The organism is Gammaproteobacteria bacterium (genome assembly GCA_035501935.1).
Classification (GTDB): Bacteria; Pseudomonadota; Gammaproteobacteria; order JAJPIJ01; family JAJPIJ01; genus JAJPIJ01.
Map to the genome: position 1 here is coordinate 1 of DATJVC010000034.1, position 57,671 is coordinate 57,671.

Consider the following 57,671-nt stretch of genomic DNA (forward strand, 5'->3'; position numbering starts at 1 on the left):
GTACTGGCCGATGGTCACCATGTCCACATTATGTTCGCGTAGATCGCGCAGCACCTGCTTCACTTCCTCGATCTCCTCGCCCAGACCCAGCATCAGTCCGGATTTCGTCGGCACGGCGGGATGTTCCGACTTGAAACGCCGGAGCAGTTGCAACGACCACGTGTAATCGGCACCGGGGCGCACGGCGCGGTACAGCCGCGGCACGGTTTCCAGATTGTGATTGAAAACCTCCGGCGGTGCGGCGCGCAGCGCCGTGAGGGCTGTGTCCATGCGGCCGCGGAAGTCCGGCGTCAGTATTTCTATGCGCAGTTCGGGCAGGCGTTCGCGCAACGCGCGGATGCAGGCAGCGAAATGCGCGGCGCCGCCGTCCGGCAGGTCATCACGGTCCACTGAAGTGATTACCACGTAGCGCAGGCGCATGGCGGCGATGGTGTCGGCCAGCCGCCGTGGCTCGTCGGCATCCAGCGGCAGAGGCCGGCCATGGGCCACGTCGCAGAACGGGCAGCGGCGCGTGCAGAGACTGCCCATGATCATGAAGGTCGCCGTGCCATGGGCGAAACACTCGCCGAGATTCGGGCAGGAGGCCTCCTCGCATACCGTGTGCAACTTCTGCTCGCGCAGCAGCGCCTTCAGCGCCAGCACTTTCGGATCGGTCGGCGCACGTGCGCGGATCCACTGCGGCTTGCGCGGCAACCTGTCTGGCGATGGCGTCACTTTCACCGGTATGCGCGCGATTTTCTCTGCGCCGCGCAACGGCGTACCCGGCTCCATGTGTTGCGATTCACCAGACATGCGCTACCTCCCGACTGTGGCAGCCAGTGGTGTAACTTCTGCGATTTCAAACTGCGCCAGCAGACGAGGCAGCAGCCTCTCACCAACGGTTTGCACATCGTCGTGCACGCCAAATGTCTTCAAGTCCGTGACCTTGAGGCCGCGGAAACCGCAGGGATTGATGTGCTGGTAGGGCGAAAGGTCCACCATGTCCACGTTCAGCGCCAGGCCGTGATAGCAGCAACCGCGCCGGATGCGAAAACCCAGCGCCGCGACCTTGGCGTTTTCGACATATACACCCGGCGCTCCGGCCCACCGTTGCGCTTCGATACCGCAGTCCATACACAGCAGGTTGATAATCGCCTGTTCGGTGCGGCGCACGAGTTCGCGCACCTTGAGCCCGCGGCTGGTGAGATCGAGCAGCAGATAAACCACAAGCTGGCCGGGGCCGTGATAAGTCACCTGCCCGCCGCGGTCGGTAGGCACGATGGGGATCGGGGTTTCCCGCAATATATGCTCCGGAGAAGCGCCGAGACCGAGCGTGTACACCGGCGGATGTTCGAGCAGCCAGATTTGATCATCGCTGTCCGGGCCGCGTGTATCCGTATAACGCCGCATCTCCTCCAGCGCCGGGAGGTAGTCACAACGGCCGCGCCGACGAACCTTGATCATAGCGCCATGACCACGCGGCGCTCGCAGGTCAAGTCGCGATAGATGGCGTCGACCTGATCCTGGTTCTTCGCCTCGATGGTGACCGTGACGGCCATGTAACGCCCGCCGCGGCTGACACGCGTGCACACGGCCGCCTCCGTCAGGTCTGGCGCGTGGCGGCGGACAATCTGTACCACAAAAGCGTCAAAATCCTCCGCCCAGTAGCCCATGACCTTGATGGGAAGCGGGCAAGGGTAGGTGATCAGCGATTGCGCCGTTGGCTTGACTGGAATCGACAATGGCATGACAGGTAGTCTAGTGGCAGCACGTCACACATTCAAAAGAATATTGCGAAAATCAGCCAACCTGTTGATTTTCAGCAGTAGTGGGTAAGGCGACAGCCTCCTCGATCCATAACAGGTCGGCATGCAGAATGCATCACAATTCTCCCGTCAATCGACTGCACCGATGTGAGCCACTTCGCTATTTCGAACCATCTCTTGCTTGGCATGTTTCCTGCGGTTGTGCCAAGTATGAATTTGCGCACTCGTTTATTGCTGCGCCTGTTGCCGGTGATCTTCATCCTGGGTGGGACGCTGTACGCCTATTCCAAGCAGGTGTTGAAGAACGACTCCTATCAGATTCAGGAGGAACACGCCCGGCAGGAAATGCAGGGCGTTCGCCAAACGATCAGCTATGAACTGGATGGTCTGGTCGGCACCACCAAGGAATGGGCGGGACGTGACGCCGTCGGCAACTTCGCCCGGGAAGAAAACAGTGATTTCGTCGACAAGAATCTGACCGCCACTTCCCTGAACGACATCAATGCCAACCTGTTCCTGCTGCTGCGCCCGGATGGCAGTGTGCTCCATGCCGCGCATTACGAAAACCGCAAACTACCGGGCGGACTTCAGACCTTGGCCGCCGAACGGGTGCAGGACCTGCGTCAGAAGCCGTTCGTTACCCAGCTCCTGGGCGAACTCGTGCATGCCGATGCCTCGGCTGCCGAGTACATCAGCGCCCGCGGCTTGGTCAATTTTAACGGTCATCTGATGTTGATCGCGGCGGCACCGGTACTCCAAGCCAGCTCCGCCAGTCGCGGCGCTGCCGGCCTCCTTGTGATGGGACGCTATTTGGAACCCACCATACTCTACAAGATCTCACACATCAGCGATCTGATTGTAAGTCTGGTGCCATTGCCCGAGGGCCTCCAGCATGGCCTCGACGGAACGGAGAAGATCGTCACCGTCTATCCGGATTCGAAGACCCTGACCGCCTATCTCCGCCTGGATGACATCGAAGGCCGGCCCATCGGCGCCCTGCGCGCCACCACCGAACGCTGGATCGTCCGGGGATTGCGCAGCAAGTATTATCTGCTGGGCAGCCAGCTGGTGGCCTTTCTCACCTTGATTGGAGTCGTACTCTGGCTGCTGAATCATCTCATGCTCCAGCGCCTCACCCTTTACGATCGCATCATCGATCAGATCCGAAAAACCGATGACATGCGCAACCTGCGCGTGCCGCTGCACGGACGCGATGAGTTGGATCGGCTCGGCGCCACCGTCAATGAAATGCTCGATACGATGGCGAACAGCCGTCAACGCCTGTACCACGATGCCTATCACGACGTCCTGACCGGCCTGCCGAATCGCCGCCTGTTCATCGATCGGCTGAACAAGATCATCCAGGATTCACAGCATCGTCTCATGCGGCTGGGCGTCGTGTTGCTGGACCTCGACGGCTTCAAGCAGATCAATGACACCTACGGGCACGACCACGGCGATGAATTGCTGCGCGCAGTGGCGAGACGTCTGGAACACTGCGTCCGTCAGACGGACACCGTCGCCCGCTTCGGCGGGGACGAGTTCGTGGTGCTGCTCTACAACGTGGATGAGGACCAAGCCGTGGAATGGATCACGCGCAAAATCGTCAGCGCACTGGGTCAGCCCTACAATATTCAGGACAAGTCGGTGACCATCAGCGCCAGCGCCGGCGTTGCGCTGTACCCCTACAACGGCGGCACCGCCGAGAAACTGCTCAAGACGGCCGATGTGCTCATGTACCACGCCAAGGACGCGGGTAAAAACACCTACACCCTGGCCGACGGCATCCCCCATCTGGCCACGGACGACTCCAATACACCCCCGTAATGGTGGGACGCGAAGCGTGCGTGGGGTTCATCTCATCAGCCTCACATCAGAGGGCTTAGGGCCACGCACCTGGAAGCGTACCCTGTCGAGTTCCTGTCCGGTGGAATCGAGCAACGCCAGGTGATGCGCACCGGGCTCCGGCGACCAGTCTTCGGACCGCGCCACCTTGCCGTCCAGTTGCCAGTGCAGGCCGGAACCCGGCTCCGTCGCGCTGAACCGCACGCGCTGCCGCCCGGCGGGAATGTCCGGATCGACGGCGATGATCATGTCCCGTCCGGGATAAGCGATGCGCGCCGTATGGGTATCGTGACTGAGGGCGATGACGGATGTCTCCGTGCCGGCGAGAAACCACTCGCTGCGCGCAGGCTCGACCGCCGGCGTGAATCGCACGTCATCGGCCACGACCGCCGCCGGCGGTGATCGGATTCCCTGTCGCTCCCCCGCATTCAGGGCGTCCATCACTTCACGCCATACCGGGGCGGCGCCGGTGACGCCGGACACTGATCGCATCGGATCGCCGTTGAAATTGCCGACCCACACGCCGACGGTGTAGCGCGGCGTGTAACCCACGCACCAGTTGTCGCGCATGTCCTTGCTGGTGCCGGTCTTGACCGCGCTCCAATACGGCGTCGCCAGTGCGTTGTCGAGGCCAAAACTCACGCTCCGTGCCGCCGCGTCGGCGAGGATGTCTGAAACAATATAGCCCGCGCCCGTATTCATGATCGGTTGCGAAGGCGGTGGTGTTCCCGCCGGCCGCAGGCGCAGCGGCGAGAAGACGCCACCGTTGGCAAGCACGCGGTACGCTTGCACCAGCTGCCACAGTGTCACTTCGCCTGAACCGAGCGCCAGCGAATAGCCGTAATAATCGCCGGGTTCGGTCAACAGCGCGAATCCCAATTGCTGCAGCCGCTGCACAAAGGCGTCCAGTCCCACCAGCATCAGCGTGCGCACGGCGGGCACGTTGAGGGAACCGGCCAGACTGGTGCGCGCGCTCACCCAGCCGCGAAAATCGCGATCATAATCCTGCGGCACATAAAGCCCGGTGGGCGTCATCAGATTGATCGGCGCATCATCGAGCAATGAGGCGGCGGTGATCAGCTTGCGCTCCAACGCCAGCTCGTACAGAAACGGTTTCAAAGTGGAGCCTGCCTGCCGCGGCGCGCGCACGCCATCGACGTAAGGTGCGCTGGACTCGTCGCCAGCGTTGCCGACATAAGCCAGCACATCGCCGGTCAGGTTATCGACGGCCAGTACGGCACCGTCCCGCACCTGTTGCTCTTGCAGACCCATGAGTTGATGCCGTAGCGTTTCAAATGCGCGGCGTTGAATGCCCGCGTCCAGGGTGGTGGCTGCGTCGCGCGTTCGGGAATCGAGCAGCTGGTGGGCCACGTGGAGCGCAAGATTTTGATCCGGGGACATCCGCAAAAACGGCGTCTTCGATGCGCTCAAGGCCTGCGCTACAAGGGCCGTGAGCGGAACACACTCAAATTGCGCATCTTCGCTGCGCCCGGAGGCGCAGGCATGCCGGAAGACGAGCGCGGAGGGGGCCGCGGGCGCGCGCAGTAGGGCGGCAAGCACGTACGCCTCCTCCTTGTTGATTCCAGAGGGCGACTTGCCGAACAGGCCCCGTGTCGCGGCGGCGATGCCCTGCAACTCGCCACGGAAATTCGCCAGATTGAAATACGCCTCCAGAATTTCATTCTTGCTCCAGGTGCGTTCCAACGCGAGCGCGGCACCCACCTGTTTCAGCTTCTGTCCAAGGCTTCGCCCTCCGCCACCCGGCTGCAACGCACGATCGAGCAGGGCCGCGAGTTGCATGGTGATTGTGCTGCCGCCACGGCGCGGCCCCCCGGAAATATCGCTCCATGCGGCGCCGAGCAACGCGATCCCATCCACGCCGTGATGCCGGTAAAAACGATGGTCTTCCGCCCGCACCACCACTTCAATAAGCCGCGGGGAGATTTCATCGAGCGGCGTCCATGCCAGCCGCCGCCCGTGTACATCCACACGCAACGTCTGGATGATTTCACCATGCCGGTCCCTCAGCACCGCCTCGCTTGAGATGTACTTCGCCCTCACATCGAAAAAATCCGGCATATCGCGGCCGGAGCCGAAAGCAACGATTGCCAGAGCCGCGATGGCCGCGACGATTGATATTTTCACGGGCCGGCCGGACCTCATGGCCGCACCTCGACGGGCGTATTGGGGATCGCTCCGAACATCTCCGGCGAGTACATCGCCTCCACGCGCGTGGCCGGCATGGTGAAATGACCGGGATTGTTCAGACGCAGCGTGTACTCCACCACCCAGTTGCCCTTCGGCACGAACTGGTAGTAGGCGTGGAAGGCATCGAAAGCGCGCTCTTCGAAGGCCGGCCACACGAACCCCTGGCGCTGTTCGCCTTGCGTCAGGATTTGTGAATCTTTCCCCAAACCGGTGCCGAGGATCGAGGCGCCCGCCGGGATCGGATCGTTGACCACCACCCAGGTCATGTCGGTCTGGCTTGTCAGTTCCAGGCGCACGCGAAGCACGTCGCCGCGGCTGTAGACGCCGGGCTGTTTTTGCTCGATCGGCGTCACGGTGCGCTTGATATGGTAGCCGCTGGAGAGTGGCGCCTTCAAGGGAATGGCGGCGAGGCTTTGCACCGTCGCCCACGGTGCGCCGGTGCCGTCATGCGCCAAATCAAGCGTCGCCACCACCACCGGCGCCGGCGGCCACGGATGCGTGAGATCGCCCTGCATGCGCCCGCTTTCGTCGGAACTCAGCGTGCCCCAATCCAGTTCCTGCACACCGCCGGAAAGCACGCTGTGCGTGACGCCGGTGACCGGTGCCTGTTCGAACTGATGCGCAAACTTCTCCGCGGCGAGCACACCCCAGGCGTTGGCCACCGTGGTGTTCCAGTGGCCGTGCACTTGCCGGCCCAGCGTGCCGCGCAGCATGCGCGGCAAATCCTCGTGCCAATCCGCGTCGCCCAGCAGGCTCAGCAGCGCCCGATTGGCGTTCACGTCGGCGGAAATCATCAGCCACCAGAGATAATCCGAGCGTTCCGTGGAGAAGCCCATCGTGGTGCCCTGGTAATTCAGCCGCGAACGGATGATCTGCTTGGCCTCCTCCAGCCGCGACTTGCGGTTCGGCAGCGCCTCGTCACGGCGCAGCAGATCCAGCCAGTCGATCACCGCGGAGGTCGGCCAGAGGTTGGGCATGATATCGATGGAATCCAGCCAGCTTGGGTCGATGGTCTCATAGCGCGCTACCGCCGAGATCGCGGCCAGCTTGCGGATGGAGAGATCCGCGGTCGGCAGCGCCGAATCACGCATTACCCTGCCTTGGACGAAATTCACCAGACCCTTCTGCATGCGCAGGCGCAGGTCATCAGGTATTTCCCAGCCGGCTTCGTTGGCTATCGCCAGAAGATAAGCGGTCAACGCATCCTCGCCGTGGTAGAGGAACGGGAAATATTTCGCCAGACCATCGCTGTCGAGATAGGATGGCAGCGCGGCCATCACACCCCGCCACAACGCCTGATCGCGCAACGCCACGGCCTGCGACACGCGTTGCTCCAGGCAGGTGTAAGGATAGAAGCTCATATACTCGCGCACGCCGCTCAAACTTCCCGCCAGCATATTCTGCAGATGCACATGGATGCCGCCGCGCCCTGGCAGTGCATCGGCGGGGATGCGGATGGGCACGGACTGCAGTTTGTCGAGTTGCAACAGCGTGGCCTGGAAGGTGCGCACCGGCACCGTCTGGATGACCTTTTGCGAGGTCTTGATGTGATCGCCGCTGCCGGTGTCTGTCTGCGCCGACAGCTCCCATTGCAAGCGCTGCGCATCGAGTGGTGCGGTGACCTCCCAGCCGATGTCCCGCGCCTCCCCGGCCTGCAATGTCAGCGTGATCGGCGGCAGCGGCGGGTCCAATGCTTGCGGCCGCTCCGCGCCGCTTTGCTGATCGACCGCGGCGTTCAAGGTGAGGGAAAACGCGTTGCCGGAGGCGTTGCGCACCGTAAACCCGGCGTGAAATTGATCCTGCTCGCGCACCAGCGGCGGCAGGCCGGAAAAAAGCATCACGTCCTGCGTGCTGCGGAAACTGGTCGTTCCGGTGCCGAACAACCCGCTGCCCGCGTCCGCCACCGCCACCACCTTGAACGCGGTCAGCGAATCGTTGACGGGGAAATCCGCCTCTGCCGCGCCGCTGGCATCCAACTTTACGCGCGCCTGCCAGTACAGCAGCGGGTCAAAGAGTTCGCGCGCCTGGCGGCTGATGCCGCCGCCGCCGCCGTGCGGCACCGCCTTCTTGCCATAGTGCCGCTTGCCGATGACCTGCATTTGCGCGGTCGCAGTGGCAACCTCGATGCCGCGCCGCCCCATCATGGCGTCGAGCAGATCCCACGAGGTGTTCGGCATCAGTTCCAGCAATCCTTCGTCCACCACCGCCAGCGCCACTTCGGCCCCTTCCGGCAGCGGTTGTCCATCGGCGCGCCGCACCTTGATGCTGGCATGGACCTGTTCGCGCACCTTGTACGCGTCGCGATCGGTCTTGACATCGACTTTCAATTCGTGCGCGCGCCAGCCAACCTTGATTTCCGCCAGGCCCAGCTTGTAGGCGGGACGTCCGAGATCGACCAGCGCCGTGGGTTGCGCGTCGTTCACGCGCCCGCGCACCGCCAGCACTGACACATATACGTTGGGCGCATAGCTGCCCTTGAGCGGCACCTTCACCACCGGCGATTTGCCGGACAGGGGTTGCACGAAACTTTCCATGACGCCTTCACGTTCGACGGTCACAAGCGCGGTCGCTTCGCGAAACGGCATGCGCACCTGGAACACCGCCGTGTCGCCCGGCTCGTAACGCTTCTGCTCCGGGATGAGGTCCATGCGATCCTCGTTGCCAACTTCGTACCACCAGTCGTCCCTGCCGGCCACCCAGATGTCTCGATGCGCGTAACTCTGATTCCCCGCAGCATCGGTCGTTCTCGCGCGCAGAATGAGATTGCCGTCGGCCGGCGCCTTGACCTCGCAGTACAGGCGACCGTGCACATCGGTCTCGCCCCGGCACAGATCGCCGATGCGCTTGATCTCCTCGCGATTTTCGTAGGCGTAAAATCCGCCGATCAGCCGCTTGCGGTGCGAAGTGGTGATCCGCTGCAGGAGATCGATCTCTATTTTCCGGCCGGCGATCGGCTTGCCTTGCAGGTCCACGGCAATGGCCTGGAATTTGAGATGGTCCTTGCTCAAGGCCCAGGAATCGGGCTTCAAGCCAACCAGCACGCCCGCCGGCCACAGGTTCATGCGCCGGGAACCGGTCAGCAATTCGCCGTTGGGATCGGCGTATTCCACCTCCGCCAGCACCGACTGCGGTGTATCGGCCTTGGGCAGATCGGCCATCGTGGCGCGCACGGCGCCGGCGGCATCGAGCGTCAGCGACTGCGTTGCCAGCGGCTTGTTGCGAGCGGCGCCATCGGCATCCTCTCCCGGTTCTTCCATGTCGTAGCCGCTGAAGCGCCAGGCATAGGGGTCGGCCTCCTGCGGTCCTTCACGCACATTGCCGTTGGCGAAGGCGAAGTCCTCATAATCCGGGAAGCTGACCGTCTTGGGTTCGACCAGGCCGCGCAATTTCACCGGCAGGCCACCGGCGCCTCCGCCGGCGAGATAATTCACCTGAATGTCGAGCTGCGTTTCCGTGGCGTTGACGAGATCGGGCTTTACCGGCTGCAACAGCGCGCGCATCAAGGGGATGCGGTAGCTCTCGACGCGAAAACTGCCGGCCTCGATCCGCCGTTCGCTTCCCGAACCGGCGTCGACATCGAAGGAAAGAACGTACGTGCCCTGTTTGGCGTCCTTGGGAATTTCCCAAACGCTGTCGGCGGTGGCGTCGGCATTCCATGCCAGATCCACCGAGTACTGCTGATCGCTGCCCTGGTGCCTGATCGTGAGCTTGCCGCCCAGTGATTTGGGATCGATATCGGCGAAACCGGTGCGGGTGTGGTGGCGGGCAAAATGCTTCATGTGCACGGTCTCGCCGGCGCGAAAGAGCGTGCGATCGAACACCGTGGCGGCGATATCCGCGGAAGTGCGGTTGCCGACCGGCAGATTGAAGCGCCAAGGCGATATCCCCCCGCCCCAGTTGGACAGGGCAAAGCTCATGTCATCGTCATGCCCCGCCGTCACGACGTAACCTTCGCAGCCTGTCGGTAGATCGGGTAGAGTCTCCTCGATGCGCGCGATGCCGTCCGCATCGGCGGTGCCCCGCCAGTAAATTTTTCCATCGCAATCGCCCACGCTGATCGCCGCGGCCCCGACCGCCTTGGCGTTGTCCAGCGTGGTCACCCAGACCAGCGATGACTCGCGGCCGTGTTCGAAATGCACGGCGAGATTCGTGACCAATATGGCGGTCTGCACGTAATACGGCTCCGGCTTGCCGTGCAGGACCTGCCCCAGCCTGGGGCTCGCAATCTCGACGATGTAAAAACCCGGCTTGTGGAAGGGAATGCCGACGACCTCAAAGTCACGCGCGCCGGTGGATCGCGGCACGGTGAATTTATTCACCGGATCACCGGCATTGAAAATCGAGCGGTCGCCCGGGCGCTTGCTGTAGATAAAACGGTTCTTTTCCTCGTCGTACTGGCCTTCGCTCTCCTGCGATTCGCGCACGCGCTTCATCCAGCTCACAAACCGGCCGGGGTCCTCGATGCGCAACGACACACCATTGACCCTGGCGGATTCGGGCCAGTACTGCTCGCGCAACTGACGGTATCGTTCCTTCAGCATGGCCAGCCAGCCGGTTGTTTCCAGCGGCGTCGCCGTATTCGCAGCCGGCCCGCCACCGGGCCGCGGATAAGGCAGTTCCGGTTCGAGATTCCGCAGCGTCACCGGCAGAGTGGCATCGGCGTTCAGTTCGATGATGCCAAAGGCGGCGGAGAACTTGGCCAGCGGCGGCGATTCGTCGGTTTTGACCAGAAGCGGAAAACTGTTCTCATTGGCCAGCCGACGACCGGCGTCATCCACCAAACCCTCCGGCAGGGCAAGCGTGAACACCGACTTCTCAGGCAGGGCGTCCATGAAGTGCACGCCGGTCACGAATTCGTCCTTGGCATCGCCGTCCAGCGTCGGCGCATAGACCTTGCCGTCCCTGCCATTGAGCACTATTTTTTGCGCCTGCGCGCGGGCGATGGGCGCGGTGAAATCCAGATACAGCGGCAATGCCGGAATGCAGTCCGCATCCTTGTTGACGCGGTCGCAGGTGAAGCGCGCCTTGAACGCCTCGCGTGATTTGAAGACGAGCTTCTGCGCCTCGGTGGTGGCCACGCCGCCGGGTGACGCCACGCCTTCGCCCCAGATCAGGCGCACCTCGGCGTCATTGGGAAACCGCCGCCGGCATTGCAACACCACCAGCGGAGAAACGTCGGCGTCCTTGAGCTTTAGGAACCGATCCCAATCCGAGCCCGGCTCCCGTGTGCCAATCGCCGCCATACCGGCACCGCCACGCGAAGTTTTGAACAACACGCGGTAATAACGTTCCAGGAAGTCCTGGCGCTGTTCCAGGATCGTCCGCCGGGTTTCGCCCGTGAGCAGCTTTACGCCCACTTTCTCGGCGACGCCGTCGATGTCGCAAAAGACATGTCGCTCGATGGATTCAGGTTTTGCCGGGGCATCCAGGCCGAGCAGGAAAATTTGCTCTTCATCGATCAGGTCACCCTCGTACGGCAGGGATTGTTTGACGGCCGGGCCGCCGGTGGAAAAGCTGAAGCGGGTGGTGCCGGTCAGCGCCCTGCCCTTCAGCGTGTGCGCCGCCGGCCTTAGTGTAAAGGTGCATTGAATGCCGGCGGGGAGATCGCGGGCGAAGTCGTACACCCAGTTGCGGCTGTCGGCCCAGCGCGCCGTGCCCTGTTCCGGGCAGTCGATGTCGAAAGGTTCGACCAGACGCGGATCGCCGAACGGCACCATTGCCTCGCTGAAACGCACCGCCACCTGGCGCACCCCCTTGACGATGCCCTGCGGCGAGAAGGTTTCTATTTGCGGCGCGGCGCTGACGCCAGCCGAGTACAGCGCCAACAGGAATAACAGGCTTGCTTTGAAGGCGCGGCCCGCCATGGTGGATTCCCCAGTTATATCCGCAGATGCTTGAAGAACAAGCGGTCATGGTACCGCTTGCGCGCAGTATGTCGAAGGGGATCGCGTAGATTGCGCCCACTTCATGAAGGCTTTACCATGCACCCCCTTTGTTGTTGCGTTGCGGAAATCGTATCGTTGTCGTATGAACAGAACCCCCAAAAATTCATCACTCAATCCGCCCTCACCGGCGTTAAAGCTTGGCATGCCCGGTTACATCTACGCCGATCTGTATGAACCGGAGCGGCTGGCCGAATTGCTGACTACATTTGACACGGCTGTCAAAACCGGCGATGCCGATTTATTTGCGGAGTGGCAGGCATATCGCGTATGTCAGGGCGTTGGCATGACGCCGGAGGCAATCTCCGCGCTGCTGGTGCGCATGGCTCCGCACGTAGGCGGCTTTGTCGCGCGGCTGTTCAATGTCGGCGGTGATCGCGAGCGCCAGATGGCGGCCATCCAGGACGAAATGGACACCGTCTTCGTGTTCCGCGCCGAGGTGGTGATGAAGGTCGACACCGCATTGAAGGGAACGGATGCCGGAGGGCTGGATCTCGCCGCCATCGACCAGCAGATCGTCACGCTAAAGCGCGTGGCCTACCCGGCCACAACGCGGGATCCTGACGCAGAACGCGCACTTGCCCGCGTCGGCGCGGCACTCTGGAAACTTGTCAATCACTATCAGCTCATCGCCGGCAACAAACCGGGCGCGCATGCCGGCGCCGACGCTGAAATTTCCCGCCTGCGCAAAGTGCTGTCCGCGGATGCCGGGGCAAAATCGCTGTTTGCCACTGCGCTCGCAATGATTGAACCCGCCGCCTTTGTGGCGGCGTTGTTCGATCCGATCCAGCGCTGGTGTTATGCCGCGCTCCATCTCGACGCGCGCAAAAAGATCGTCAGGCATTGGATGACCTTCAAATCGCCGGCGAAGACCGATTCCCGTAATCTGGTACCGGTGGAAGCGGAGCAGCGTGCGAATTATTCCGCACTCAAGGGGCCCCACGATCACCACCGCCGGCGCGATGGCTTTCATCTCACCGATACGCGCTGCAACGAACGCGAGGCGCTCTATGAGGTTGATCATTGCATCTACTGCCACGACCGCGACACCGACTCGTGTTCCAAGGGCATGCGCAACAGGAAGGACGGCAGCTACAAGGTCAATGCACTGGGTGTGAATATCACCGGTTGTCCGCTCGATGAGAAGATTTCCGAAATGCACGTGCTCAAGCGCCAGGGCGACAACATCGGCGCGCTGGCGCTGATCATCGTCGACAATCCACTGTGCCCCGGCACCGGCCACCGCATCTGCAACGACTGCATGAGGGGTTGCATCTACCAGAAGACCGAGCCCGTCAACATTCCCCAGATCGAGACCAATGTCCTGACCGATGTGCTGTTCATGCCATGGGGCTTCGAAATTTACAGTTTCCTGACACGCTGGAACCCGCTCAACGTGAAGCGCCCGCACGCGCTGCCCTACAACGGCAGGAATGTGCTGATCGCGGGCCTGGGCCCCGCCGGCTACACGCTGGCGCAGTATCTGTTGAATGAGGGTTTCGCCGTTGTCGGCATCGACGGCCTCAAGATCGAACCGCTGCCGGTGGAGCTGACCGGTGATGACACCACGCCGCCGCGGCCGATTCACGATTTCCACGACCTGTATGAAGACCTGGACCGGCGCATCATGCTCGGCTTCGGCGGCGTGGCCGAATACGGCATCACCGTGCGCTGGGACAAAAATTTCCTCAAGGTGATTTATCTCACACTCGCCCGCCGCAACACCTTCCGTTGCTACGGTGGTGTGCGTTTCGGCGGCACGCTGACCATCAACGAGGCTTGGGACCTGGGCTTCCACCACATCGCCATTGCCAGCGGCGCCGGCAAACCGACCATCATCGGGATCAGGAACAACCTCATCCGCGGCATACGCAAGGCCTCGGATTTCCTGATGGCGCTGCAATTGACCGGCGCGGCGAAGGAATCTTCGCTGGCCAACTTGCAGGTGCGTTTGCCGGCCGGCGTCATCGGCGGGGGACTCACCGCCATCGATACCGCCACCGAATTGATGGCCTATTACCCGGTGCAGGTGGAAAAGATCCTGCACCGTTACGAGACACTGAGTGCACAGCTGGGCGAGGACATGATCCGCAGCCGGCTCGATAGTGAAGAGTCCGCCATCCTCGGTGAATTTCTTGCCCACGGCAGCGCCATTCGCGCCGAACGCGAGCGCGCCAAGACGGCCGGCGAGCCGCCGAATTTCCAGCCGCTGCTCGATCAGTGGGGCGGCGTGACGATCTTCTACCGCAAGGGGATGAAGGATTCACCCGCCTACCGCCAGAATCATGAAGAAGTGATCAAGGCGCTCGAGGAAGGCATCGCCTGGGCCGAGGGCATGGATCCGCGCGAGGCGCTCGAAGATGAGCATGGTCATCTGCGGGCCGTGCGCTTCGAAAAATACACGCCCGCCGACGGCAAATGGGCGGATTCCGGCGAACAGCCGGAGGTGGCGCTGAAAAGCCTGTTCATCGCCGCCGGCACCTCGCCCAACACCATCTATCAAACGGAGTATCCCGACACCTTTGAGATGGACGGCAAGTTCTATCAGCGCTATGAGCCCATTGCCGGGAACGGCGTGACCACGCTGGCGCCCGTGCATGACATGACCTGGCCCAAGATCGGCAAGCCGGCGCCGCTCACCTCGTATCATCGCGATGGGCGCTTCATCAGTTTCTACGGCGACAACCACCCCGTATACGCCGGCAATGTGGTCAAGGCAATGGCCAGCGCCAAGGACGGGTATCCCTACGTCGTCAAGTTGTTTGATTCCGAATTGAAGTCGCTGGATCCATCGCGGCAAACCGAACGCGACGCCGCGCTCAAGGTGCTCAAGACCAGGCTGGATGATGAGCTGCTTGCCACCGTGGTTGAAGTAAACCGGCTGACGCCGACGATCATCGAGGTGGTGGTGCGCGCCCGACGAGCCGCGCGAAAATTTTCACCGGGACAGTTCTACCGCGTGCAAAACTTCGAGAGCCACGCCGAGAAGGCCGAGGGCACCGTGCTCGCCTCCGAAGGATTGGCGTTGACCGGCGCCTGGGTGGACAAGGACAAGGGCCTCATTTCGCTCATCGCCCTCGAGATGGGCGCTTCCAGCCGCATCTGCGCCACGCTCAAACCCGGCGAGCCCATCGTCGTCATGGGGGTGACAGGCACGCCCACGGACATTCCCAGCGGCCGGAATGTGCTCCTCGCCGGCGGCGGGCTGGGCAATGCGGTGTTGTTCTCGATCGGACGGGCGCTGCGCGCCGCAGGCAACAACGTCATATACTTCGCCGGTTATCGCAACGGCCAGGACCTGTTCAAACGCGAGGACATTGAGGCGGCCTCCGACATCGTGGTCTGGGCCGTGGATCGCCAGGCGAATGCCGCCGTCATCCCGCCGCGGCGTCCGCAGGATAAAACCTTCATCGGCAACATCGTCGAGGCCATGCTGGCCTACGCCAGGGGCGAGCTCGGCGAAACCCCCATCCATCTTGATGATGTCGATCACATGATCGTCATCGGTTCCGACCGCATGATGGCGGCGGTCAAGGAAGCGCGTCATGGTGCGCTCAAGCCGTACCTCAAACCCAGCCACCACGCCATCGGTTCCATCAACTCACCGATGCAGTGCATGATGAAGGGGGTATGCGCACAGTGCTTGTGCAAGCACGTCGACCCCAAAACCGGCGAAGAGTATTTCGTTTATTCATGTAACAATCAGGATCAGGATCTGGACCATGTGGATTTTCCGAACCTGAACGCCCGCCTGCGCCAGAATACTGTGCAGGAGAAAATCGCCAGTTTATGGCTGGATTATCTGCTGGACAAACGGCCCTCCCGGGAGACGGCTGCCTGAACGATGCAATTGTACAAGGCGTACTTGCGAGGTTGTGAAACAGTTAACACATCAATATGTTGCTGTTTCATCTAAAAATTGGCATTATGTTCATATATGGCCTTTGTAAAATTATGGCCCGTCAAAATAACAAGCTGGTTCCTAACGAGAATGGTCGTTACACGGCAGCCGCATCGGCCGTGAGTGCAAGGGGATAGGCAACCACTGGTTTTTGTACGGGAGATTAAAGAATGGCTGATATAGGCTTTGCCGCGTTTTACCTCGTGGCCATCATCGTTTTGGTGCTTCATTTCAACGGTTGGCTCGAGGATCACAACATGGAGTGGCTGCTTTACGTGTTGGCGCTGGCCTCGTTTGTCTATCCCGTTATGAGTTTCATCAAGCATTGACGTAGCTTGAAGTGGGGTGGCGGGAATGCTCCCGACCACCCATCAGTTTTCTATTCCTTCTGCAGATCTTTCAACCAGCGCGGCCGCATGTGCGCGATCACGGTGCCGCTGCCTCGTTTCAGCTTGGACCATGAATCGGGCAACTCCAATATCACCACCGCCGACGTCGGCATGCCGTCGTCTTCCTCCGAGAGACCGGCGCCCGCGCTGAGATAAAAGGCCAGCCCTTCCATTCCCGGATTGTGGCCCACCAGCATGACCGGCATCTCGCCGGGTGCGCATTTGGCCAGCGCGGCAAGCAACGCGCGTTGACTCGCGTTGTAAATACCCGCCTCCCACTCAATATCGGCCTCCGGATAGCGCAATTCACGGGCTGCCAGCAGCGCGGTTTGTTTGGCGCGCGCTGCCGGCGAACTGACGATGAATTGAGGCAGATAATCGTTGGCGGCGAGCCAGCGCGCCATCGCCGGAACATCACGCTCCCCGCGCGACGTCAACGGCCGATCAAAGTCCTTTCCGGAGGTCGCTTCCTTCTCCGCCTTGCCGTGACGCATGAGAATGAGTCGCCGCGTCATTGCTATTTCACCCGCATGCCCGGTTCGGCGCCATTGTCGGGACTGAGTATGAAAATTCCCGGCCCGTCACCCGAGGCGGCGAGCACCATACCCTCGGACATGCCGAATTTCATTTTGCGCGGTGCCAGATTGGCGGCGACGACCGTCAAACGGCCCACCAACGTCGCTGGATCATAAGCAGACTTGATGCCGGCAAAGATCGTCCGCGTGTGGCCTTCATTGAGATCGACCGTCAACTTGAGCAGTTTATCGGCGCCCTCGACATGTTCGGCATTCACAATCTTCGCGATACGCAGGTCCACCTTGCTGAATTCGTCGATGCTGATGTGATTGGCTTCATTCATGGCCTTTTCGTCCGTATGTTGCTGATGTTGTGCATGCCGCTGCTGCGAATGGCTGTCCCTGGCCGGCGCCAGTGTTTCCTTGCTCGCCTCCACCATCGTATCTATTGCTTTTAGGTCAATTCGCGCCATCAAATGCGTGTATTCGTTGATTCTATGACCTGCTGGAAGAGGTTCAAGAACGTCAGACCAAATGAAGGATTTAACGTTTAAGAATTTCTCAATTTCGCTAACAAGCCGTGGTAAAATCGGCTTCAGCAGGATCGATACGGATCGAAACAGTGCGATAGCCATAGTGCATACCTCATGAAGTCTTGATTCTTTCCCAACTTGTTTTGCTAAGTCCCAAGGCTTCTTCTCGTTTACATATTCATTCGCTAGGTCTGCAATCTTCATTAACTTCCGAAGTGCGAAACTGTATTCTCTCGTTTCATAGCATTCTGCAATAAGCTTTAACTGTAGCTCCTTGATATCTCCATAAGCATCTTTCTCTTGAGCAAGTTCTTTAGCAAGTACACTTGCACCTGCTTGAATGAAGCTACGATGTTCTTCCTCACTATGTTGACTTACTGGTGGATTATCACCATCAATAATTATCTTCCTATATAGTTCTTTAGATTCTTTCGACAATTCTGCAAGTTCACCATTGAAGTGCTTGCTGATAAAACCCGCGCAGCGGGAGGCGATATTGATGTACTTGCCGATGAGATCGGAGTTGACGCGGGCAACGAAGTCATCGAGGTTGAGATCGACATCCTCCATCGTGCCGTTGAGCTTGGCGGCGTAGTAGTAGCGCAGGTATTCGGGGTTCTTGATGTGCTCCAGATAACTACGTGCGGTGATAAAAGTACCGCGCGACTTCGACATCTTCTCGCCATTCACGGTGAGAAAGCCGTGCGAGTAAATCTTCGTCGGCGTACGGTAGCCGGAGTTTTCCAGCATTGCCGGCCAGAACAAGGCATGGAAATAGAGGATGTCCTTGCCGATGAAGTGAATCATCTCCGCGCCTGACTTCGCCGCCGCCTTCTCGTCGATGAAGTCCTTTACCTCTGCGCCGCGGCCGTTGCGGTCGAAATAATTCTTGAAGCTGCCGAAATAGCCGATGGGCGCGTCCAGCCAGACGTAGAAATATTTCTTGCCGTTGGTGCCGGGAATCTCAAAGCCGAAGTACGGTGCATCGCGGGAGATGTCCCAGTCGTTCAGGCCCGCGGCAAACCATTCCTGCATTTTATTTGCGGCCTCTGCCTGCAGGGTGCCGGAACGGGTCCACTCTTTGAGAAATTTCTCGCAGTCGCCGAGTTTGAAAAAATAATGCTCGGATTCCTTGCGCACCGGCGTGGCGCCGGAGATGGCCGAGTACGGATTCTTCAGATCAGTCGGTGCATAGGTGGCGCCGCAGTTTTCGCAGGAGTCACCGTACTGATCCTTGGTACCGCACTTCGGGCACTCGCCCTTGATGTAGCGATCCGGCAGGAACATGTTCTTGACCGGGTCGAAAAATTGCTCGACGGTGCGGCGCGCGATCAAGCCTGCCTTGTCGAGCTTTTTGTAGATGTCCTCGGCGTACTGGCGCGTTTCGTCCGAATGGGTCTGGTGGTAATTGTCGAATTCCACCAGAAAATCCTTGAAATCCCGCTTGTGCTCTTCATAGACACGTGCGATCAATTGCTCCGGCGTAATGCCGTCCTTGTCGGCGCGCAGCATGATCGGCGTGCCGTGGGTATCGTCGGCGCAAACGTAATGCACCTCATGGCCGCGCATCTTCTGGAAGCGCACCCAGATGTCGGTCTGGATGTACTCGACCAGATGGCCGAGATGGATCGGCCCGTTGGCATAGGGCAATGCGCTGGTTGCGAGGATGCGGCGTTTGGGTTCGGACATGGTTTTTATTGGGCTTCAGAAAGCGGGCGTAAAGTAACATTCCCACCGTACCCTGTCACGGTAGCTGCCGCCCGGAAGCCGGCGCTTTTGGTGTAAGATTACCGCCTTGCGCAAATTCATGCAGCCGACCGTGGCGGAAATCAGCAAAGAAGCAGTCGAACGGGCGCTCGCGTCCTTCATTGAGCCGTATACCGGCAAGGATATCGTCAGCACCAAGGTGCTCAAGGACGTGCGCATTGATGGTGGCCAAGTTCAAATCGATGTCGAACTCGGTTTTCCCAGCAAGCGTTATGCGCCGCAACTGTCAACAGCGTTGAAAGAGGCCCTGCGCACCCTGGCCGGTGTGAGCGATGTCCAGGTCATTATAAAATCCCACATCATTTCCCATGCGGTGCAGAAGGGTGTCACCCCCCTGCCGAACGTCAAAAACATCATCGCCGTCGCCTCCGGCAAGGGCGGCGTGGGCAAGTCCACGGTCGCGGTGAATCTCGCACTGGCGTTGCAGGCGGAAGGCGCCACGGCGGCCGTCCTCGACGCCGATATCTATGGCCCCAGCCAGCCGCGCATGCTGGGCGCGCACGGCAGGCCGGAATCGAAGGACGGCAAGAGCATGGAACCCAAGGTCAGTTACGGCGTGCAATCGATTTCCATCGGTCACTTGATCGATGAGGAAACGCCGATGATCTGGCGCGGCCCAATGGTGACCGGCGCGCTGGAGCAGCTGCTGCGCGACACCAACTGGCGCGACGTCGATTATCTCGTGGTCGATCTGCCGCCGGGCACGGGCGACATTCAACTAACGCTATGCCAGAAGATCCCAGTCAGCGGCGCCATCATCGTCACCACACCTCAGGACATCGCCCTAATCGATGCGCGCAAGGCGCTCAAGATGTTCGAAAAAGTGCAGGTGCCCGTCCTCGGAATTGTCGAGAATATGAGCACGCATATCTGCTCGAAGTGCGGCCATGAAGAGCACATCTTCGGTGAAGGCGGTGGCGGCCAGATGGCGAAACAGTACCATGTGGATCTATTGGGCAGCCTGCCGCTCGACATCCGCATCCGCGAAGGCGTGGATAATGGCCGCCCCACGGTGGCGATGGCGCCGGATTCGCCGGTGGCGCAACAGTTCTTTGAAATTGCGCGCAAGGTCGCGGCCAGGATCGCCATGCGCGCCAAGGATTTTTCCGCCCGCTTCCCCAAAATCGTCATTCAAAACACTTAAACACCATGTCCATAAAATCCGATAAATGGATCCGCCGCATGGCGGAAAGTCACAAGATGATCGAGCCGTTCGAGCCCAACCAGGTGCGGGAGGTAAAGGGCGCGCGCATTGTGTCTTACGGCACCTCCAGCTACGGCTACGATCTGCGCTGCGCGAATGAATTCAAGATCTTCACCAATATCAACAGTACAATCGTTGACCCCAAGGCTTTCGACTCCAACAGCTTCGTCGACATGAAGTCCGATGTGTGCATCATCCCGCCGAACTCCTTCGCGCTGGCACGCACGGTGGAATATTTCCGCATCCCGCGCAACGTGCTGACGATCTGCCTGGGCAAATCCACCTACGCGCGCTGCGGCATCATCGTCAACGTCACACCGCTCGAACCCGAATGGGAAGGCCATGTCACGCTGGAGTTTTCCAACACCACGCCACTGCCCGCAAAAATTTACGCCAACGAAGGCGTGGCGCAGGTCATTTTCATTGAATCCGACGAGCCCTGTGAAACTTCATACAAGGATCGGGGCGGTAAATATCAAGGACAGCGTGGAGTTACATTGCCCAAAACCTGAGGCGCGCTATTTTTTGCGGATGGTGAAGTAAAACTTGTCGTTCTCCTTGCGCTCTTCCACCAGCACGTTGCCGGACTGCGCGCAAAATCCGCCGAAATCAAGACTCGACGCCGGATCAGTCGAAATGACGTGCAGCAACTGGCCGCTGCTCATCGTGCTCAGCGCCTTCTTGGTCTTGAGAACCGGCAAAGGGCAGTTCAAACCCGAAGCGTCCAGTTCCACGTCGTAATGCGTCATGCGCCTTAAACTCCGGACATTCCCGAATCCGCCGCACGGCGGGGGATGAATGGTACACTAAAATCATCATTTGCCGTGCCTGCTTATGAAGCACCTGCCAATTTCTTTTTATGTCGCGCGACGCCGCTGCCTCGTGGTCGGCGGCGGTGAGGTTGCTGCGCGCAAAATCGACCTGCTGCTCAAGCGCGCTGCACAGGTCATCGTGGTGGCGCCGGATATCTGCCCCGCAATCACCGTCCTGCGTGATTCCGGAAAACTGCGGCATGAGACACGAACGTTCAAGGACGAGGATTTATCCGGCGTCGATTTGATTTTTGCCGCAACCGATGACCGCACTCTCAACAAGCGCATAGCGGAATTGGCGCAGGCCCGGCGGCTGCCGGTCAACGTCATCGATGACCCTGAGTTGTGCACGTTTATCATGCCGTCGATCATCGAACGCGACCCGGTGCAGGTGGCGGTTTCCTCCGGCGGCGCCTCCCCGGTGCTGGCGCGGCTGCTCCGCGCGCGGCTGGAGAGCTTCATCCCCGCCACTTACGGCCGGCTGGCGGCATTGATGGGGGCCTCTCGCAAACGTGTGCGCAAGCGCCTGCCCGACATGACGCAACGCCGCCGGTTCTGGGAAGACATACTGCATGGCCCCATCGCCGAGATGCTGTTCGCCGGCCGGGAGCAGGCGGCACTGCAGGCGCTGGAGCAAACCATCGCTGATCCCATGCTGCATCCACCCGCGCATGGCGAGGTGTATCTGGTCGGCGGTGGCCCGGGCGATCCGGACTTGTTGACATTTCGCGCATTGCGGCTGATGCAGCAGGCTGACGTGGTGATCTATGACCGTTTGGTGGCGCCGGAAATCGTGGCGCTGGCACGCAAGGACGCCGAACGGATTTACGTTGGCAAGGAGCGGGATCAGCACACCGTGCCACAGCCTGAAATTAATGCGCTTTTAGTGCAACTTGCCAAAGCGGGCAAGCGTGTACTGCGATTAAAAGGTGGCGATCCCTTCATTTTTGGCCGGGGCGGCGAAGAGATTGAAACTCTTTCCGGTGAAGGGATCCCGTTTCAGGTCGTGCCCGGCATCACGGCCGCTGCAGGGTGCGCCAGTTATGCCGGCATTCCACTGACCCACCGTGATTACGCGCAGTCCTGTGTCTTCGTCACCGGCCATCTTAAAAATGACAAAATGAACCTGAACTGGCCGGCCTTGGTGCAACCTCAACAAACGTTGGCAGTGTATATGAGCGTGCACGGCCTCGATGTGCTCTGCCGCGGACTGATCGGACACGGCATGTGTGCCGGTATGCCTGCCGCGCTGGTGGAGCGAGGCACACTGCCGCGGCAGCGCGTGCTGGTTGGCTCGCTTGAATCACTACCGGCGCTGGCAAAAGCCAGTGATGTACAGCCGCCGAGCATGGTCATCATCGGCGAAGTGGTGAAACTGCACGATAAACTGAAATGGTTCAGCGGGTGAATCGAGGTTGATCAGTTAAACAATGCATCGACCTTGGCGGCACAGATGAAATCGTTGTCGGACAGCCCCTTGATGGCGTGCGTGGAGTAGCGCACCAAGCAGCTGCCCCAATGCACTTCGAGATCAGGGTGATGATCCTCGTGATGGGCGATCCAGGCCACGGCGTTCACGAATTCCATCGTCTCATGAAAGTTGCGGAAGGTGAATTCACGACTCAATACAGTCGCCGTCTCATTCAACGTCCAATCCGGAATTTGTTTGTGCAACGACTGGCATTGATCGCGCGGCAACGGCTTGATGCCGCCTTCGCACGGCACGCATCGTTTCTGCGCCAGTGGTCCTTCCATTATTTCTGCGGCATGATTAACAACATAAACGCGGGTACTTTAAAACTTCGGGGGCTAGAAGAAAATCGGGGCCGCTCATCGATAGGGGGAGGAGAAGTTGAGCGGCCCCGGCACATAAAAACTAAAGTTAGGAGGAATGCATTTCTTAAAATTTAGTATAGTAAAGGCCGTCGTAAATTGCCGTGATGGCAATCACATAAAACAACATTGCCCGGTAAAATGATCGTGACCCGTTCCGCAAATTTACAAGACCCGATTTTGTACGCATCGCCTGCAGAAGCTAATGAACCGTCTCCGGCACTTGATGAAAAATCTGTTTTGCATCAATTTGCTATGATGCATACTTGACACAGATGCGGCGGTCATTAGACTGCCTGTTTGCAGCGCACAAATTTATCGCGAAGACTGGATGCAAGTTACGAAACTTATGCAGGAAAACAATCAGTTATCTCATCGCCGCCACAGCATAGGCGTCAAAATAGGCAAGGTGCTGGTCGGTGGAGGTGCCCCGGTGGTGGTGCAATCTATGACCAACACGGACACCGCCGATGTCGCGGCGACGGTAAAACAGGTGCAACAGCTGGCCCAGGCGGGCTCCGAACTCGTGCGCGTGACCGTCAATACGGAGGAAGCCGCCGCGCAGGTCGGGCGCATACGCGACATGCTGGACGCCGTCGGCTGCCAAGCGCCGCTCATCGGCGACTTTCATTACAACGGCCATTTGTTGCTGACCAAATATCCCGATTGCGCCCGCGCACTGGCGAAATACCGCATCAATCCCGGCAACGTCGGTTTCGGCAAGAAGAAAGACCGGCAATTCGCCACCATGATCGAGACCGCCATCAAATACGACAAGCCCATCCGCATCGGCGTGAACTGGGGCAGCCTCGATCAGGAACTGGTGGTCAAGATGATGGACGACAATGCCAGACTCGCTGAACCGCGTGACGCCTCCGAAGTCACGCGCGAAGCGCTGGTCGTCTCGGCGCTGCAAAGCGCCGCCAAGGCCGAGGAGATCGGGCTGACGCGCGACAAAATCATCCTGTCCTGCAAGGTCAGCGGCGTACAGGACTTGATCGCCGTGTATTCCGATCTGGCCGGGCGCTGCGACTACGCGCTGCACCTCGGCCTGACCGAGGCCGGCATGGGTTCCAAGGGCATCGTCGCCTCCACCGCCGCGCTCGCGGTGCTGCTCCAGCAGGGCATTGGCGACACGATCCGGATTTCGCTCACGCCCGAACCGGGCGGCGATCGCGCGCGCGAGGTCATCGTGGCGCAGGAAATTCTGCAGACCATGGGTTTGCGATCATTCACGCCGCTGGTCACCGCCTGCCCGGGCTGCGGGCGCACCACCAGCACCTTCTTCCAGGAACTGGCCGACAGCATCCAGACGTATGTCCGCGCGCAAATGCCGGTATGGCGCGGGCAATACGACGGCGTGGAAAACATGACACTGGCGGTGATGGGCTGCGTCGTCAACGGTCCGGGCGAGAGCAAGCATGCCAACATCGGCATTTCGCTGCCCGGCACGGGCGAGGCGCCGTCAGCGCCCGTATTCATCGATGGCCAGAAGACCGTGACGCTGCGCGGCGACAACATCGCCGCTGAATTCCGCCAATTGATCGACGATTACGTGGCGCGCAAGTACGTACGCAAGACACCGGCAGTGATCGACACGCGGCGCGCACAAGCCGTCGGTTGACGCGCACGCGGCCAGCAGCCGCCTGACGGCCGCCAAAACCAAGGAATGCGCGTTCATATCCTGGGAATCTGCGGCACCTTCATGGGCGGCATCGCCCTGCTGGCCCGCGAGTTGGGACATGCCGTCAGCGGCTCGGACGCCAACGTGTACCCCCCCATGAGCACGATGCTGGAACACAACGGCATTGCGCTATGTACCGGCTACGAGCCAGCGCACCTCAAGCCGCATCCAGATGTCGTCATCATCGGTAATGCCCTGTCGCGCGGCAATCCCGCCATCGAGTACACGCTTGATCACAATCTGCCCTACACCTCCGGCCCGCAGTGGCTGGCCGATTACCTGCTCCATGACAGGCATGTGCTGGCCGTGGCCGGCACGCACGGAAAGACCACCACCACCAGCATACTGGCATGGATACTGGAGCATGCGGATTTAAAACCGGGATTTATCATCGGCGGCGTGGCGGAGAATTTCGGCACTTCCGCCCGCCTGGGCCAGGCGCCGTTTTTCGTGGTCGAGGCTGATGAATACGACACGGCTTTCTTCGACAAGCGCTCAAAATTCATTCATTACCGGCCACGTACCGCGATCCTGAACAACCTGGAATACGATCACGCCGATATCTTTCCGGATCTGTCCGCCATCCAGACCCAGTTTCATCATCTGGTGCGCACGATACCTGGCGGAGGCCTCATCATCGCACCGGATGATGATGTGGCACTGGCGGCGGTTCTCAAGCGCGGTTGCTGGACACGGTGCGAAAGTTTTGGCGACAGCGAAACCGCGCAATGGCGCGTGCAATCCCATATTCCTGACTACACCGAGTTCAACGTGATTCATGAAGGTAAAAACATCGGCCGTGTGCGCTGGAATCTGCTCGGCCGGCACAACGCCCGCAATGCGCTGGCGGCGATCGCGGCAGCGTGCCATATCGGGGTGAAGCCCGATGTCACGATCGCGGCATTGACGCAATTCAAGAGCGTCAAGCGGCGGCTGGAAAAAATCGCCGAGATCGACGGTGTCTCCATCTACGATGACTTCGCTCACCACCCCACCGCCATCAAGCTCACATTGGAAGCACTGCGCGCGCGCGTGGGCCAGGCCCGCATTCTTGCTGTGCTGGAACCACGTTCCAACACCATGAAGATGGGGGTACATCGCTCCGATCTGGCGCCGGCGCTGGCCGTTGCCGATGAGGTGATTATCTTGCAGCCGCAAAATCTGGGATGGGATTTGCTCATCGCCACAGAGGCACTGAACGGTCGCCGCCGTATTCACGGTAACGTCGATCAAATCGTGAACGATCTCGCCGACCGTGCCCGATCCGGCGATCATGTGCTCATCATGAGCAACGGTGATTTCGGCGGCTTGTATAAGAAGTTACGGGACACTCTCTGTCGCCGAGGTGGCGTCTGACAAAACGTACTTATCTCCCGGCCGAAAGTCATATGCGGGAATAATCAGCGTCACGGATACGTACGGATACATTTTGATCACTCAGATGCATGTAGTATGGTCAGCCGGCTATTCGGACCAATTTTCAACTACGCGGACTAAGGCGTGTTAACACCATCCATCGCTTAATCATCGGTGACCCCATGAGCCGAAACAGCCTGATCCCCCGCGTCATCAAATTCACGGTGCGTCTGCTGGTGTTGCTTGCAGTGATTGCCGGGGCGGGCTATGGCTACATCAAGTATTACAAAAAACATGACGCCGACAAGGCTGCCCAGTACCAGTTCGTCATTGTCGAGACCGGCCGCATTGAGGAAAATGTCACCGCGCAAGGCAAACTTGAAACCGAGGAGTACGTCGATGTCGGCGCGCAGGTCTCCGGACAACTCAAGAAACTCCACGTACAAATCGGCGACACGGTAAAAAAAGGGGATTTGATCGCCGAGATCGATCCACGGGTGTATGAGTCCAAGGTTGAAGCAGACAAGGCGCAACTCAAAACCCTGCAAGCACAGATCGCCGAGCAACAGGCGCAGGTCGTTCTTGCCCGGCAGGTCTACGAGCGGAATAAGCGGCTGATCCAGTCCCATGCCGTCAGCCAGGAGACGCTGGAGGACAGCGATACCTCGCTCAAGGTTGCCCAGGCCCGCGTCGCCTCGCTCAAGGCCCAGCTTGAACAGGCGCAGTCCACGCTGGACGGCGACGAAACCAACCTGAGTTACACCAAGATCTACGCGCCCATGGACGGCACGGTCGTGTCGCAGACCGCGCGCGAAGGGCAGACGCTCAATGCCGTGCAGTCGGCGCCGGTCATCGTGCAAGTTGCCAATCTGGACACCCTGACCGTCCGCGCGCAGGTCGCGGAGGCGGACGTGATGCGGCTGAAGCCGGGCATACCGGTCTACTTCACGACGCTCGGCTCGACTGATCGCCGCTGGCATGCCACCGTGCGGCAGATCCAGCCCTCGCCGGAAGTCATCAATGAAGTGGTGCTCTACGACGCCCTCGTGGACGTGGACAACCGTGATCGGCAGTTGATGACCGGCATGAGCACGCAGATGTTTTTTGTCCTGGGAGAGGCGAAGGATGTTCCGCTCATACCTGTGGCCGCTCTCGGCAAACGCCTGGCGGATCAGGACAATGATCAGGGCCGTGCCTACCAGGTGCGCATCAGTGGCGGCGACGGGCGTCTGGCCAGCAAAATCATTCATGTCGGACTGATGAGCCGCACAGTGGCTGAAGTCCGCTCCGGTCTTACGACAGGAGATAAAGTGGCGTTGGCGGCGCGACAGGAAACCACCGGGACGGACAGCCAGAAGTCGGGCGCAGTCCATATGCCGGCGCACTTATGAACCTCGCCAAGGCCGAAAGTATCGCGGCCCCGGCGGCGGCGGCCACTGATCCCGCCGCCCCGCTCCTCAAGCTCTCCCATATCAGCAGGCATTATCAGAGCGGTGACACCGTGGTGCGTGCGCTCGATGATGCTTCCCTGACGATCTGGCCCGGAGAATTCCTCGCAATCATGGGTCAGTCCGGTTCCGGAAAATCCACCCTCATGAATATCATCGGCTGCCTCGACCAGCCGACCAGCGGCAGCTATCAGGTGCTCGGCCAAGAGACCTCGATACTTGATGCGGATGAACTGGCCGCCCTCCGCCGGCACACCTTCGGCTTCATCTTCCAGCGCTACAACCTGCTCGCCACCGCGACCGCCACGGAAAATGTGGAGATCCCCGCCGTCTATGCGGGCGTGTCGAAACGCGAGCGCATTGCGCGCGCGCGAAGATTGCTCACCCGGCTGGGCATGGGTGATCGCAGTGAGCACCGCCCCGCGCAGCTTTCCGGCGGCCAGCAGCAACGTGTCGCCGTTGCCCGGGCACTCATGAACGACCCGCCCGTGATCCTGGCCGACGAACCGACCGGCGCGCTTGACAGCAAGAGTGGCCAGGAAGTCCTGGGGTTACTGCGCCAGCTCCACGCCGAGGGGCGGACCATCATTCTGATCACCCATGATGAGAGCATCGCCGCCAACGCCGAACGGATCATCCGCATCCGCGACGGCCGCATCGCCGAGACGGCCGAGTCCGCGCCTAAAACCGCCTCCCACCATACCCTGCATCACCTGGACCGGGCGGACGGCGCCGGTTTGTTCACCGAGGTATTTGAATCGACGAAAACGGCGCTGCGCGCCCTGCGCGTGAACCTCTTCCGCACGGTCCTCACGCTGCTCGGCATCATCATCGGCGTGGCCTCGGTGGTCACCATGCTGGCGGTCGGCAGCGGCAGCAAGCAGAAGGTACTCGATCAGATCTCGGCCATGGGCACCAACATCCTTTCGGTGCGCCCCGGCGCGGCGGGCATGCGCGGCGGCGGCGACATCATCACCCTCACCCCCGACGATGGGGAGGCGATCAAGAGCGTGGCCAATGTCGCGCAGGTGACGCCGGAACGCGGCGGGCGCCAGACGTTGCGCCACGGCGATATCGACTATCAGACCACGGTGACGGGCACCTGGGCTGAAATGCCGTTGATCCGCGACTGGCCGATGGCCTCCGGCAGCTTCTTCTCGGCACGGGATTTGCGCAGTTACGCCCCGGTCATCGTGCTTGGCCAGACGGTGGTGAAAAACCTGTTTCCAGACGGTTCCGATCCCATCGGCCAGTATGTGCGGGTGAAGAACGTGCCCTTCGAGGTCATCGGGGTGCTCGCCGCCAAGGGCGCCACCATGTTCGGCAGCGATCAGGATGACGCCGCTTTCGTGCCGCTCACCACCGGCCTGATCCGCCTGTTCGGGCGCGCCTATGTCAACAGCATCACGGTCAACGTCCAGGACGTCAAAAAAATTGACGAGACGCAGCAGGCGATCACGACATTGCTGCTGGATCGCCACCGCACCGAGGATTTCAACATCCGCAACATGTCCTCGATCCTGGACATGGCCACGGAAACCCAGAACACGCTGACCATCCTGCTCGGGGCGGTGGCGGCGATTTCGCTCCTGGTCGGCGGCATCGGCGTGATGAACATCATGCTGGTCAGCGTCACCGAACGCACCCGTGAGATCGGCCTCCGCATGGCCACCGGCGCGCGGCGGCGCGACATCATGCTGCAATTCAGCACCGAGGCGTCGGTGGTCTGCACCGTCGGCGGAATTCTCGGGGTCGTAATCGGCGTGCTGGCCGGTCTGGTCTTGCGTTCCTTTGATATTGCGGTCATTTTTTCGGTGATGCCGGCGCTGCTCGCTTTCAGTTGCGCCTTCGCCACCGGCCTCCTGTTCGGCTGGTTGCCGGCGCGCAAGGCGGCGCACCTCGATCCCGTCGTCGCACTCGCCTCCGAGTAAAAACCGTGCGCCTCGCCCGATTACATGCCGCCATGGCAGTTCTACTTGCCGGACTCTCCGGGTGTTATTTGATCCCGCCGTACCAGCGACCATCGGCGCCTGCGCCAGAACACTGGCGCGGAGGAACCGCGGCGACACCTGGCAACGACGCCGGCGTCGCCACAGATTGGTGGCAGCATTATGGCAGCAATGAACTGAATCAGTCAGTTCAGGAGGCGCTGGCACAGAACAAGGACCTGCAAGCCGCCCTTCACCGCATTGAACAGGCGCGCGCCAGCGCGAAAATTGCGGGCGCCGGCCTGCTGCCGACCGTGGACGCGTCGGTCAACGCCAGCCGCACCTACAGCGACAGCGGCAATCACACACCGACCCAGAGCGACAGCTATCAGGGGCTCTTGAGTGTCGCCTATGAAGTGGATTTGTGGCGGCGAAATCGATCCGCGGTCGAGGCCGCCGAGGCCCGCACCACTTCCAGCACTTACGACCGCGATGCCCTGGCGCTGGTTGTGATGACGGACACCGCACAGGCCTACTTTCAGGTGTTGAATCTGCGCGAGCGGGGGAAGATTGCGCGCGACAATATCGCGACCGAGCGCGATGTGCTCAACATCGTCGAGACGCAGTACCGTGAAGGCCGGGCCTCGGCGCTGGAGGTGGCCCAGCAGAAGACTGCCGTGGCCAATGTCGAAGCCGCCTTGACCGCTCTCGAACGGCAGGAACAAGTCACCGAAGACGGTCTTGCGGTACTGCGCGGTCGCGCGCCCGCAGACCTTTCCGTCACCACCGACACTTTGCAAGACATCGCCCTCCCTGCGATTGCTGCCGGACAGCCTTCGACGTTGCTGGAGCGCCGCCCGGACATACGACGCGCCGAGCAGGATTTGATCGCCGCCCATGCCGATATCGCCGTGGCCCGCGCTGCTTTATTCCCCACTCTAAATTTAGGCTTGGATCCGACCCTCTTTGCCAGCCCCGGCACAGCCGCGGTAGCGCTTGCGTCCTCGCTCACCGCGCCGATCTTCGAGGGTGGCCGCCTGCGCGGCGAAGTCGAGCGCACGGAGGCGCGGGAGGCGGAACTGGTGGAGACTTACCGCCAGATTATCCTGACGTCGTTTCAGGAGGTGGAAGACGCACTCGCCGCCATCAAGAGCGCACAGCAGCGCGTACAATCACTGACTGTCGCCGCCGAGGCGGCGCGCGACGCTTATCAGATTTCCCGCGATCGCTATCTCGCCGGGGCGATCGATTTCCTGACCCTGCTCAATACACAGACCACTCAATTACAAGCGGAAGACGCGCTGGCTCAGGCCCGGCTCGATCAATTCGCCGCCTCGGTTGATTTATACAAAGCCCTCGGCGGTGGCTGGCAGGAACATTAATCGGTCGTTTCTATAACACCTGAGTATCTGGTTCGGGGATGACGCGGTTTTCGATGAAACCGATTTTCTCGATCTCCGCGCGCACGACATCGTCAACCTTCAAATAGCCGCGCGGGGTCATCTTGACGCCGACGCCGGCGCAGGTGCCGGTGGAGATGATGTCACCCGGTTCCAGAGTAAAGGCGGTGGACAACACTTCAATCTGCTCCCAGATGCTGAAGATCATGTGCCGCGTGTTGGAGTGTTGGCGTTCCTGACCGTTGACGGTGGTGCGGAAATCCAAGCTGTGCGGATCAGAGATTTCGTTCGGCGTGACGAGCCAGGGCCCGATGGGGCCGTGGGTGTCGAAGGATTTGCCGAGCGTGAAGGTCTCCGACTTCGCCTGCCAGTCGCGCACGGTGACGTCGTTCACGACCAGATAACCCGCCACCACTTCCTGTGCGCGGTCGCGCGGCACGTGGCGGCAGCGACGACCGATCACAACGCCCAATTCGCCTTCGTAATCGAGCTTGTTCGACACTCGCGGCATGTGTATGGGGTCGTAGGGTCCGTTGACGCAGGTGGACTGCTTGTTGAAGAACTTGGGGAACTCGGGTTTGGGCAGGGCGGTTTCGCTGATGTGCTCTGCATAGTTGAGCGCGATGGCGAGGAATTTGGGGGGCCGGCGGATGGGCGCCTCCAGATGCACATCCTTCAGAGCCAGTGTTGGCTGGGTCTCAGCGGCCAGCGCGCGCAGGCGATCCATGACCGGGACGCCTGCCTCCAGCGCCTCCCGCAGGTCGGTGGGGACGCCGGCCTGCCCAGCCGTGTCGATCAGCCCATCATTCACTACGATGCCGATACGGGTGCGCCCCTGATGCGTGAACATGGCCAGTTTCACGGAAAAGTCCTGTGTGATTTGTGGGTTGCGTCAGTAACATTACGCCAGAATGAGCTTGTGTCTGGCAAGTAAAGTTCGGTTTCTATGCCCTGATTCGACCCTTGACAAAACCCTCATCCCGATGTCCGTATTGAAATGTCACTGAATCGTGCTGAACTATTTGAAGCGCAAGCGATTCTGTGCGATTTTAGGCTTTCGGGGGATGTCCAAATATCAGGTTCCGGCCTTGTGAAACGGGTTTTGCTCGCTGCCGTCATCATCCTGCTGGCCATAGCGCCTGCAGTCAACGCTCGCGATAAACACAAACGCGTGGTGCCGCAATGGGATTTATGCCCATACGAGGCGGAGCCGGAGGGCCGTCCGGAGAATCCGGATCTTGAGTCCGGTTTCCTGTCGCTGGATGCGGACGAGGGTAAATTCATCAAGCACGGCACCTCCACACTGACCGGCGATGTGCAGATGATCCGCGACGATGGCGCAGCGCGCGCAGACCGCGCGATCTACAACGACGACAAGCAAACACTGGATCTCTACAACCATGTGCGGCTTTGGAAAGACAAGCTGTACTGGGAGGGCCAGCATGGATTCGTCGACTGGAGCAATCAGATCGGGATTCTGGACAGCGGCAATTACCGCCTGCTGGAATTGCAGGGACGCGGCGAAGCCAAGGTCATCGAGACCGACCTCGATAAGAAGCTCTCCAAGCTCAAGGAGGCGACCTACACCACCTGCCCCGGCGATATCCCCGACTGGAAGCTGTCGGCGAAAAAGATCACGCTCGACCACAATGAGGAATGGGGCAACGCCAATGATGTGGTGTTGCGCGTGCACGATATACCGGTGATGTACCTGCCCTATACCAGCTTCCCCTTGAGCAAAAAACGCAAATCCGGCTTTCTGACGCCCTCCATTGGCCAGAGCGGCGCCTCCGGCACCTCGGTGAAAATCCCCTATTACTGGAACATCGCACCGAACGCCGACGCCACATTCACTCCACAGATTCTGGCCAAACGCGGGGCCCTGCTGGGTGGCGAGGTGCGTTATCTCTCGCCGACCAGCATGAGCAGCGTCGATGGCGATTTTCTGCCGTACGACAATGAGCGAAACGGCGATGAACGTCATCTGATCCATGTGCTGCACACGCAAAGCCTGTTCAACAGCCGCGGCGCGCTATCCGTCGACTTCAGTGACGTTTCCGATTCCAAATACTTCGAGGATTTCGGCAACAGCCTGAGCGTGTCCAGCACCAGCTTCCTGGAGCGCCAGGCCTTGCTTTCCTACAGCGGGGGGTGGTGGAGCATGTCCGGCCTGTTGAATGGCTACCAGACCGTGGACCCCACCCTGCCGGCGAGCAGCCGCCCCTACAGCGAACTGCCGCAGATTACCCTCTCTGCCGGCCGCGGAGCCAACCGCAGCCTCACCTACGGCGTCACCACCCAAGCCACTTATTTCAATCGGGACAACAGCGTCAACGGCGGGCGTTTCAACTTCGAGCCTTACGTCAGTTATCCCATACGCAATGCCGGTAGTTTCTTCATTCCCCGGCTGGCGCTCGATCAAACCTACTACACGCTCAGCGGCAACACCGACAACCACATCAGCCGCACCGTGCCGGTATTCAGCCTGGACAATGGCCTGTATTTCGAGAGGGACGTGACACTGGGACCAAAGACCTTCACGCACACGCTTGAGCCACGTTTGTTTTACCTCTACCGGCCCAAGGTGGATCAGAACGACATCCCCGTCTTCGACAGCGGTCTGTTCGATGTTTCATTCGCCGAGCTGTTCTATACCAACCGCTTTAGCGGCTATGATCGGCTTGGCGATGAAAATTCAGTCACTGCAGCCATCACTTCACGACTGCTCGACAGCCAGGATGGCAGCGAATGGCTGCGTGGCAGTATCGGCCAGATCTATCATTTTACCGATCGAGTGGTGACTCTGCCGGGAGCTCCGAAACAAACCGACCCCGTCTCGGAGATTGTGGCCGAACTCTCGGCGCGCCTGTCCAGCCATTGGACGGCGGGGGGCACCCTGGGATGGGATCCCAATGACAATGTATTCGATAAAAGCGCCATCCGTCTGCGCTATCGCGGCGACTCCAATCAGATTCTGAATCTGGACTACCGCTTCGTCGACGCGACCAGAAACGCCCTGACGAGCGACATCAATCAAACCGACGTTTCGCTGCGCTGGCCTCTGGGCCGGCAGTGGAGCGTGCTCAGCCGCTGGAACTATTCGATTCCCGACAACAAAACACTGGAAATAGTCGGCGGCCTTGAATATGAAAGCTGCTGCTGGGGCATACGCACCGTCGCCCGCCACTTTCTGCGCACATCCACCGGCACCTATGATACCGGCGTGTTTGTCGAGCTTGAACTTAAAGGGCTGGCGGGCACCGGCGGCCAGGCCCTTTCACTGCTCCGCAAGGAGATTCCCGGCTACGTGAACACCTTCTAGTCCACATGGTCTATACGTTTTGACCATGATGTTTCAATCTCTTTTTCTCACACGGCGCTCATTGGCTCCGCGCCGCGCCAGCCGGCCCGGATTGCGGATAATCAGTGGGTACGCGCTGCTGTGGTGTGCTCTTGCGGTAATGATCCCCGTGACACGAGCTGCCGAGTTGCTTGATGAAATCGTCGCAGTGGTGGACGACGAGGCCGTCATGCGCAGCGAACTCGATCACTTTTCGGCCCGCATCATGCAGCAATTGCAGAGCAAGGGCGCCGAGCTGCCGCCGCCGGAAGTGATGCAAAAGCAGATCCTCGACCGGCTGATCGTCATGAAACTGCAATTGCAACTGGCCAAACGCAGCGGTGTCACGATCGATGATCAGTCGCTGAATCACGCGATCGAGAGCATCGCCAGCCAGAACAAGATGTCGCTGGCGGACTTCCGGCGGACGCTGGAAAAGGAAGGCTATGACTTCGGCCGTTTCCGCGAAGATATACGCGACGAAATGACGATTTCCCGCCTGAAACAGCGCGAGGTGGACAATCGGATCGCGGTCTCCGACCGCGAAGTGGACAACTACCTTGCCAACAAATCAAAACAAAACGACAACAGCGAAAACGAATATCATCTTGCGCACATCCTGGTGGCCACACCCGAAGGCGCCAGCCCGGAGCAGATCGCCGTCGCCAAGGCCAAGGCTGAAAAATTGCTGGGCGAATTGCGTGCCGGGGCGGATTTCGCCAAAACCGCCATTGCGTCCTCCGACGGCGCGCAGGCGCTTGATGGCGGTGACCTCGGCTGGCGCAGGCCGGCCCAGATCCCCCAGCTTTTGATGGACGCCGCCAACCAACTGAAACCTGGCGAGATCAGTGGCTTATTGCGGGGGCCGAGCGGTTTCGCCATCATTAAAATGATCGAAATGCGCTCGACAGACACCGTGCACATGGTCACCCAGACACACGCCCGGCACATACTCATCAAGCCGAGTGAGCTTGTGTCCAAAAACGACGCCATGCAGAAATTGGCGCAACTCAAGACCCGCATTCAAGACGGCGATGATTTTGGAGAACTTGCACGCTCGCATTCCGATGACCGTGGTACCGCCGCGAAGGGCGGTGATTTGGGCTGGGTCAACCCCGGCGACCTCGTGCCGGAATTCGAGCAGGTCATGAACGGCCTCAAGGTAGGCGAGATCAGCGATCCTTTTGAGACCGAATTTGGTGTGCACATCGTCCAGGTCCTCGAACGCCGCCAGCATGACGATACCGAGGAAGCCAAACGCGCGCAGGCGCGGGAGGCCATTCTGCGGCGCAAGATCGAGGAGGAGACCCAGGCGTGGATTCGCCGGCTGCGCGATGAGGCCTATATCGAATACCGCCTGACGCCGGATACCCATTCCTCCGGCTAGCAGCCGGCGCCGGTTACCTTCAACGACCCCGATTATGTCGCCACGCCTTGCGATCACACCCGGTGAGCCGGCAGGGATCGGCCCTGATCTCGTCATCTGCCTGGCGCAGCGCGCGACTCTGCCGGCTGAGATGGTGATCCTGGCTGATCCGGATTTGCTCCTGGCCCGCGCACGCCAGCTGCAGCTACCGCTTCGTATAGTGGAATTTGATGCCGCGCGGCCGCATCTTGCCCACCTGCCGGGACAAATCGTGGTGCTCCCCACGCGCTGCCACGTCCCCGTGCATTCCGGCCGCCCGGATGCAGCCAATGCCGCGTACGTGCTGGCCGCGCTGGACCGCGCCTGTGACGGCTGCCGCGACGGCACTTTCGATGCCATGATCACCGGCCCCGTGCACAAGGCCATCATCAACAACGCCGGTTTTGCCTTCAGCGGCCATACCGAGTATCTGGCCGCCCGCTGCGGTGGCCCGCGGCCGGTGATGATGCTGGCCACTCCCGGACTGCGCGTGGCACTCGCCACCACCCATTTGCCGCTCAATCAAGTGAGTGCCCACATCAACCGCGCCGGTCTCACCGAAGTCATTGAGATTCTGTACCGGGATTTACAACGTTGGTTCGGTATCGCCACTCCGCATCTGGGGATATGCGGCCTCAACCCACATGCCGGCGAGGAAGGTCACTTGGGCAGGGAGGAAATCGAGGTCATCACGCCGGTACTGGAACTGTTGCGTCAACAAGGATGGCGACTGGATGGCCCCCTGCCGGCGGACACGATTTTCGCCCCCCTCCGGCGCCAGCACTACGACGCCATCCTGGCCATGTACCACGATCAGGGCCTGACCGCGTTGAAGGCGCTGGGGTTCGGTCAGGCCGTCAACATCACGCTGGGCCTGCCCATTTTGCGCACTTCCGTGGATCATGGCACCGCGTTCTCACTTGCCGGCAGCGGCCAAGCCGATCCTGGCAGCCTGTCAGCGGCCGTGGAGATGGCTGCAGCACTTGCGCGCGCGGCGCGCGCACGCAGCCCGGGCGTCGCAACGCATGCCTCTTCCGCGTCCGCGTAAACGGTTCGGTCAGCATTTTTTGAATGACCCCGGTATTATCCGGCGGCTGATCGAGGCCATTCATCCCCTGCCCGGCCAGCATTTGGTGGAAATAGGCCCCGGGCGGGCTGCCCTGACGCTTCCACTGCTGCGCGCCGCAGGTCAACTCGATGTCATCGAGATTGATCGTGATCTGATTCCGCTGCTGGAACCCCACGCGCGGAGGGCGCACGGCCTGCGCATCCACCAGGCGGATGCCTTGAATTTCGATTTAAAATCGTTGGCTGATGGAGACAAGAAACTGCGCGTGGTGGGCAACCTGCCCTATAACATTTCCACGCCACTGCTGTTTCATCTCTTTGAACAACTGGACGTCATCCAAGACCTGACCTTAATGCTGCAACGGGAGGTGGCCGAACGCTTGAATGCCGCGCCCGGCGGCAAGACGTATGGACGGCTGAGCGTAATGGCGCAGTACCACGTGCGCCCGGTGATTTTATTCGACGTCGGACCGGGCGCGTTTTCTCCTCCGCCAAAGGTGCATTCCAGTGTGGTGCGGCTCGTTCCCCGGACCATGACCGAGCGACCCGCCGTACACGACTGGCCACAGTTCGAACGCCTGGTGGCCGCAGCCTTCTCGGCCCGCCGCAAAACGCTGCGTAATGCCTTGCGTGCCCACCTGCGGCCTGAAGATTTTTCCAAGCTGGACATTGATCCGGCGCTTCGCCCGGAACGTTTGACGGCGTGGGACTATGTCAAGCTGGCAAATTTTAGTACCAGCGCGTGCAAGAAAAGTTAGGGAAAAAATTTCATTTTTTTGTGATTTTTTATCGCTAACCTGTTGAATCAATTTCAGCTCTGTAATTTACCCACATTTTTTGTGAATAACTCTGTTAATTAACTGCTAATCATCGAATCTATCGCGCATTGGAAATATAAACGTAACAGAACGGTCATTTTATGACCAAAATATTTAGTCCATATTTTCATGAAGTTGCAAGCGAACTGTTGATACGCCGGCGATCTTTCATAAAAAAACAATGATTATTTGCAGATAATCATCGATGTGTATAACAACGAACTTGCACGCTTCGGAATATGATGGCATCCGCATTTTCAAGATTGCCTCAATTCCTTGATCACTGCGGCGGTATCCGGCCTGATCCCCCGCCACAAATAAAATGACTCCGCTGCCTGCTCCACCAGCATGCCGAGACCGTCCACGGACCGTGCCGCGCCGTACCGCAACCCCCATTGCATGAATACCGTCGGTTCATCGGCGTACATCATGTCGTAGCAATCGCCGCCACGGTGCAGGACGTCATCCGGCAACGGTGGAAGTTCACCGGCCAGACTCGCCGCAGTGGCGTTGATGATCAAATTGAAAGCCCGTCCGGCCAGCGCTTCCATCGGCAAGACATCAATCATGCCCCTCTCGGCCAAGGGTACCCGCCCAGCCAACGCCCGGGCCCTGGAAAAAGTGCGATTGGCAATCGTCAGTTTGGCGGGCCGTTCGGCCAGCAGCGCCGGCAAAATGCCCTGTGCGGCGCCTCCCGCCCCCAATAGCAATACCTTGCGGCCGGCCACGGCCATCCCGTGATTCATGGTGAGATCGCGCATCAATCCGATGCCATCCGTGTTATCGCCACAAATTCTTCCATCCCGTTCGAACCAGAGAGTATTGACGGCGCCCGATTGTTCCGCCCTTTCGCTGCGCCTGGCGCACAAGGCATGGGCCTCCAGTTTGAATGGCAGGGTTACGTTGAGGCCCTTGCCGCCCAAGCGCTGAAATTCAGCCACGGCGGCGACAAAATCGCCCGGCTCGATCGCCTGGGCGAGGTAAACCAGACTCTGGCCGGTCTGCTTGGCGAACGCCTGGTGGATGCGCGGCGACTTGCTATGAGCCACCGGGTTGCCGACCACCGCGTAGCAATCGACACCCGCAGGCAGCTGCCAGGGTGCGGTCGTCGGCACGATGGGATTAGCCGGTGGTGGGGCGGCTCTGCAACCCGCCTTTCAAGACATAGGCCCGGAAGCCGCGCTCGGAGAGCAGGAAGGCGGCCGCCGAACTGCGCCGGCCCGTATCGCAATACACCAGATACTCGCGGTTGGGATCCAGGCTTTCGGCCTTCATCCGCAACATGAAGAGGGGAATATTGAGGCTGCCCTTGACGTCGGAGTTGGCGTGTTCGCTTTCCAAACGCACATCGAGGAGCACCGCCCCCGCCTTCTGCCGTTTTTCCGCTTCCGGCCACTCCACCCAGTTCAGCATGGGTTCCTTGAGCAGGGCGTTGAAGTCCTCCTTGGACAGGCGCATCAAGACGCCATCCGTCACCATGACCACATTGGCGTTCCGCTTGTTCTCCGAAATCAAGGCCTCCTCGCCGAAGGCATCTCCGGCCTTCAACTGCGCCAGCGTCAATTCGGTGCCGGTTTTGGAGGGACGGGTGACCTTGGCCTTGCCGGTCTTGATGATGTAATAGTAATCCCCTTCCTCGCCCTGCTTGATCACCGTGTCGCCGGCGCGCAGGGGCACCTCCTGCATGCGCATGAACATCGCCTGGATGTTGGCCGGTGGCACTTGCAGAAAGGCCTGCGATTGCAGGATACGCGTCATCCAATCGCCCTCCGCCTCGGTGCCGTCATCCTCCTTCTGAAGCTCGTTGACCTCGATGCCGGAAAGCTGGTCCCAAGTCAGCAGGATATCCAGCAGATCACTGTCGAAGCGGGTCACCTTGCAGGGTGTTTTGGTGACGGCGGTATGCTGGCGCGGCTGGTGATGCGCCAGTGGATGCTTGGCCAGGTTGCTGCCGCCGATGACCGAACTCGTCTGCCCCCTGTTGGAGGTCAATACCACCTCGCCCTCGAGCAAATAGGTGGTTTTGCGATCCGTCTCACCGGTCTTGAACAGGGTGCGCCCTGGCGGAAGTTCTTCCACCATCGCCTTGCCTGCCAATTCCTGGAAATTTTCGGCGTTCAACGCACTGGGGGGCACCAGCGTTTTGAGCAACGCCCTGTCAACCATTTTCTGTTCGGCCATGAGTTTCCTCGACGCGCTATCCGTTTTTTTTGTGGTTTTTCTTCCCAAAACTAACATTTTATGCGTACACCCGCCTTTTGAACAGGTTCCCGCCCATGGCCTCAAGCCTCCCCACCCGGGCGGCCTTAAACCATCACCCGGAATAGATGTTCTCCAGTGGCCAAATTTCCGTGCCCATGAGAACAGGGCTCCGGCGCACAAAAAGCCTCCTCTCTAATTGGAACCCAAGAAAAAATCCGCCTGGCCGGGCGGCTGCAAACGCGCATATCGCGCCCATTGCAACGGCAGGCATAAACCTTCTGTGAGGCGATTGCCCGTTTCAGCCGCTGCGATCCGATGAAGGGCAAACGGCAGCTGTGGCGTAGAGAATCTGTAAAAAAAACGCACCCCAGAGGGTGCGCAGGGATACTAAACTGCAACAAGGTTCATCAAAACGGTTAAACCGCCTGGTCGCCGGTCTCGCCCGTCCGTATACGTATCACTTGCTCCAACGGCAGGACAAAAATTTTGCCATCGCCGATGGCGCCGGTATTGGCCGCTTTGCGAATAGCTTCGGTAACGTCGTCGAGCCGGCCATCAGGAATGGCGACCTCGATCTTGATCTTGGGCAGGAAATCGACCACGTATTCAGCGCCACGGTAAAGCTCGGTGTGCCCCTTCTGCCGGCCAAAACCCTTGACCTCGGTGGCGGTCATGCCCTGCACCCCGATCTCTGACAGCGCCTCGCGGACATCGTCCAGTTTGAACGGTTTGATAATCGCTACCACCAGTTTCATCGGAATCTCCCTCGAACCCAATCGCAATGATGAGCAATTTACCGCACGGGTTACCAACTATCCAGAGGAACAGAACTTCTTTCCGAGAGTGAAGGGCGGGCTGTTGCCAGCCCGCCCAAGCTCCCCCAACCCCTCAGTCATGATTGGCCCGTAGATTAGTAGCTGTAGGCCTTCTCGCCGTGGTCGGCAAGATCCAGACCCATTTCCTGATCTTCATCGCTGGAACGGATGCCGATCGTGAGCTTCAGCACCAGCAGAATGACAAAGGCGACGGTACCAGACCAGACCAATGTGATGCAGATGTCCCACAACTGGGAAATAATCTGTCCCATGGCATCAAAGTCGGCGACCTTGTTGGCCACATAATCCCACACGCCCGTGCCGCCGAACTTCGGGTTCACGAATGTACCGGTGCCGAGCGAGCCGATGATACCGCCGATACAGTGAACACCGAAGGTATCCAATGCGTCATCGTAACCGAGCATGGCCTTGACCTTGGTTACGGCGAAGAAGCACACGACGCCGGCAACAGCGCAGGTAACGAACGCGCCCAGGGGTCCGACAAAGCCGGCGGCCGGCGTGATGGCGACCAGTCCCGCGACGATGCCGGAACAGATGCCGAGCAGGCTGGGCTTGCCCTTCATCACCCATTCGGTGAGCGCCCAGGCGACACCCGCCACGGCCGTTCCAAACAGCGTGTTGAAGAACGCGAGGCCTGCCGCGCCGGTGGCTTCAAGCGCTGAACCCGCATTGAAACCAAACCAACCCATCCACAGCATACCGGTGCCGATCGCGGTCATCATCAAACTATGTGGTGGCATTGCTACTTTGCCATAGCCCTTGCGCTTACCAAGCATGAGCGCCGCGACCAGCGCTGCAATACCAGAGTTGATATGCACCACCGTGCCACCGGCAAAGTCCAGCGCGCCCTTTTGGAAAATGAAGCCGGCGTGGCTGTTGGCGATGTCCGCGGCTTTGGCATCGGTATAGGCATCCGGGCCGTCCCAATACCACACCATGTGCGAAACCGGCAGGTAAGCAAACGTAAACCACAGTATGCTGAAGATGATCATGGCGGAGAACTTGAAGCGTTCTGCGAAGCCGCCGCAGATCAGGGCAACGGTGATGGCCGCAAAGGTCAGCTGGAACATGCAATACACAAAGTCGGGCAGATACTGTCCCTTGCTGAATGTAGCGGCTACCGCCGTAGTCGGGTCATCGCCTGCCATGAATAATTTATCGAGTGATCCGACGAAAGGCGTACTGCCGGCCGTGAAGGCCATGCTGTAACCATAGATCACCCACAGCACCGCAACCACGCAAAAGATTGCAAAACTTTGCATCACGGTGGACAGCGCGTTTTTGGTCCGAACCATGCCGGCGTAGAACAAGGCCAGACCTGGGACGGTCATCAGCAATACAAATGCCGTGGAGGTCATCATCCAGGACACGTCGCCCTTGTTGCAGTCAAAACCCTTGTCGCCGCAATGCGGGGGGCCTGCGGGCGCTGCGGGTGCCGCCGCTTCTGCAGGCGCTGTCGGCGCTGCTGTTTCCGCGGCTGGCGCCGGAGCAGGGGCAGCTTCCGTGGTGGCCGCCGGCGCGGGTGCCGCCGGGGCTTCATCGGCCCAAGCCGCACCGCTGACGGCCAGCATCAGACTCAATAAAAATGAAGCAAGTAAGACTCTCATGATGGACTCTCCTATAGGGCTTGCAGGCCGGTTTCACCGGTTCGGATGCGGATCACTTGATCCAGGTTGTAGACAAAAATCTTGCCGTCGCCGATCTTGCCGGTTTTGGTGGAACTGATGATTGCTTCAATGACGGCGTCAAGATTCTTTTCGTCCACCGCCACCTCGACTTTGACCTTGGGCAAAAAATCGACGACATATTCGGCACCACGATAGAGTTCGGTGTGACCCTTCTGCCGGCCGAAACCCTTGACTTCAGTCAGGGTAATTCCCTTGACGCCGATGGCCGTCAACGCTTCACGGACATCTTCCAACTTGAAAGGCTTGATGATTGCGGTGACCAATTTCATGGTGAATCTCCCCTAGGGCTAGGTGGGCAACCCGATTCGGGTATTTGCCCTTTTATTAACTGAACACCGCTTTAGCATGGTGCGTGCCATATATAAAAACTATTATAGATCAATATGTTATTTGTAAATTTTGTGAACTGGTTTTTACTGTCGCACCAATTTGAAGCATGCACAATACAATACGCACTCATGTAGTGCGCGTAGCAAGCTGCATTCTCCGCAAATGCCTTCAATGGTAGGCTGAACGCGCAAACCACACTTCAGCGACCGCGACCCCATGAGCCGCCCATTATTTGCAGATCGCCTCGACTCCCTCCTGCAAGGCCTGCTGGCCTTCTATCCGAACGCCAGTTCCCCTTTCCGCGAGGAGCTGAAAAAGAATGCCCGCACCTGGCTCTCCGCCACGTTGACGCGCATGGAATTGGTCACGCGCGAGGAATTCGACGTGCAAACGGCGCTGCTCTCGCGCACGCGCCAGCGTCTGGAGGAATTGGAGCGGCAGGTCGCCGCCTTGGAGGCCGCAGGCCAGGCACGTCATCCCGACTCCACCGCTTGATCCCGACCCGGGACAAGAGGAAGTTGGACACCATCTCATGAGTGTTGCCATCATCCACACCCGCGCGCAGGAGGGGATCGCCGCGCCTCCTGTCACCGTGGAGGTCCATCTCTCCAATGGCCTGCCCAGCCTGTCCATCGTCGGCCTGCCGGAGACGGCGGTGAAGGAAAGCAAGGATCGCGTCCGCAGCGCCATCATGAACAGCCGCTTCGAGTTCCCCACCCGCCGGATCACCGTCAATCTCGCGCCCGCGGATTTACCCAAGGAGGGTGGGCGTTACGACCTGCCCATTGCGCTCGGAATCCTCGCGGCCTCCGGTCAGATCAGCCCGCACGCCCTGGGCCAGCATGAATTCATTGGCGAACTGGCGCTGACGGGGAAATTACGACCGGTCTCCGGAACGCTGCCGGTTGCGCTGGCGGCGCGGCAGACGGGCCGTTCCCTGCTGCTGCCCGTGGGTAATGCCGAGGAAGCCGCGCTGGCCATGGGACTTACGGTGCTGCCTGCGCCGCACCTCCTGGCGGTGTGTGCTCACTTAAGCGGCAGCGCGCCCCTGGCGCCCCACAAAGCGGACAATGAACCGGCACCAGGGGCCGACGTGCGCGATCTGGCGGAGGTCAAGGGCCAACCGCACGCCAAGCGCGCATTAGAGGTCGCCGCCGCCGGCGGCCACAACTTACTCATGCTGGGCCCGCCCGGGACGGGCAAGACCATGCTGGCGGTGCGTCTGCCCGGCCTGCTGCCGCCGATGACGGAGGAGGAAGCACTCGAAGCCGCCGCCATCGCCTCGGTGAGCCATCTCGGTTTCAGCGTGGAGCAATGGAAACTACGGCCCTACCGCAGCCCGCATCACACCGCCTCCGCCGTGGCCCTGGTCGGCGGCGGCAGCGAACCGCGTCCCGGCGAGATCTCGCTGGCGCATCACGGCGTGCTGTTCCTCGATGAATTCCCGGAATTCGACCGGCGGGTGCTGGAGGTGCTGCGCGAACCCCTGGAAAGCGGAGTCATCACCATCTCGCGCGCCGCGCGGCAGGCGAGCTTCCCGGCGCGATTTCAGTTGATCGCGGCCATGAACCCATGTCCGTGCGGATATCTTGGCGACGCCAGCGGACGCTGCCACTGCACCCTGGATCAAATTCACCGCTACCGCGCGCGTGTGTCGGGGCCGCTGCTCGATCGCATTGACTTGCAGGTTGAAGTGCCGAATGTCCCGCAGGATGCGCTCCTGAATGCCGATCCTAGCGCCGAAACAAGCGCCACGGTGCGCGAGCGCGTATGTCGCGCGCGCGAGCGGCAACTTCACCGCGCCGGCAAGGCCAACGCCTGGCTTGGCCCCAAGGAGGTGGAGCGCGATTGCACGCTGGCGACGGCCGAGCAAACCCTGCTGCAACGGGCCATCAGCCGCCTGCAACTCTCGGCCCGCGCCGCCCACCGCGTGTTGAAACTCTCGCGTACCATTGCCGATCTCGCCGGGGATGCTAACATCGGCTCAGCGCATATGGGTGAGGCGCTGGCCTACCGGCAACTGGGCACGGAAATGACCTGATCGAAAGAACCATGCCCAAACATAAGTCCCTCGTGGTCAAATCATCCACTTCAGGAGGTCATCCCATGCTGAACACCGTATTTCGCGCCATCGCCGTCATCATCGGTGCCTTGATTATATTCAGCATCGTCAACCCGGTGGTTATCGTCGGCCCCGGCGAGCGCGGCGTGCTGGTGCGCCTGGGCAAGATCGAGGAGCCGGTATGGGGTGAAGGTCTGCATCTGCGCATTCCGATCCTGGACAAGGCGGTGATCATGGACGTCAGCATCCAGAAGGAACAGACCGAGGCCGACGCCTCCTCCAAGGACCTGCAGGACACCCACAGCACCATCGCCGTGAACTACCATATCGATCCCGATCAGGCCCATCACGTCTATCAGTCGCTACGCAAGGAATACATTCAGCGCGTCATCGATCCCAACGTGCAGGAAGTCGTCAAGGCGGTGACCGCGCGTTACACGGCGGTGGAACTCATCACCCAGCGCGAGAAGGTGCGGGATGAGATCAAGGACATCCTGCGCGAGCGACTGGCCCAGCGCCATATCATCGTCGATGATTTTTCCATCGTGAATTTCCGTTTCTCGCCGCAGTTTGCCCAGGCCATCGAGGCCAAGCAGACCGCCGAGCAGCTGGCACTCAAGGCCCAGCGCGACCTCGAGCGCATCAAGATCGAGGCGGAGCAGAAGATCGCCTCGGCGCAGGCGGAGGCCGAGTCGTTGCGCCTGCAGAAGGAAAACGTCACCGCTGAACTTGTGCAGCTGCGGCAAATCGAAGCACAGATGAAGGCCATCGACAAATGGGACGGTCACCTGCCGCAGGTCACGGGCGGGGTCACGCCTTTCATCAACATCAACCCGACACGCCCGTAAAAGCACATGCCGCATCCACATGACATCCAGGTCTCCGTACAGACCCGTTATATCGATGATCAATCGGCGCCGGAGGAGAATCATTACGTCTTTGCCTATACCATCACCATCCTCAATGCCGGCTCGGTGCGCTCCAAGCTGCTGACCCGCCATTGGGTCATCACCGACGCCAACGGCCGGGTGCAGGAGGTGCGCGGCGAGGGCGTGGTCGGCGAGCAACCGCACCTCGCGCCCGGCGAGGCCTTCCGCTACACCAGCGCCGCCGCCATCGAGACCCCCATCGGCAGCATGCAGGGCAGTTATCAGATGGTCGGTGACGATGGCGTGCGCTTTGACGCACCCATCGCGCCCTTTCGCCTCGCCGTTCCCCAGAGTTTCCATTAGCTGATGTCTGTTTATGCCATCGGCGATATCCAAGGCTGTTTCGCCGAACTGCGGGAATTGCTCGATGTCCTGAAGTTCGACCCGGCGCGGGATCGACTGTGGTTCACCGGCGATCTGGTCAATCGCGGCCCGGATTCGCTCGGTGCGCTGCGTTTCGTGCGCAATCTCGGCGACCGCGCCATCACCGTGCTGGGTAATCATGATCTACACCTGCTCGCCTGCGCCTGGGGCAAGCGGAAACCGCATCGTAAGGATACGCTCGATGACGTGCTGCGCGCGCCGGATCGCGATGAACTGCTGGACTGGCTGCGGCGGCTGCCGCTGCTGCATTGGGACCCCGCGCTGGGCTACACGCTCATCCACGCCGGCCTGCCGCCGCAGTGGGACATCGCGCAGGCGCAGGCACTGGCGCAGGAGGTGGAAGCCGTGCTGCGCTCAGAGAAGATTACCGCGTTCCTGGAGGAAATGTACGGCAACGAACCGGATCACTGGCGCAAAAATCTGCACGGCTGGGAGCGATTGCGTTTCATCACCAACTGCCTCACCCGCATGCGCTACTGCGACAAAAAAGGACGTGTTGATCTCTCGGAGAAAAATGCGCCCGGCCGGCAGAAAAAAGGACTATTACCGTGGTTCACCGTGCCCGAACGGCGCAGCGCGGAGGAGCCGTTGATCTTCGGTCATTGGGCAACACTGCGTTTGACCGGCATCAATTACCGTGCCCATAACGTCCATGGCATCGATACCGGCTGCGTCTGGGGTGGTGCTCTGACGGCTTTGTGCCTCAATGATGGCCGCGAAATCCAGATAAAAAGCCGCACGCGCGTGGCAGGCACTGCAGAATAGCTATCTCCGATCGATATTCGATGCTGACTTTTTAGTTGTTTTCTTTCCGGCGCGACTTTTACGTTGATGAGAAATACGCTCAAGTACGAGGAAACTATAAGGATCAGCATTAAGCTGTTTTAACCTGCGCTCATCTTTTTTTATGATTTCCCACTCATTCATATCAATTGGGGGGAAAGTAGTATCCCCAAAAAAACGACTGCCTTTTATTTGTGTAAGGTAAATCCGAGACACAAACGGAAAAAACTCTTTATATATTTCACCTCCACCGATCACCATAATTTCTGTTTTCTCTGTTGCTAACTTCTTCGCCATATTTAGTGCACTTTCTACAGAGTGAGCAACCGTACAACCCGACGCTAGGAAATTGCGATCTCGTGTCACTATGATATTAGTACGTCCCGGCAAAGGTTTGCCAAGCGATTCGAAGGTGCGTCGCCCCATGATAATGGCTTTCCCCATGGTAATCTTTTTGAATCTGCGAAGATCCGACGGAAGACGCCAAGGTAATTGATTGCTCCAGCCAATAGTAAGCCATTCATCAACCGCAACAATGATCGAAACTCTCATATCGCAATAGGGGCCGTAATTGCCGGATGCGGCTCATACCCTCGCAACGCGATATCCTCATATCGGAACGCGAACAAATCCTTCACCGCCGGATTAAGGCGCAGGGTGGGCAAAGCGTGCGGCGTGCGCGTCAGCTGCAGATCCACCTGCTCGAGATGATTGAGATAGATGTGCGCGTCGCCCAATGTGTGTACGAACTCACCGGGTTTGAGACCAGTGACCTGCGCGATCATCATGGCGAGCAACGCGTAGGAGGCAATGTTGAACGGCACGCCGAGAAACATATCGGCGCTGCGCTGATAGAGCTGGCACGACAGTCGGCCATCCGCGACATAAAACTGGAACAGCGCATGGCACGGCGCCAGCGCCATCTTATCGATTTCACCCGGATTCCATGCCGTCACAAGCAAACGTCGCGAATCCGGATCCTTGCGGATGCGATCGATGACATCGCTGATCTGATCGATGACACGACCATCGGCGGCCCGCCAGTAGCGCCACTGTGCGCCATAGACCGGGCCGAGGTCGCCGTTCTTGTCCGCCCATTCGTCCCAGATGGTCACACCGTGCTCCTGCAACCACTTCACGTTGGTGCCGCCGCGCAAAAACCACAGCAGTTCATAGATGATCGACTTCATATGCAGCTTCTTGGTGGTGAGCAGCGGGAAACCCGCAGCAAGGTCGAATCGCATTTGCGGACCGAATATGGACAGCGTGCCGGTGCCGGTGCGGTCGCCTTTGCGCACGCCATGCGTGCGGATGTGGCGCAATAGATCGAGATAGATTTGCATGGATTAAGAGCGGCGATTGGCTGTCCACAACATCCAGACGCCGAACAATATCACCGGCAGCGACAGCAACTGACCCATGGTGAGCCAGTCCCAGGCCAGGTAACCGAGTTGCGCATCCGGCTGGCGTACGAATTCGACCAGAAAACGCAAGGTGCCGTAACCCAGCAGGAACAGGCCGGCCACCGCACCCGTGGGCCGGGGCCGTTGTGAGTACCACCACAAGACCACGAACAGCAGCACGCCTTCCAGCCCTGCCTCGTAGAGCTGCGAGGGATGGCGCGGGATGCCGCCGGCGTCCGGATTGGGAAACACCACGCCCCACGGCAGATCGGTCGGCGCACCCCATAATTCCCCATTGATGAAGTTGGCAATGCGGCCCAGACACAGACCGATGGGAACAACCGGCGCCAGGAAATCCGCCACGGCGCGGAAGCCCCTGCCCGTGAAATGCCCGAAAGCGGCCAGCACCAGCAACGAAGCAGCGAGGCCGCCGTGGAACGACATGCCACCCTGCCAGACCTTGAAGATATCCAACGGATGCGCCAGATATACCGGCAGGTTGTAGAACAGCACGTAACCCAGACGCCCGCCCAGCACGACGGCAAGCGCGCTGTAGAAAACGAGGTCGCTCACCTGCTCCGCGTCCCAACCGGAGCCCGGGCGGGCGGCACGCTGGTTCAACAGCGTCCACGCCGCGAGAAAACCGGCGACATACGCCAGCCCGTACCAGCGTATGGCCAGCGGCCCCAGATGCACGGCGACGGGATCGATGTTGGGAAAGGCGAGCATGCGGGAATTTTGAAATAAGACCTTCATTCTATCAGGTCGGCCTCGCGGTATGATGTATGGATATCCATCCATCGGAGACCGTCATGACCGGCCCATCAACCTCAAAACCCATTGCGCTCATTACCGGCGCCTCCAGCGGGATAGGACTTGAACTCAGCCGGTTATTTGCCGCCGGCGGCTATGCACTGGCGCTGTCGGCTCGCCGGACCGCGGAACTCAACCAGCTTGCGGACGAACTCAAAACTGCGCACGGTACGCCTGTAACTGTGTTCCCCCTTGATCTTTCACAACCGGGCGCGGCCCGCGAGTTGTGGACCCAGGTGGAAAAGGCAAATTTGCAGATCGATGTGCTGGTCAATAATGCAGGTCTGGGCATCACCGACGCCTTTGTCGCGACGGATCCGGCCGCCCTGGAAACCATGCTGCGTGTCAACATGGAGGCCCTCACCATGTTGACGCGCTACGCGCTGCCGGCCATGTTGCAGCGCCGTCGTGGACGCATCCTCAATGTCGGTTCCGTGGTCGGCTACCAGCCCGGCGGCCCCGGCATGGCCGTGTATTACGCCTCCAAGAGTTATGTCCTGTCGTTCTCACGCGCCCTGACCGTGGAGTTGCGCGGCAGCGGCGTCACGGTCACAGCGCTGTGCCCCGGCACGACGCGTACCGAATTCGAACAAAGAGCCGGTGAGAAGGCGGGCCGCCTGTTCCGCCTGATGCGGCCCATGGATGCCCGGACCGTTGCGATGGCCGGTTATCAGGGACTGCACGCCGGGCGCGCCATCGTCATCCCCGGCCTGTTCAACAAGATAATGGCCGTTGCCGGAGAACTGCCGCCGCGTCAGATTGCGCTCGCCGTCAACCGCATATTGTTGTCATGACCTCCGCCGCAAGGGCTCACCGTAACGCCCTCGCAGGCGAAACCAGTCCGTATTTGTTGCAGCACGCCGGGAACCCGGTGGACTGGCATCCGTGGGGCGATGAGGCGCTCAAGCTCGCGCGCGAGACGGGCAGGCCCATCCTGCTGTCGGTGGGCTACTCGGCCTGTCACTGGTGCCACGTCATGGCGCACGAATCCTTTGAGGACGAAGAGACGGCGGCATTGATGAACGAGCACTTCGTCAACATCAAGGTTGATCGCGAGGAACGCCCCGACCTCGACAAAATCTACCAGACGGCGCAATACCTGCTGACCCGGCGCTCGGGTGGCTGGCCGCTCACCATGTTCCTCACCCACGATGACCATGTGCCGTTCTACGGCGGCACCTACTTCCCGGGCGAGCCGCGCTGGGGCATGCCCTCGTTCAAGGATTTGCTGCGGCACATCGCCGAGGTGTACCGCGAGCGGCTGCCTGAACTGCGTGAGCAGAACCAGGCCGTGCTGGAGGCCCTGCGCGGGCAGATGTCCACGCAAAACGACGAAGATCTCCCTGCGCCCTCCTCCGAACCGCTGCTGAAGGCCCGGCGCGACATTGAAAACGGTTTCGACGCGGTCGACGGCGGCTTCGGCGCGGCGCCCAAATTTCCGCATCCACCCATGCTGGAGCGGCTGTTACGGCATCACGCCGCATCCGTGGCAGCGGGTGAGTCCGATGCGCCGGCCCTGCATATGGCGGTGTTCACCCTGCGGAAAATGGCGGAGGGCGGCATGTACGACCAGATCGGCGGCGGCTTCGCGCGCTATTCCGTCGATGCCCACTGGATGATCCCGCACTTCGAGAAGATGCTGTACGACAATGCGCAGTTGCTGGGGCTGTACGTGCAGGCTTGGCAAATTACGGGCGATCCCTGCTTCCGCCAGATTGCGATGGAAACCGCCGACTGGGTGACCCGCGACATGCAATCTCCGGAAGGCGGCTATTACTCTTCGCTGGACGCCGACTCGGAGGGACACGAGGGCAAGTTTTACGCTTGGTCGCGCGAGGAAGTGCGCGCCCTGCTGACGGATGCCGAATATGCCGTCCTCGCACCACATTATGGTCTTTCCCATGCGCCGAATTTCGAAGGGCAATGGCATTTTCACGTCATGCAATCCCTTGAAGACGTTGCGGCAGCTGCAAAACTGGAGATCACACAAGCACGCGAATTGCTAAACTCCGCGCGCGCAAAGCTACTCACAGTACGCAACAAGCGCATCTGGCCCGGACGCGACGAGAAGATTTTGACCTCATGGAACGCGTTGATGATCAAAACCATGGCGCTGGCGGGATTTCATTTGGATCGCCAGGATTATCTCGACAGCGCACGGCGGGCGCTGGATTTTCTGCGCGCGCGCATGTGGCAGGGCAATCGCCTGCTTGCGACATACAAGGACAACCACGCGCATCTCAATGCCTATCTGGACGATTACGCCTTCCTGATTGATGCGCTGTTGATGATGCTCTCCGTGCACTGGCGCGATGAGGACCTGGCCTGGGTCACAGCGCTGGCCGATGTGCTGTTGGAGCAGTTTGAAGACAAGGAGAAAGGCGGCTTTTATTTCACCGCGCATGATCACGAGCAGCTCATCCTGCGCAGCAAGACCTGCGCCGATGAGGCGCTGCCCGCCGGCAACGGCATCGCCGCGCTGGTGCTGGGACGATTGGGACACTTGCTTGGGAATGAGCGCTATTTGCTGGCTGCCGAACGCACGCTCAAATCCTGCTGGCTCGCTATCTTGCAACATCCCTCCGCGCATCTGACCCTGCTCTCGGCACTCGAAGAATTATTACAACCGCCACAGACCGTAGTGTTGCGCGGCACTGGTGATGAACTCATCGCCTGGCAGCGTATCGCCATGCGTGGTTACGTCCCCCGCCGTCAGGTCTTTGCCATTCCCACCGATGCCCAAAATCTGCCATCGCTGCTGGCCGCGCGTGAACCTTCCAAAAGCGGTACAGTGGCTTATGTCTGCGAAGGCACCCACTGCGAAGCCCCGGTATCCAAGTCAGGGGAACTTGAGAAACTAGTAGAGAAAATAGACGGTTGATCTTAAAATTTAAATAATCTGAATCACCAAATGTGATATGTATGTAACGATAAACATCGGGGCTTTTTCTTTTGCCTCCTAATGAACGAAAAACCGCTCTATGATCGTTTGCAACATCTTGACCTCGGGAACGGAGTTGCCGAGCACGATAACTTGCTCTGGAAATGCATGGTCGAAACTCAGCATTTCACCGATTTACTATATGATCGCGCTGACCTCGTGTTAGGAAGCAAGGGGGCGGGGAAATCTTCTCTTTTTCGAATGTTTGGTGAGATTCTGGAAGATAAACTTCTCACGGATTGGAAAACAATAGTTGTTTCTGGTGTCGAAACCCAAGGTGAACCAATTTTTAAATCTTATGCCAACCACTTTCAGAGATTTTCTGAATCACAATTTGAAACATTTTGGAAAGCATATCTTTTAAGTCTTATATATAACAGGATATGTTACGATGATAAAATTAAAGCAATATTTATTCCTCACGAAGCTGAACTTAAAAATTTCAAAAAACTCTACGAGAATCTCGGACTCATTGATGCCGGAAAAGTCACCTCCCCAACAAAATTACTTAAGCTTATATGTGCATTTACAATAGCCGCAATTGAAGGTGTAAGGGCGGCATGGGACGTCGACAAGAACCAAATAGTTTGGGGGCTTAATTTCCGCGAAAAGATTGAAGAAGGTTATCAGGAAGTTGTCGTGCCAAATTTAGAAAATATGGACACGGTCTTGTGCATCGACGCACTTTCAAATTTAGTAAAGATAAGTGGATATAAAGTCTGGATAATTCTTGATCATCTTGACGTTGTTTTCAAAAGGCGTTCCTCGGAAGAAACTAAGGCACTAAGGGCTTTGCTCAAGGTGCTATATGCATTTACTACAAACCATATAAGACTAAAAATATTCTTGCGTGATGACATACTTGACGCGATTAGTTCAGATTCGGAGGAGCCGCTGGCGGCTGTTTCTCACATCACTGCACGGTCTGCGCCAAATCTTAAATGGACGTCCGATTCTTTATGCGTAATGATCATAAAAAGACTGGCTGCTGATCCTTGGCTTTCTCAGGAATATAACCTCAATCCTAATAAATTAGACGACGTTGACTATGCGCGCGAAAGCTTTCAGAGGATTTTTGCTCTGAAATACGTCAGACAGCTGGCGTTTGATTGGATCTTTTCTCTTCTTTCGGATGGACGGGGTGTTGTTACTCCACGCGATTTAATTGACCTGCTTAAGAAAGCTCTGCACATTCAATCCCTCTGGCTTCAAAAGCATCCTGATAAAAAAGAATTTATGACCATTACAGCTATACAGGAAGCTTATCATGAGCTTTCGAAAAATAGAAAAGAGACCGTTCTTCAAACAGAATTTTCCCATCTTATGCATTGGATTCGGAAGCTTGAGCGAAATAAGGAGAAATATTCGAAAGACGAATTGCCTCTCGTTTTTGGCGATGAGGCTTATAAAGCAATTTCGACTTTACAAGCAATAGGTGTAATCCAATTTGATCATAAAAAATCTTGTTACCGCGTTGCCAAACTATACAGTCCTGGACTCCAAGTATATGCTACTAGGGCAAAAAAACAGCCATCCCAACCATGTTGAAACCAGTTGATCCTGCTATTTTGATTAGTAGAAATTTCGAATTATTAATATCGATGTACGACGCTAAAGGTTGCGCTGGAAACTTTCGCGGAAGCGGGCCCAGAAATCGTCCTTGCTGAAACGGTGGTTCTGGGTGCCGGCGGATTCGATCTTGATGGCGCCCATGAGCGCGGCGATGCGCCCCGTGGTCTCCCAATCAAGCTTGTTCATGAGGCCATATAGAAGACCCGCCCGATAGGCATCGCCGCAGCCCGTAGGATCAACCAACTCCTTGGCTTTGGCAATCGGGATATCATAGGTTTTCTCCTTGGTATGGATCGAGGAGCCATCGGCGCCGCGCGTCACGATCAACGCCTGCACCTGCTGCGTGATCTGCTCGATGCTCAAGCCCGTGCGATCCTGCATCAACTGCCATTCGTAGTCGTTCAGCGTCACCCAGGCGGCCTGCGTGAGGAATCGTCGCAGTTCATCGCCGTTGAACATCGGCATGCCCTGGCCGGGATCGAAGATGAAGGGGATGCCCGCGGCGGCGAACTGCGCGGCATGTTCGACCATGCCATCGCGGCCGTCGGGGGCGATGACGCCGATGGTCACGCCGTTCGCCGACGCGACTTTATTCATGTGCGCGAAATTCATCGCGCCGGGATGGAAGGCGGTGATCTGGTTGTCGTCGAGATCGGTGGTGATAAACGCCTGCGCCGTCAGCATGCCGGAAATTTCGGTGACGTGCCGGTCTGGAATCTGATTCTCTCCCAGCCACTGCCGGTAGGGGCGGAAATCGCCGCCGACCGTGCCCATTGGCAGCGGCCAGCCGCCGAGCAGTTTGAGGTTGTAGGCGATGTTGCCGGCGCAGCCGCCGAATTCGCGCCGCATCCGCGGCACCAGGAAGGACACGTTCAGGATGTGTATCTTGTCGGGCAGGATGTGGTTCTTGAAGCGGTCTTCAAAGACCATGATGTTGTCGTAGGCGAACGAACCGCAGATCAGCGCTGACATGAATGCTCCCTGGTTTATTTTGTTGCCGCGTACGACACGCGCCAGATCTTGCCTGCGCCGTCATCGGACACCAGCAGCGAGCCATCCGGCAGTTGCAGCAGGCCGACCGGCCGGCCCCAGACTTCCTGCCGGTCCTCGCCCAGCATCCAGCCCGTCAGGAAATCCTCCGGCCCGGAAACCGGCTTGCCGTGACTGAACGGCACAAAGACCACGCGGTAACCTGCATGTTTGGCGCGGTTCCACGAACCGTGCAGGGCGACAAAACAACCGTTGCGGTATTTCTCTGGAAACTGCGAGCCGGTGTAGAACAGCAAACCCATCGCGCCGGCATGGCCGCCCAGCAACACGCTGGGATAGAGCGTCTTTGCCACCAAATCCGGTGCCTCGCCCTTGCGGCGCGGGTCTTCGTGCGGGCCGATATAGGCATACGGCCAGCCGTAGAAGCCGCCCTGTTGCACGCGCGTCAGGAAGTCCGGCGGCAGGTCATCGCCCAAGCCGTCGCGTTCGTGCGAGGTCGCCCACAGTTCACCGGTCACGGGGTTCCAGCCCAGCCCCATCGCGTTGCGTATGCCCGAGGCGTAAATCTCGTGCCCGCTGCCGTCGGGACGGTAGCGGTTGATCGCCGCGCGGATCGCGGGCTCGCCAGCGTTCACGTTCGAGCCGGAACCGACGCTCACGTACAGATATTCGTGCTTGGCATCGAACAGCAGCGTGCGCGTGACATGGCCGCTGTCGGTGCCTTCAAGCGAGATCACCTCCTCGCCCTTGCCGACGGTCATGGCATTGCTGTCGTAGGGATAACGCTTGACGGAGGTGGTCTCGGCGACGTACAGCCAGCGGTCGTGGAAGGCCAGACCGAACGGCCCGGTGAGATCATCGATCAGTGTCTTGGTGCTGCCGTCGCGGATCACCATGATTGCGCCGGCGTGCATGGCGGACACCAGCACCTCGCCGCCCGGCCCCAGCAGCATGTAGCGCGGCCCCGGCAGGCCGGTGGCCCATTCCGCGACCTTGAATCCCGGCGGCAGTTTCAGTTCCACGCCCGGCGGACGGGGAATGATGTTTGCCGGATTGGCCACCGAGGGCGTTGCAAATGGCGGCGGCAGCCCCTGTGCCGGCAGATTCACCGGCAGTCCCTGCTGGCTATTCTCGACTGCAACGGCGGACATGGCCGCCGACACACCAAGAAGAATGGTCATCCATTTGCGCCACACGGTTACGGTTCGTTTCATCAGGAAGCCTCCACTTTTACGGCGTCACCGACCGACAGATCATAAACGTGATCGGCGCGGCCCTGGTTGACCGCGATTTCGACCAGCCCGTTGGCATTTTCATACCAGAAGCCCTCGCCCAAACCGGCCTCCGCGAACGTCTTCAATCGCGGCAACGATCGCCCCTTGACGCGCAGCGCGGCGCCGGCGGGCATGGTCGAGGCCTGCAGGCCGGTCATGGCGTTGCCGAAGTGATCGAGGTAGATAATCTCCGCCAGATCGTCCGGCCAGTCCGGGAAACGCAGGCCCGCCGTGGCCTTCAGATCCACCGGCTGCCCTGGAGCCAGCATGGCGGCGACCGGCGCGTAGAGATCGCGCCCGTGAAAACTGTGGGAGAGCCGCTCGGGACGCCAGAGGATGTGGTAATTCTCCACTTTCTTCCCGCGCCGCCGGATCATTTCAAATTGGCCGTTATCCGGACCGACGTAATCCCTGCCGTCACAGCGCACCACGCCGGGCTGGTGCTGCGCCGTGCCGACCCCCGGATCGACGACACAGACAAACACGCTGCCCGCGGGAAAGGCGGGAGCGTAGGCTGCCAGCAGATAGGCCGCCGCGCGCGGATTGTGCGCCGGCACGTCGGCAAAGAGGTTGACGACGGCTGCCTGTGGCGCAATGGCGTGAATACTGGCCTGCATCTGCCCGATGTAGGGCCCCTCCCAGCCGAAGTCGGTGAACAGGACGATCATCGCGGCAGTATAAAATGAAAACCGGGCGCGCGGCCCGGTTTTTGGCGATCGACGGCGGATTGAATCAGGTTTTCGCGGCCGGTGCGGCGGGACGATCCACCAACTCGACGATGGCCAGCGGCGCGCTGTCGCCGCGGCGGAAGCCACGCTTCAGGATGCGCAGGTAGCCACCCGGACGCTTGGCGTAGCGCGGCCCCAGTTCCTTGAACAGCTTCGTGACCATCTCGCGATCGCGCAGACGGTCAAAAGCCAGACGCCGATGCGCCAGGCTGTCCTTCTTGGCCAGCGTGATGAGCGGCTCGGCGGTGCGGCGCAGTTCCTTGGCCTTCGGCAGGGTCGTGGTGATGAACTCGTAGCGGAACAAAGACTGCGCCAGGCTGCGCAGCACCGCCTTGCGGGCGGAACTGTCGCGGCTCAGTTGGCGGCCGACATTACGATGACGCATGGCTCATTCCTTCCAGACCGGGTGGCAATAATCAGCCAGAGACCTTGGCGGCCAGCGACGCCGGCGGCCAGTTTTCCAGGCGCATGCCGAGTGACAACCCGCGCGCGGCCAGCACTTCCTTGATCTCGGTCAGTGACTTCTTGCCGAGATTGGGGGTCTTGAGCAACTCCACCTCGGTGCGCTGGATCAGATCGCCGATGAAATGGATGCTTTCGGCCTTGAGGCAGTTGGCGGAACGCACGGTCAGTTCCAGATCGTCGATCGGGCGCAGCAGGATCGGATCGACCTCCGCCTCAGCACGATGGGCGGCCTCGGGCTGCTCGGCGCCCTGCAGATCCACGAACACGGACAATTGATCCTTGAGCAGGTGGGCGGCATTGCGCACCGCCGTTTCCGGGTCGATGGCGCCGTTGGTCTCCACCGTCAGGATCAGCTTGTCCAGATCGGTGCGCTGCTCGACGCGGGCGTTCTGCACCTCGTAGGCCACGCGCCGGATCGGGCTGAAGCTCGCGTCCAGCTTGAGCCGGCCGATGGTCTGCCCGGTCTCCTCGGGCTGGGCGCGGACGGTGACCGGCTCATAGCCGCGGCCGCGCATGACCTTCAGCGTCATGTTGAGCTCGCCCGCCTCGGTCAGCGTGGCGATGTGCTGTTCCGGATTCACGATTTCCACGTCGTGGTCGAGGGTGATGTCGCCGGCCGTGACCTTGCCCGGCCCCTTCTTGTTCAGGGTCAGCGTCGCCTCGCGCTTGGCGTGCATGCGGATGGCCAGGCTCTTCAGGTTCAGCAGGATGTCGATGACGTCCTCCTGCACGCCGGGGACGGTGGTGTATTCATGCAGCACCCCGCTGATCTCCACCTCCACCACCGCGCTGCCCGGCAGCGAGGACAGCAACACGCGGCGCAGGGCGTTGCCCAGCGTGTGTCCGAAGCCTCGATCCAGCGGTTCGAGCGTGATCTTGGCGCAGCGCTCGTTCACCGGCTCGACGTCGACCAGACGGGGTTTCAGCAATTCGATTTCGGTTGCGCGCATCATGATTTCTCCTGCATTAGCGGGTGACTACAACCACGCCGTGCCCTTACTTCGAATACAACGCCACTACCAGCGCTTCATTGATGTCCGGCGGCAGATCGGCGCGGTCGGGAACGCTCTTGAACGTGCCCTCCATCCTGGTCGCATCGACCTCGACCCATTCCGGCAGGCCGAGCTGTT

The 57,671-nt window shown here is 59.8% G+C and carries 47 protein-coding genes (1 of these 47 running past the window's edge); 23 read left to right on the top strand and 24 right to left on the bottom strand.

The window, feature by feature from the left end:
- The 3 genes from lipA to VMH34_09180 form a co-directional block, all read right to left on the bottom strand.
- A partial coding sequence (gene lipA / locus VMH34_09170) for a lipoyl synthase (protein ID HTT08943.1) occupies positions 1-792 on the bottom strand: 792 nt, incomplete at its 3' end.
- A gap of 3 nt (positions 793-795) precedes the next feature.
- Positions 796-1,443, bottom strand: a complete 648-nt coding sequence (lipB, locus tag VMH34_09175) for a lipoyl(octanoyl) transferase LipB (protein HTT08944.1) — start codon at positions 1,441-1,443, stop codon at positions 796-798.
- A complete protein-coding gene (locus VMH34_09180; protein HTT08945.1) occupies positions 1,440-1,727 on the bottom strand; it encodes a DUF493 domain-containing protein in 288 nt (95 codons plus the stop codon). The genes lipB and VMH34_09180 overlap by 4 nt, the downstream gene beginning before the upstream one ends.
- Positions 1,728-1,955: 228 nt before the next feature.
- On the opposite strand from VMH34_09180, the gene VMH34_09185 reads away from it, so the two are divergent.
- Positions 1,956-3,572 carry a diguanylate cyclase gene (locus VMH34_09185; GenBank protein ID HTT08946.1) on the top strand — a complete coding sequence of 539 codons (1,617 nt, stop codon included), beginning with the start codon at positions 1,956-1,958 and terminating at the stop codon, positions 3,570-3,572.
- Positions 3,573-3,599: 27 nt separating this feature from the next.
- Here VMH34_09185 and pbpC read toward each other — a convergent pair whose 3' ends face one another.
- Both pbpC and VMH34_09195 read right to left on the bottom strand, forming a co-directional pair.
- The gene (gene pbpC, locus VMH34_09190) at positions 3,600-5,735 is read right to left on the bottom strand and encodes a penicillin-binding protein 1C (protein ID HTT08947.1); all 2,136 of its coding nucleotides are present in this window, start codon (positions 5,733-5,735) and stop codon (positions 3,600-3,602) included.
- Positions 5,736-5,749: 14 nt separating this feature from the next.
- A complete protein-coding gene (locus VMH34_09195) occupies positions 5,750-11,662 on the bottom strand; it encodes an MG2 domain-containing protein (GenBank protein HTT08948.1) in 5,913 nt (1,970 codons plus the stop codon).
- A 163-nt stretch (positions 11,663-11,825) separates the two neighbouring features.
- Between VMH34_09195 and VMH34_09200 the strand changes: the two genes are divergently transcribed.
- Positions 11,826-15,581 carry a pyridine nucleotide-disulfide oxidoreductase gene (locus VMH34_09200; protein ID HTT08949.1) on the top strand — a complete coding sequence of 1,252 codons (3,756 nt, stop codon included), beginning with the start codon at positions 11,826-11,828 and terminating at the stop codon, positions 15,579-15,581.
- Between the two features lie 230 nt (positions 15,582-15,811).
- Positions 15,812-15,970, top strand: coding sequence for a hypothetical protein (locus VMH34_09205; GenBank protein HTT08950.1), 159 nt, complete (start codon positions 15,812-15,814; stop codon positions 15,968-15,970).
- A gap of 50 nt (positions 15,971-16,020) precedes the next feature.
- On the opposite strand, the gene VMH34_09210 is transcribed toward VMH34_09205, so the two are convergent.
- Positions 16,021-16,545, bottom strand: coding sequence for a histidine phosphatase family protein (locus VMH34_09210; protein HTT08951.1), 525 nt, complete (start codon positions 16,543-16,545; stop codon positions 16,021-16,023).
- A gap of 2 nt (positions 16,546-16,547) precedes the next feature.
- A complete protein-coding gene (gene metG, locus VMH34_09215) occupies positions 16,548-18,767 on the bottom strand; it encodes a methionine--tRNA ligase (protein HTT08952.1) in 2,220 nt (739 codons plus the stop codon).
- Positions 18,768-18,897: 130 nt separating this feature from the next.
- On the opposite strand from metG, the gene apbC reads away from it, so the two are divergent.
- Both apbC and dcd read left to right on the top strand, forming a co-directional pair.
- The gene (gene apbC / locus VMH34_09220) at positions 18,898-19,989 is read left to right on the top strand and encodes an iron-sulfur cluster carrier protein ApbC (protein HTT08953.1); all 1,092 of its coding nucleotides are present in this window, start codon (positions 18,898-18,900) and stop codon (positions 19,987-19,989) included.
- A gap of 5 nt (positions 19,990-19,994) precedes the next feature.
- Positions 19,995-20,561: a dCTP deaminase gene (gene dcd / locus VMH34_09225; GenBank protein ID HTT08954.1), complete on the top strand. Its 567-nt coding sequence runs from the start codon at positions 19,995-19,997 to the stop codon at positions 20,559-20,561.
- Positions 20,562-20,567: 6 nt separating this feature from the next.
- On the opposite strand, the gene VMH34_09230 is transcribed toward dcd, so the two are convergent.
- On the bottom strand, positions 20,568-20,798 hold the full coding sequence (locus VMH34_09230; GenBank protein HTT08955.1) for a sulfurtransferase TusA family protein: 231 nt from the start codon (positions 20,796-20,798) through the stop codon (positions 20,568-20,570).
- Positions 20,799-20,883: 85 nt separating this feature from the next.
- Between VMH34_09230 and cysG the strand changes: the two genes are divergently transcribed.
- Positions 20,884-22,269: a siroheme synthase CysG gene (gene cysG / locus VMH34_09235; GenBank protein ID HTT08956.1), complete on the top strand. Its 1,386-nt coding sequence runs from the start codon at positions 20,884-20,886 to the stop codon at positions 22,267-22,269.
- 11 nt (positions 22,270-22,280) lie between these two features.
- Here the strand turns inward: cysG and VMH34_09240 are convergent, their stop codons facing one another.
- A complete protein-coding gene (locus VMH34_09240; GenBank protein ID HTT08957.1) occupies positions 22,281-22,616 on the bottom strand; it encodes a 4a-hydroxytetrahydrobiopterin dehydratase in 336 nt (111 codons plus the stop codon).
- A 427-nt stretch (positions 22,617-23,043) separates the two neighbouring features.
- On the opposite strand from VMH34_09240, the gene ispG reads away from it, so the two are divergent.
- The 5 genes from ispG (at position 23,044) to VMH34_09265 (ending at position 30,492) form a co-directional block, all read left to right on the top strand.
- Positions 23,044-24,318, top strand: a complete 1,275-nt coding sequence (ispG, locus tag VMH34_09245; protein HTT08958.1) for a flavodoxin-dependent (E)-4-hydroxy-3-methylbut-2-enyl-diphosphate synthase — start codon at positions 23,044-23,046, stop codon at positions 24,316-24,318.
- 45 nt (positions 24,319-24,363) lie between these two features.
- Positions 24,364-25,734 (top strand): UDP-N-acetylmuramate:L-alanyl-gamma-D-glutamyl-meso-diaminopimelate ligase, encoded by a 1,371-nt coding sequence (gene mpl / locus VMH34_09250; GenBank protein HTT08959.1) that lies wholly within the window; start codon positions 24,364-24,366, stop codon positions 25,732-25,734.
- Between the two features lie 182 nt (positions 25,735-25,916).
- Positions 25,917-27,125, top strand: coding sequence for an efflux RND transporter periplasmic adaptor subunit (locus VMH34_09255; protein ID HTT08960.1), 1,209 nt, complete (start codon positions 25,917-25,919; stop codon positions 27,123-27,125).
- Positions 27,122-29,113: a MacB family efflux pump subunit gene (locus VMH34_09260; GenBank protein HTT08961.1), complete on the top strand. Its 1,992-nt coding sequence runs from the start codon at positions 27,122-27,124 to the stop codon at positions 29,111-29,113. The genes VMH34_09255 and VMH34_09260 overlap by 4 nt, the downstream gene beginning before the upstream one ends.
- A gap of 32 nt (positions 29,114-29,145) precedes the next feature.
- A complete protein-coding gene (locus VMH34_09265) occupies positions 29,146-30,492 on the top strand; it encodes an efflux transporter outer membrane subunit (protein HTT08962.1) in 1,347 nt (448 codons plus the stop codon).
- Positions 30,493-30,502: 10 nt separating this feature from the next.
- Here VMH34_09265 and VMH34_09270 read toward each other — a convergent pair whose 3' ends face one another.
- Entirely contained in the window at positions 30,503-31,372 is an 870-nt protein-coding gene (locus VMH34_09270) for a fumarylacetoacetate hydrolase family protein (protein HTT08963.1), read from the bottom strand.
- Positions 31,373-31,600: 228 nt separating this feature from the next.
- Between VMH34_09270 and lptD the strand changes: the two genes are divergently transcribed.
- The 4 genes from lptD (at position 31,601) to rsmA (ending at position 37,081) form a co-directional block, all read left to right on the top strand.
- Complete coding sequence (lptD, locus tag VMH34_09275; protein ID HTT08964.1) at positions 31,601-33,832, top strand: LPS assembly protein LptD; 2,232 nt, start codon at positions 31,601-31,603, stop codon at positions 33,830-33,832.
- A gap of 139 nt (positions 33,833-33,971) precedes the next feature.
- Positions 33,972-35,237 (top strand): peptidylprolyl isomerase, encoded by a 1,266-nt coding sequence (locus VMH34_09280; protein ID HTT08965.1) that lies wholly within the window; start codon positions 33,972-33,974, stop codon positions 35,235-35,237.
- A 34-nt stretch (positions 35,238-35,271) separates the two neighbouring features.
- Positions 35,272-36,303 (top strand): 4-hydroxythreonine-4-phosphate dehydrogenase PdxA, encoded by a 1,032-nt coding sequence (pdxA, locus tag VMH34_09285; protein HTT08966.1) that lies wholly within the window; start codon positions 35,272-35,274, stop codon positions 36,301-36,303.
- On the top strand, positions 36,281-37,081 hold the full coding sequence (gene rsmA, locus VMH34_09290; GenBank protein HTT08967.1) for a 16S rRNA (adenine(1518)-N(6)/adenine(1519)-N(6))-dimethyltransferase RsmA: 801 nt from the start codon (positions 36,281-36,283) through the stop codon (positions 37,079-37,081). Before pdxA ends, rsmA begins: the two co-directional genes overlap by 23 nt.
- A 317-nt stretch (positions 37,082-37,398) precedes the next feature.
- Here rsmA and aroE read toward each other — a convergent pair whose 3' ends face one another.
- From aroE to VMH34_09315, 5 genes are all read right to left on the bottom strand, one after another.
- On the bottom strand, positions 37,399-38,256 hold the full coding sequence (gene aroE / locus VMH34_09295; protein ID HTT08968.1) for a shikimate dehydrogenase: 858 nt from the start codon (positions 38,254-38,256) through the stop codon (positions 37,399-37,401).
- A 7-nt stretch (positions 38,257-38,263) separates the two neighbouring features.
- The gene (locus VMH34_09300; GenBank protein ID HTT08969.1) at positions 38,264-39,322 is read right to left on the bottom strand and encodes a cyclic nucleotide-binding domain-containing protein; all 1,059 of its coding nucleotides are present in this window, start codon (positions 39,320-39,322) and stop codon (positions 38,264-38,266) included.
- A gap of 437 nt (positions 39,323-39,759) precedes the next feature.
- Entirely contained in the window at positions 39,760-40,098 is a 339-nt protein-coding gene (glnK, locus tag VMH34_09305) for a P-II family nitrogen regulator (GenBank protein HTT08970.1), read from the bottom strand.
- Positions 40,099-40,253: 155 nt separating this feature from the next.
- On the bottom strand, positions 40,254-41,750 hold the full coding sequence (locus VMH34_09310; GenBank protein ID HTT08971.1) for an ammonium transporter: 1,497 nt from the start codon (positions 41,748-41,750) through the stop codon (positions 40,254-40,256).
- Positions 41,751-41,797: 47 nt separating this feature from the next.
- Positions 41,798-42,136, bottom strand: a complete 339-nt coding sequence (locus VMH34_09315) for a P-II family nitrogen regulator (GenBank protein ID HTT08972.1) — start codon at positions 42,134-42,136, stop codon at positions 41,798-41,800.
- A 277-nt stretch (positions 42,137-42,413) separates the two neighbouring features.
- Between VMH34_09315 and VMH34_09320 the strand changes: the two genes are divergently transcribed.
- The 5 genes from VMH34_09320 (at position 42,414) to VMH34_09340 (ending at position 46,337) form a co-directional block, all read left to right on the top strand.
- Positions 42,414-42,692, top strand: a complete 279-nt coding sequence (locus VMH34_09320) for an accessory factor UbiK family protein (protein HTT08973.1) — start codon at positions 42,414-42,416, stop codon at positions 42,690-42,692.
- A 37-nt stretch (positions 42,693-42,729) separates the two neighbouring features.
- Positions 42,730-44,238, top strand: a complete 1,509-nt coding sequence (locus VMH34_09325) for a YifB family Mg chelatase-like AAA ATPase (protein HTT08974.1) — start codon at positions 42,730-42,732, stop codon at positions 44,236-44,238.
- Between the two features lie 65 nt (positions 44,239-44,303).
- The gene (locus VMH34_09330; GenBank protein ID HTT08975.1) at positions 44,304-45,107 is read left to right on the top strand and encodes a prohibitin family protein; all 804 of its coding nucleotides are present in this window, start codon (positions 44,304-44,306) and stop codon (positions 45,105-45,107) included.
- Between the two features lie 6 nt (positions 45,108-45,113).
- The gene (gene apaG / locus VMH34_09335) at positions 45,114-45,491 is read left to right on the top strand and encodes a Co2+/Mg2+ efflux protein ApaG (protein HTT08976.1); all 378 of its coding nucleotides are present in this window, start codon (positions 45,114-45,116) and stop codon (positions 45,489-45,491) included.
- Positions 45,492-45,494: 3 nt separating this feature from the next.
- Entirely contained in the window at positions 45,495-46,337 is an 843-nt protein-coding gene (locus tag VMH34_09340; protein HTT08977.1) for a symmetrical bis(5'-nucleosyl)-tetraphosphatase, read from the top strand.
- On the opposite strand, the gene VMH34_09345 is transcribed toward VMH34_09340, so the two are convergent.
- From VMH34_09345 to lgt, 3 genes are read right to left on the bottom strand one after another with little or no spacing between them, the layout of a single operon-like run.
- A complete protein-coding gene (locus VMH34_09345; protein HTT08978.1) occupies positions 46,338-46,907 on the bottom strand; it encodes a dihydrofolate reductase in 570 nt (189 codons plus the stop codon).
- Entirely contained in the window at positions 46,904-47,698 is a 795-nt protein-coding gene (locus VMH34_09350) for a thymidylate synthase (protein ID HTT08979.1), read from the bottom strand. The genes VMH34_09345 and VMH34_09350 overlap by 4 nt, the downstream gene beginning before the upstream one ends.
- A 3-nt stretch (positions 47,699-47,701) precedes the next feature.
- Positions 47,702-48,487 carry a prolipoprotein diacylglyceryl transferase gene (gene lgt, locus VMH34_09355; protein HTT08980.1) on the bottom strand — a complete coding sequence of 262 codons (786 nt, stop codon included), beginning with the start codon at positions 48,485-48,487 and terminating at the stop codon, positions 47,702-47,704.
- Positions 48,488-48,570: 83 nt separating this feature from the next.
- On the opposite strand from lgt, the gene VMH34_09360 reads away from it, so the two are divergent.
- The 3 genes from VMH34_09360 (at position 48,571) to VMH34_09370 (ending at position 53,060) form a co-directional block, all read left to right on the top strand.
- Positions 48,571-49,365: an SDR family oxidoreductase gene (locus VMH34_09360; GenBank protein ID HTT08981.1), complete on the top strand. Its 795-nt coding sequence runs from the start codon at positions 48,571-48,573 to the stop codon at positions 49,363-49,365.
- Positions 49,362-51,452: a thioredoxin domain-containing protein gene (locus tag VMH34_09365; GenBank protein HTT08982.1), complete on the top strand. Its 2,091-nt coding sequence runs from the start codon at positions 49,362-49,364 to the stop codon at positions 51,450-51,452. The genes VMH34_09360 and VMH34_09365 overlap by 4 nt, the downstream gene beginning before the upstream one ends.
- A gap of 81 nt (positions 51,453-51,533) precedes the next feature.
- The gene (locus VMH34_09370) at positions 51,534-53,060 is read left to right on the top strand and encodes a hypothetical protein (GenBank protein HTT08983.1); all 1,527 of its coding nucleotides are present in this window, start codon (positions 51,534-51,536) and stop codon (positions 53,058-53,060) included.
- A gap of 63 nt (positions 53,061-53,123) precedes the next feature.
- On the opposite strand, the gene VMH34_09375 is transcribed toward VMH34_09370, so the two are convergent.
- From VMH34_09375 to rpsD, 6 genes are all read right to left on the bottom strand, one after another.
- The gene (locus VMH34_09375; GenBank protein HTT08984.1) at positions 53,124-54,056 is read right to left on the bottom strand and encodes a carbohydrate kinase family protein; all 933 of its coding nucleotides are present in this window, start codon (positions 54,054-54,056) and stop codon (positions 53,124-53,126) included.
- Positions 54,057-54,070: 14 nt separating this feature from the next.
- Positions 54,071-55,288 carry a PQQ-dependent sugar dehydrogenase gene (locus tag VMH34_09380; protein ID HTT08985.1) on the bottom strand — a complete coding sequence of 406 codons (1,218 nt, stop codon included), beginning with the start codon at positions 55,286-55,288 and terminating at the stop codon, positions 54,071-54,073.
- The gene (locus tag VMH34_09385) at positions 55,288-56,016 is read right to left on the bottom strand and encodes an SAM-dependent chlorinase/fluorinase (protein ID HTT08986.1); all 729 of its coding nucleotides are present in this window, start codon (positions 56,014-56,016) and stop codon (positions 55,288-55,290) included. The genes VMH34_09380 and VMH34_09385 overlap by 1 nt, the downstream gene beginning before the upstream one ends.
- A gap of 64 nt (positions 56,017-56,080) precedes the next feature.
- Positions 56,081-56,461 carry a 50S ribosomal protein L17 gene (gene rplQ / locus VMH34_09390; GenBank protein HTT08987.1) on the bottom strand — a complete coding sequence of 127 codons (381 nt, stop codon included), beginning with the start codon at positions 56,459-56,461 and terminating at the stop codon, positions 56,081-56,083.
- A 31-nt stretch (positions 56,462-56,492) separates the two neighbouring features.
- Positions 56,493-57,491 (bottom strand): DNA-directed RNA polymerase subunit alpha, encoded by a 999-nt coding sequence (gene rpoA / locus VMH34_09395; protein HTT08988.1) that lies wholly within the window; start codon positions 57,489-57,491, stop codon positions 56,493-56,495.
- A gap of 46 nt (positions 57,492-57,537) precedes the next feature.
- Positions 57,538-57,671 carry the end of a 30S ribosomal protein S4 gene (gene rpsD, locus VMH34_09400; GenBank protein HTT08989.1) on the bottom strand. 490 nt of this gene lie beyond the right edge of the window, so 134 of the gene's 624 nt are visible here — the last part of the coding sequence; the start codon falls outside the window, past its right edge; it ends in the stop codon at positions 57,538-57,540.

Coding starts and splice junctions, on each gene's coding strand:
- lipB (HTT08944.1), bottom strand. CDS start 1,443: ATGATCAAGGTTCGTCGGCGCGGCCGTTGTGACTACCTCCCGGCGCTG.
- VMH34_09370 (HTT08983.1), top strand. CDS start 51,534: ATGAACGAAAAACCGCTCTATGATCGTTTGCAACATCTTGACCTCGGG.
- VMH34_09200 (HTT08949.1), top strand. CDS start 11,826: ATGAACAGAACCCCCAAAAATTCATCACTCAATCCGCCCTCACCGGCG.
- lgt (HTT08980.1), bottom strand. CDS start 48,487: ATGCTCGCCTTTCCCAACATCGATCCCGTCGCCGTGCATCTGGGGCCG.
- VMH34_09180 (HTT08945.1), bottom strand. CDS start 1,727: ATGCCATTGTCGATTCCAGTCAAGCCAACGGCGCAATCGCTGATCACC.
- VMH34_09255 (HTT08960.1), top strand. CDS start 25,917: ATGAGCCGAAACAGCCTGATCCCCCGCGTCATCAAATTCACGGTGCGT.
- VMH34_09325 (HTT08974.1), top strand. CDS start 42,730: ATGAGTGTTGCCATCATCCACACCCGCGCGCAGGAGGGGATCGCCGCG.
- VMH34_09350 (HTT08979.1), bottom strand. CDS start 47,698: ATGCAAATCTATCTCGATCTATTGCGCCACATCCGCACGCATGGCGTG.
- rpoA (HTT08988.1), bottom strand. CDS start 57,491: ATGCGCGCAACCGAAATCGAATTGCTGAAACCCCGTCTGGTCGACGTC.
- glnK (HTT08970.1), bottom strand. CDS start 40,098: ATGAAACTGGTGGTAGCGATTATCAAACCGTTCAAACTGGACGATGTC.
- VMH34_09185 (HTT08946.1), top strand. CDS start 1,956: ATGAATTTGCGCACTCGTTTATTGCTGCGCCTGTTGCCGGTGATCTTC.
- VMH34_09315 (HTT08972.1), bottom strand. CDS start 42,136: ATGAAATTGGTCACCGCAATCATCAAGCCTTTCAAGTTGGAAGATGTC.
- rsmA (HTT08967.1), top strand. CDS start 36,281: ATGCCTCTTCCGCGTCCGCGTAAACGGTTCGGTCAGCATTTTTTGAAT.
- cysG (HTT08956.1), top strand. CDS start 20,884: ATGAAGCACCTGCCAATTTCTTTTTATGTCGCGCGACGCCGCTGCCTC.
- VMH34_09320 (HTT08973.1), top strand. CDS start 42,414: ATGAGCCGCCCATTATTTGCAGATCGCCTCGACTCCCTCCTGCAAGGC.
- VMH34_09240 (HTT08957.1), bottom strand. CDS start 22,616: ATGGAAGGACCACTGGCGCAGAAACGATGCGTGCCGTGCGAAGGCGGC.
- VMH34_09340 (HTT08977.1), top strand. CDS start 45,495: ATGTCTGTTTATGCCATCGGCGATATCCAAGGCTGTTTCGCCGAACTG.
- VMH34_09310 (HTT08971.1), bottom strand. CDS start 41,750: ATGCTGGCCGTCAGCGGTGCGGCTTGGGCCGATGAAGCCCCGGCGGCA.
- VMH34_09380 (HTT08985.1), bottom strand. CDS start 55,288: ATGAAACGAACCGTAACCGTGTGGCGCAAATGGATGACCATTCTTCTT.
- VMH34_09260 (HTT08961.1), top strand. CDS start 27,122: ATGAACCTCGCCAAGGCCGAAAGTATCGCGGCCCCGGCGGCGGCGGCC.
- VMH34_09375 (HTT08984.1), bottom strand. CDS start 54,056: ATGTCAGCGCTGATCTGCGGTTCGTTCGCCTACGACAACATCATGGTC.
- VMH34_09345 (HTT08978.1), bottom strand. CDS start 46,907: ATGAGAGTTTCGATCATTGTTGCGGTTGATGAATGGCTTACTATTGGC.
- VMH34_09230 (HTT08955.1), bottom strand. CDS start 20,798: ATGACGCATTACGACGTGGAACTGGACGCTTCGGGTTTGAACTGCCCT.
- VMH34_09365 (HTT08982.1), top strand. CDS start 49,362: ATGACCTCCGCCGCAAGGGCTCACCGTAACGCCCTCGCAGGCGAAACC.
- VMH34_09360 (HTT08981.1), top strand. CDS start 48,571: ATGACCGGCCCATCAACCTCAAAACCCATTGCGCTCATTACCGGCGCC.
- metG (HTT08952.1), bottom strand. CDS start 18,767: ATGTCCGAACCCAAACGCCGCATCCTCGCAACCAGCGCATTGCCCTAT.
- VMH34_09280 (HTT08965.1), top strand. CDS start 33,972: ATGATCCCCGTGACACGAGCTGCCGAGTTGCTTGATGAAATCGTCGCA.
- rplQ (HTT08987.1), bottom strand. CDS start 56,461: ATGCGTCATCGTAATGTCGGCCGCCAACTGAGCCGCGACAGTTCCGCC.
- VMH34_09205 (HTT08950.1), top strand. CDS start 15,812: ATGGCTGATATAGGCTTTGCCGCGTTTTACCTCGTGGCCATCATCGTT.
- dcd (HTT08954.1), top strand. CDS start 19,995: ATGTCCATAAAATCCGATAAATGGATCCGCCGCATGGCGGAAAGTCAC.
- ispG (HTT08958.1), top strand. CDS start 23,044: ATGCAGGAAAACAATCAGTTATCTCATCGCCGCCACAGCATAGGCGTC.
- VMH34_09195 (HTT08948.1), bottom strand. CDS start 11,662: ATGGCGGGCCGCGCCTTCAAAGCAAGCCTGTTATTCCTGTTGGCGCTG.
- apaG (HTT08976.1), top strand. CDS start 45,114: ATGCCGCATCCACATGACATCCAGGTCTCCGTACAGACCCGTTATATC.
- pdxA (HTT08966.1), top strand. CDS start 35,272: ATGTCGCCACGCCTTGCGATCACACCCGGTGAGCCGGCAGGGATCGGC.
- VMH34_09265 (HTT08962.1), top strand. CDS start 29,146: ATGGCAGTTCTACTTGCCGGACTCTCCGGGTGTTATTTGATCCCGCCG.
- VMH34_09330 (HTT08975.1), top strand. CDS start 44,304: ATGCTGAACACCGTATTTCGCGCCATCGCCGTCATCATCGGTGCCTTG.
- VMH34_09385 (HTT08986.1), bottom strand. CDS start 56,016: ATGATCGTCCTGTTCACCGACTTCGGCTGGGAGGGGCCCTACATCGGG.
- VMH34_09300 (HTT08969.1), bottom strand. CDS start 39,322: ATGGCCGAACAGAAAATGGTTGACAGGGCGTTGCTCAAAACGCTGGTG.
- VMH34_09210 (HTT08951.1), bottom strand. CDS start 16,545: ATGACGCGGCGACTCATTCTCATGCGTCACGGCAAGGCGGAGAAGGAA.
- mpl (HTT08959.1), top strand. CDS start 24,364: ATGCGCGTTCATATCCTGGGAATCTGCGGCACCTTCATGGGCGGCATC.